The organism is Streptosporangium sp. NPDC002544 (assembly GCF_040295965.1).
Classification (GTDB): domain Bacteria; phylum Actinomycetota; class Actinomycetes; order Streptosporangiales; family Streptosporangiaceae; genus Streptosporangium.
On the sequence record NZ_JBEOWJ010000008.1, the window covers coordinates 229,759 to 287,010 of the forward strand.

The following is a 57,252-nucleotide window of genomic DNA, read 5'->3' on the forward strand; positions in this document are numbered from 1 at the left end:
TACGAGCTCGGTGATGAGGGCCAGCGAGGGATAGATGTGACTCGGCGCAGTGCAGCCGATCATGGCGATGTGTTCGCGCGTACGCATGATGTCCTGTCGGTTCTCGAACGAGGTGTTCCGACGGCGCGCAGGAGAAGACCCGGAGGACAGGGTCGCTCAAAGGGGGCCGCCCGATGGCGGGCAGGCCCGGCGGTCGCGCCGTGTCAGGCTGAACGCAGGCGAATGAAATAGATCACGCGCGAGAGCCTAACCTATCCGCCCATTTCGGCCCACTGAATTATTGCCGAGGCTTGTGCCTACGACGACGGTGGAGTACGTCGAGTGGGTGCCCGAGCTGGGGTTGCGTCCGTGCCTATGTCACGGCGCTCGGAGGAACGGTCGAGCTCGTCGCGACTCTCGGGGATCGCAGCTGGAAAGTCGCCTGAGCCTGGCCGCCTTCGCGACCGGCTGGCTCGATGTCGAACCGACCCAGCCGACCTCCGTGCTGCGCGGCGGCCAGATCGGCGAGAAGCTCGTGGAGCAGATCGGGGCGAGCCTGCCTCGCATGTACACGCTGCAAGGCAGCCATGGCGGGCAGCACGTACGCAAGCTACTCGACGCCGAACTCGGCATGGTCACCGGGGCGCTGGAGAAGTCCTCCTGCAACGCGGTACCCGCCCGGACGATCCCCGATGGGGCCGGTGGTTCGACGAAGGGGAATTCCATAGCCATGCCGGTGCCTGTCAGCTCGATCTGGGCAATCCGCGACGCGCGGACTTCCACCTGGACAAGGCCCGGGAAGGGGGCGCCCCGACCTGGCGCAGAGACTACGCCACCTACCTGATCAGGCGTGCCCACGTCCAGAACGACCTCGGCAATGCCGACCAGGCCGGCGACCTGCTCCACCAGGGGATCCCACTGATTGAGCAGGTCCCCTCCCAACGCAACCTCGGCAAACTGCTCGCCGTCCGCGATCGCCTGCCCGACGACACCCGCCGCAGCGACCTCGACCAACGGCCGGCCGCTCTGACGGCATGACCGCCCTGTGGCAGCGGGGAGACCCGGGAGGCTCGGCAGGCGACACAACCGTCCGACTCTCGGCCATGAACCGGACGACATTTCTGGACCTACTTGCTTTTTCGGTTCGAGCGATATGTTCTGGCCAAAGGTCGGCGGTGACTATACGTCCCGTACCTGCAGTATGGCCTCGATTTCGTAAGAATTAGTCGTGATCGCAGTGGTGGTGAGGGTTACTTTAAGCGTTGGCTCACTGCCACTGAGGTCCAGAGTCCCGCCGATCACGGTCTTCGCGTCCACGCTTTCCGACGAACGCTGACCGGACAGAACGTATAACGGATCGGCGCTTGTGACCGTTCCGGTGACCGGAAAGATATCACTACGGGAGTCCGGAGGGTCGTAGACGAAAGTGCCGCCCTGGCGGGTGTCTATCACGAATACAGCTCCGGCGAAGCGTGCCTGCTCGCTTTTGATGAACTCTGGGTTTCCGGCCAACTGCCTGAAGGAAATGATGGTCTTAACGGTATAACGCTTACCGTCTACTTTGTGCGCGGCAGAGTTTGAGCCCTTGGTGTCGGTGTACGGCGCCGGTTCGACCGGTGAGGAGATCGGCGCTTCAGGGTCGTCGGAAGCCAGGGAAGCCCTCAGCGTGGCGGTGAAGACTCCTCTCGTGCTCCTGCCGGCCGTCTCCAACCCCTGAAGGCTGAGCACACCTTCAAGCTTCGAGGCTGAAGCACTGAATCTTACCTCGCCCCGATCGGGCACGTAAGGATCCGTGGAAATCCCCGACGTGGCGGTAAAGGAGTTCGGGCTCTGTTCCAGTGTCGGTGGCGGGTCTACCGGCGTGATAAGGGTTTCTCCATTCTTTTCTTGAATGTGAGCCACTGCCTCATCGAGTCCATTTCCGAAACAAGTGCCATTGGTGCCGAACCAGACGGCGCCGGGTGCGGGCGTAGCCCAGGGGTTTCCTACCTTGAGACACCACTCGTAAGGTAGGCGATCGGTTGACCTGCGAATGCGTAACTCGCCTTGTTGTTCAAATGTCGCACCGCCGGCCGCACTTCCGTACAGTACGACGGTGTACGCGCCCACGCGTACGCGTGTGGCGCGTTCGGTCTGCCAGTAGTCGCTGACGATGAATATGATCGTGGCGGAACCGATGAGAAGAATTGCCGTAAGTATGATCCATATCGTTCGCCACTGGCGTGCGGAGATCCCAAATGTAAGAGTGTTGCTGTTTCCCTTTATGACTGGACCGAAGACACTCCCCTTGATGTTGATCGATGAGTCATCGGGTTTCTGGGGATCCTGCATCAGCGCTCTGCTTATTTCTCGACGGTGTTGTTGTCGCCGTAGATGACCGGCCCGTGGACATCCCCGTCGATCCGTATGGAACCGGTCGCTGAATCTGGTTTGGACGTGGCAGGACGTCCGTGTGGTTCAGGGGTGGTCGGCGGGGAGTCGCGGATCGCGAGAAGCCCGAAAACCAGGCCGGATACGCCGAAGGCAAGACCGGCAAAGCCGGAGAGGATGCTGGACCAGTTGTCCGCTTCTTCGAGGGGCCGGCCGGACAGAAACCAAGTCCACACACCGCAGCCGAGGCAGAAAGTGATCAACACCAGTGCTATGGCCGACTTCTTGCGCCGGGTCAACGGATCCCCTCCGTCCAACCGAAGACCGCTCGACACAGCATGTTGCGATCTTGATAGATGATGCCGCCACGAGGTTTTCGAAGGGAATCATAATGTTCCGCGATACTCTCGTCATCAGATCAGAACACAGACCCTGCTGAAATCATCCGAATGCAAATATCGGGGGCACGTTCTCTGGGGGCACTGGCGGTAAATTACGACAAACCTATCGTAGGCGTACTAAAGATTGCTAAAGCACGTGCGCGATGACCTTTGGAGGGAACAGCGCGGAGGGGCGACGGCGGCCCCCCGGAGCCATCCCTCGGTGATGAGGATGCCGGGTCTGACCTGCCCGATCCGTACGCCGGTGCCGGTGATCTCCTTGGCCGGCGACCGGGTGAAGGAGTCCAGGGCGGATACCGCCGTCGCCGTCGCCGAGAATGTTGAAGACCTGGCCGCCGCCGCCTTGGTCGGCCCCGCCGAGCGCGTCCACCGCGGCGCTTCACAGCGCCTTGACCTGCGCGGGATCGGTGACGTCCACGGCGCGCCCGTGAACCGTGGCATCACCGGACGCCTCCGGGCGCAGCCGCTCGACGGCGTCGTCCACCGCCGCCCGGTACAGCCACGTCAACCTCAACGCCCACGACCATGGCGGCTACTTCATCCCATGGGAAATCCCCGACCAGTGGGTTGACGATCTCCGACGAACCTTCCGTGGTCGCCGATGGCGACAGTGTCCTCGCCGTGGACGCTGGGAGGTCGATCCGAGAGTCGATGAGGTCGAAGCTCTCGCATCACAGGCAGCGGTGTGGCACCGGGCGCAGGTCCTCTGTGGCGGTGTCCTCGCACCGGGTGCGAGGAGTCGGTCTAGGCCGCGGAACGGCTCGTGAGCGGGCGGCGGCGTCGGGCGGTGTCGGCCAGCACCGGCGGGCGCCAGGCACCGTCCGGCTGGTAGGCGTTGGTCCCGGGCGGCACGATTTCGTCGATTCGGTCAAGGGTCGCGTCGTCGAGGATGAGTGAGGCGCCCTTCAGCAGCGTCTCCAGCTGGTTCATCGTTCGCGGCCCTACGATCACCGAGGTGACGCCGGGATGTGCCACGGTGAAGGCCACAGCCAGTTCGGGCAGCGAGCAGCCGATGCCGTCCGCGACCTCCACGAGTTGTTCGACGATGTCCAGCTTGGTGGCGTTCACCGGAAGCGAGGGATCGAAGCGTGCCGGTGTCAGTGCCGCACGACCGGTGGTGAGATCGATGGGCCGGCCTTTGCGGTACTTGCCGGTCAGAAAGCCCGAGGCCAGCGGGCTCCAGGTCAGCACCCCCATTCCCAACCGCTGGCAGACCGGCAGTACGGAGGTCTCGATGCCCCTGGCCAGCAGCGAGTACGGCGGCTGCTCGGTCCTGAAGCGCAGCAGGCCGCGGCGCTCGGCGACGTGATGCGCCTCGACGATCTCCTCGGCCGGGAAAGTGGAGCAGCCGAAGGCGCGGATCTTGCCCTGGTGCACGAGGTCGCTCAGCGTGCTGAGCGTCTCCTCGATGTCGGTCGTGTGGTCGGGGCGATGAATCTGGTAGAGGTCGATCCAGTCGGTGCGCAGGCGCCTGAGGCTCTCCTCGACCTCCTTGATGATCCAGCGCCGGGAGTTACCGCTGCGATTCGGGCCCTCGCCCATCTGGAAGTGCACCTTGGTGGCGAGCACGACGTCGGCACGACGGCCGCGCAACGCCTTTCCCACGATCTCCTCCGACTCGCCCGCCGAGTACATGTCCGCGGTGTCGACGAAGTTGATCCCCTGATCGAGGGCTGTGTGGATGATGCGGGCACACTCGTCGTGGTCGGGGTTGCCGACAGCGCCGAACATCATGGTTCCGAGGCAGTGGGCACTCACTTCGATGCCGGTACCACCGAGAACACGGTAGTGCATGGTCAAACTCCCTTAGTGGTCGCGGACCGGGGTGATCATGCGGCGTACTCTAGGTTCTAGAGTCGGCTCTAGGGCAAGCCCCTACTGTGAAGGGCATGCCGAACGTCGAACAGGATCTGAGCATCGGACAGGTCGCCGAACGCACCGGTTTGAGCGTGCATACGCTGCGCTTCTACGAGCGTGAAGGCGTCCTGGCCAATCCCGTAGGCCGTGGACCCGGCAGACGTCGTCTCTACAGCGAGGACGACGTGGAGTGGCTGCGGCTCTGCGTCATCCTCCGCGCCTCCGGCATGCCCCTCCCCGAGATCCGCCGGTACACCGACCTCGTCAGGCAGGGTTCCGGCACCGAGGAAGAACGGCTCGCGCTGCTGCGCCGGCACCGGGAGCACGTGCTCGCCCAGATGGACAAGCTGACCCGGTGCCTGGACCTGATCACGTTCAAGGTCGGGGTGTACGAAGACCACCTCGAACATGGCCCCGCCAAGCAGGGATGCGACGCGTCGTCACTGTCTGAGCAGCAAGAGCAGGATTAGCGTGGTGTGTCACCTCCGCGAATTGAGGGTGGGAGTACGAATCGGGAGCACACCTCGGCTAAAGAAACGGTTCGCTTCCGTTGGGTTCGTCTGACGAGAATGGCTGCCAGAGGGAGGGGATCATGTCGATGCGGCCGGTGGGGTTCACCACGCTCTGGAGGCCGACCGGGCCGGAGGAGTTGGAGTTGGTGCGCCGGTCGGGGTGGCGCAGGTGGCCGCCGCGTCTGCCGGAGCAGCCGATCTTCTATCCGGTGCTCAACGAGGCGTACGCGGTGAAGATCGCCCGAGACTGGAACGTCCCGCACTCCGGGGTCGGTTACGTCACCCGGTTCCAGGTCGACAGTGACTTCGTCGCTCGCTATCCGGTCCGGCAGGCGGGCGGCAGGGACATCCTGGAGTTATGGGTGCCTGCCGAGGAGTTGGCGGAGTTCAACGACCACATCGTGGGTGTGATCGAGGTCGTCCACGAGTTCGGGCGGGCTGCGGCGGGATCGTGACGCTCCTTCCGGTTCTCGCACCTGCTCGGTGGGGGAGTGAGAACGGCATGACGGTGTCGTTTCCGGGCGATCCGGTTGGCGAGCGGGATTCGGTGAGTGTGAGCCGTGCCGGCTGTTGAGCGAGGCGAAGCTGGCCCTGCCGATGGCTCGCGCTGACCCTTCTGAGCTCACGGCGAACGAGCTGGAAACCCGCTGGCGAGGCGATGTTCAACTTCTGGGACTGATCCCGACCTCCAGAAGCGGTGGGGGCATTGGGCAGGGTGAGGAGCTGAGATCGTTCTGGGATGTCACTTTCCGTGAGGACATCGGCCAGGTCCGTACCGGGCGACTCCCGTATGTCGGCTCTTCGAGCTTGAGGGTGAAGAGCCGTGTCGTGACTCGCTTGATGCTTGACACTCCTAGCTGGTCTTTCGCTGTTTAGTATGCGCTCTGGACTTGACCCGGGTGACCTCCTGGGTGGTGGTTCGCGAAACGACGCGGATCGGCTCGCCGTCGGCGTGGATGGCGAGGTGGGTGTCATCGACGGTCACGTCCAGGATCTTTCGGGCGTGCACCTGGCCGACCTGGGTCTTCTGGCCGACGACCATGATGCCGCCGCGGACGGAGACCGTGCGCTGAACGGTAACCGGCCCAGCGGGCGTGGTCGGTGGCGGAAGTTTGGTCCCTGGCCGCAGAGTTCTTACTAACGCCCCCACTACGTGCCGTGGGTGATGTGTGCTCATGTGGCGCCCTTCGCGTATAGGGGACACCCCAGCATGCCAGCATGCTGGGGTGTCGACATGCCGATACACGACGGATGAATAGCGTGCCAGCACGTCGGCATGATCACGAGAGAAGGGGTCCGTGTTTTGGAGATGTTGACGTTTAGAGGCATCCGCTACGCGAGGGCGGAGCGGTTCGGCCAGGCAGAAGGACTGCCGTTCGCCGACCCCGTACCCGGCGAACGAGGCCCGGTCTCACCTCAGTCACCCTCACGACTCGAGCTCGTCATGGGCCCGAACGCGCCGTTGGCACAGGATGAGCACTGCCAGGTGCTCTCGGTCTTCACACCGGCCCGCGAGGGCGATCGTCCGGTCATGGTCTTTATCCACGGTGGGGCGTTCGTCACCGGCGGTGGCGAATTGCCGTGGTATGACGGACACCGCCTGGCGGGCGAGCAAGATGTGGTCGTCGTCACGATCACCTATCGGCTGGGCGCGTTGGGGTACCTGGTGCTCCCCGGGGATCGGGATACCGATCCCAGTCCCGGCATGAGCGACCAGATCGCTGCATTGCGATGGGTGCGCCAGAACATCGGAGCATTCGGCGGCGATCCCAAGAACGTGACGGTCTTCGGCCAGTCCGCCGGCGCGATGTCCATCGCGCGCATGCTGGAATGGGGCCTGGGCGGCGAGCTGTTCGACCGCGCCATCCTTCAAAGCGGCCCGGATGTACATCCGTCTCTCCGCGATCGTCAGAAGGCCGAGGAGCTATCGCGGCAATTCATCGACATCCTGGGGGCGGATCCACGCGCCGCAAGCATCGCGGACCTCGTCGATGCGCAAGGAAGACTTAAGGCAAGTCGTAAGCAGGTCGCAGACTGGCTCCCCGCGTCCCCCCCGGACGGGCAGGTGGCCACCCACGTGGACCTGATTGCCGGCTGGACGAAGGACGACTTCCTTCCGTTCGTGCTTATAGAAGCTGGGCAACAGCCCGGGCCGGATGTCGATCTCAGCAAGTTCGCTCCGCAAACCGGGGACATGAACACCATGATGTTCATCGGCCCCTGCCAGGAGAGGGCGGCTGAAGCCCTGGCGGCCGGGAAGAAGGCCTGGCTCTATCGGCTCGACTGGGTAGCGCAGGAAAGCTGGCTGGGCGCACCCCACTGCATGGATCTTCCGCTCTTGTTGGGAGATCGCGACGCCTGGAGCAAGGCACCCATGCTCGGCACGGAGCCATGGGAAACGATCGACAGCCTGGGTCGCGAAGTACGCGCCCGCTGGGCGTCCTTCGCACGTGGTCTCCCGCCGGATCAGGGCTGGCAGTCGGCTACCCTCCCGGATCAACCGGTAAACATCATTCCATAGCGCCCTAGTAGTAGAAGTCCACTGAAGATCTTGTGTTCTGGCCTCGCGTCAGATCTGGTGGGGCCAGACTCATCGGCATGCAGGGTGCATGGGCCGGAGAACTGGTGTGTGGCAGACCTGCCGGGAGCTGATCCCGGCAGGCAGCGTGTTCGCGTTCATGGCCGAGCATCGCCAGGCGTTGTTTCCCGCCGCGACGTTCACCGACACGTATCCCTCGGCCAACGGGCGACCGAGCATGCCGCCCCAGGCACCGGCCAGGCCCGCCGGCGGCTGCAGGGCGCCGGCCACACCCTCTGTCTGAGCAGCAAGAACAGGATTAGCGCGGTGTGTCACACCAGTCTGTCAGAGAGGGCCCCGGGGAGTGGGGCGCGTGGCTGTCCGGAGCCAAAGACGGCGAATTCGACCACCTCACCTGAGCCCCCAAACACGACCAGCTCGCGCCGGGGTTCGTTGCCTCTCCGGCGTTGGCGTCCTGGCGAGCAGCTACGGCTCTGCCTGCTGCACGGGCTACCTCCGTGAGTTGAGGGTGGGAGTACGAATCAGGAGCACACCTCCGCCTGGGATGTCACTTTCCGTGGGGACATCGGCCAGGTCCGTACCGGGCAACTCCCGTATGTCGGCTCTTCGAGCTTGAAGGTGAAGAACCGGTTCTGCGGAGGTGATCTGCTGGTTTTCGAGGCGTGGACCATGGGAGGCACGTCGGCGCCGACATGCCAACCGATCGATCAGCAGCGACGCGTCCAATGCTTGCCCACAAACACATTGCGGCACTCGCTGGAGGTTGACTCCAGAGAACCGTTCTCGGTCCTGGTGCAGACGCCGTTCACAGTCTCTGTGCACTGATTGGTGGCAACGCACTCGCCGTTGATGGTTGTGGTGCAATATTCCTCTTCGTCCTCCTCCGTCTCGGGCATGTCTGGATCTTCATAACCGATCGCAGCCTTGGCGGCGTCCCCGCCGTTTCTACGGGCACGGTGTGCCTCTGCGTACGGTGTCCGAAAGGAGCCGTCCTCAGCTTTTTTGCCTACTGCTGGAACATGGCCGTCGATCCGGATGTAGTACCAGTCGTAGCCCTTCTCGCCATCATCGCACCTGATGTCAGAGAACCGAATTCGACTACTTTTGAGCACGCAGACCTCAACACGGTCCTCGACGTCGGCGATCCGCACCTCCGAGCCGATGCCACCTTTCGCAGGGGCTCGGTACGAGTCACCAGACGGCTGTTTGAACGAGCCTCGCTTCGCCTTCGAGCCGGTGGCGGGCACCCGAACGTCCAGCGGGAGAAAGTACCAGGTGACATTGGGTTGTGCGTCATCGCAACCCCGATAGTTGACCCGTACTCGTGTCCTCTTTGTGACACAAATCTCAACGAACCCCGCTCCTTCGTCCTCCACATTCTCCGCGCCCTCCGTTGCCTCCCGGACCGGCTGTGGGATGACGGGGGTTTCGCTGGGAGTAGAACTGGATGTCGTGGTGGTACATCCGGCGACCATGAATGCAGAGGTGGCCAGGCATACCAGCCGTAACCCGATCGGTGACAAAGGCCCTCACTATGCGAGAAGAAGTGGTCAGATCGATCAACGACAGGGGCGGTGGCGAAGTTCCAGCCAGCCGCCGGTTCATTCTGAGGGCATGACGAGAAAATCGAAATTACTAAAAACCGCAGCGAGCGAGCTGGATCTCAGGATCCGGACCATGCACGGACCGCGCTCAACTCACCAGCTCAGCGGCCATGAAGGCGAATGGGTGCAGTCGGCTTTTAATCCGCACCTTGCTCGTTGTCATCAGCCGGAAGCGCGCCGCATGCATTCTCCAAGGAACGCCCGGCCGGGATGTGCGCCATTGCGGCCCCAGCCAAGAGTGGTCCTGTCCGAATGCCCACGTGCCGGATGACGGGCCGTCCCAGAAGGCCGCTGCCCACCTTCCCACGCAACCGTGGGCACTGGCCTTCCCCGATCACCGCCCGCATTTCTGACCCCGGGACCGGTGGTGATGACCGGGACTCGCGCCGCCGGTCCCGGCTCCACAGCCGTTCCCAAGCTCGGTACGGAGGCGTTCCTCACCCCGAGTCAAAAGAGAGTCGCCCCTCCGTAGCCCGGACACCAGCGGTGTGACATCAGGCGGTTACCGCCGAGAAGCCGATCAGCGGTACCTGCCGGGCTTGTTGGCGAACACCCAGCGGTTGCTCGCCAGGGCGTCGTTCGGCTCAGGGCGTGGGCCGCGGCCGTGGTGGCGGGTGAAGTCGAAGGGGGTGTGGGTCGCGGTGGACCAACCCAACTCCCGCAGGTGGCCGACGGAGTCGGGGCGCGGCTCCCCGTCGAACAGGGCGAGCAGGTCGATGCCGATCTGCTGCCTGGTCGCGACGTAGACGGGGCCGGCGCGGACCTCAGGAGACTCCACCCCCAGCTTGACCTCGAAGGCCAGGGTGCTTCCCTCGGCGCTCAGGTGGTCCACGGTGTCGATGAGATGCCGCTCGGCGGTCGGCGGGAGATAGAGCAGCAGGCCCTCGGCCAGCCACGCGGTCGGCACGGCCGGGTCGAAGCCCGTGCTCAGCAACGACTGGGTCCAGTCGTCGCGCAGATCGGCGGCGATCGGGTGGCGGGTGGCCGCCGGGATGGCGGCGAGGCCGTCGAGCACGTGGTGTTTGAACGCCAGGACGCCGTCGCGGTCGATCTCGTAGATGACCCGGTCCGGCGGCCAGCCGAGCCGGAAGGCCCGCGTGTCGAGGCCCGCGCCGAGCAGAACGACCTGCCGGGCGCCCGCGTGGACCGAGCGGATGAGGAAGTCGTCGAGGACTCGGGTGCGCAGGCCGAAATAGCGCCCCAGCCTGCCCCACAGGGGGTTGGCGTCCCCGTCCGGCACCTCCGTCGGGCGGACCGGCCAGGCCGCGGACACCTTGGCGGCGCGTACGAAGTGCTCGGCGTAGGCGTCGCCGGCCAGGGCATCGGGCCGGTGGGTCTCGATCGCCCGCGCGGCGGCGACCATGAGGGCGGTCAGGCCGACGCCGCCTTCGACACCTGGCACGGGTCCTCCTCTCCGGCTGAGGGCGTCCACGGGTGGTTATGGCTGGTGAGGTGGGCGCCGTAGAGAACGGCCATGAAGCGCAGGATGTCCGCGTCCGGCAGGTGTCGGCTGGTGGTGCAGTCGGTCAGCACCGTGATGTGGAAGCCCTTCTGGAACGCGGTCCGGGCGGTGGAGTCCACGCAGACGTCGGTGTACAGGCCCGCGAACACGAGCCGCCCGATGCCGCGACGGACGAGGTGCTGCTCGAACCCGGCGCTGAGGAAGGCGTCGAAGCACGCTTGCTTGGTGAAGACGCGCTCCTCCGGCAGGGGTGACACCCGATGGAACTCCGCACCCCACGAGCCTTCCAGGCACTTGAGCGGCTTGTTCTGTACGCGGTCCCGGCGCCGCCAACTCGGACCCTGGTGTTCGGCGTCGCCGACGAACCGGACGAAGACCACCTCCATGCCGCGGGCCCGCGCCCGGTCGACGGCCAGCGCGGTGTTCGTCGCGACGGCCTCCAGGGTCGCGGGGGCGCCGGAGTACCGGGCGCGGGCGGTCGGCCCGACACAGAAGTCGTTCTGCAGGTCCACGACGACCAGTGCGGTGGTCATGTGAGTTCAGGAAGCACCCCGGAGCCGGTCTGCCGGCGTGTGTTCAACGTAGCCATCTGGTTGCACCTCCACATCGTGATGGCTGGGGCTGGTCAATGCGGAGCCGGCGGTGCGCGATGCGGCACTTCAAGCTCCAGCCTTCAGAGCGGGGTCGTTGACGGCCGGCTGTCCGGCGGGCTCCAGCACGTCGAGCAGTGCATCCACCATGGCGGTGGTCGAGTGCCGTCCGCCCAGATCCGGGGTGCCGATGCCCTGGTGGCCGAGTGATTCGAGGCCGTGCTCCACCATCCGCACCGCCCCGGCGCAGCCCGCGTGCCGCTCGGCGATCATCGCCGCGGCGCGTACGGTCGCCACCGGGTTGACCGTGTCCGTTCCCGTCAGGTCGTCGGCGGAGCCGTGCACGGTCTGGTACTCGACCAGCCCGGCCACGTCGGGGTGCAGGTAGACGTTCTCGGTGCAGCGGTTCTCCTGGCGCCCGGCGCCGAAGCGGTCCAGCAGGACCACGTGCATGATGTCGGCCCACTCGTTGCCCGCGATGATCACTGTGCGGGGGCGCGGACCGTGCTCGATCAGGTTGCGGTTCACCGTGTCCGGCTGGAACAGGCGGATCTCGACGCCGTGCCGCGCGGCGCTCTCGGCCACCCACTCGTCGAGGGCTCCGTCGAGCAGATGGAACTTGTACGCCATGACGATCTGGTCGATTCCGCCGTCCGGCCACTGCCGCCGCGCACGCCGGACGGCGAAGGCGATGACCTTCTCGGTGATCTCCCGGCTGAACGCCATGGTGCGGATGAGTGCGCCTGGAGCGTGGCTGTTCTCCCCGGTGTAGAAGCCCTGGGCCTCGTCCCGGACCAGCAGCAGTGACGCCTCCGGGGTGGCGATGGCATCGACCTTCACCGCCTGCAGACGCTGGCGGACCAGGTAGAGCGACTGGGCGTTGATCGCTGTGCGGAAGATGGCCGGGACGCCGAGAGCGGCCCGCGTGCGGCAGAACTCCGCGTAGTGGTCGGCGTCCTCCCCGGTGAGTTCGCGGATCCGCTCGATTTCGGCGCCGGCCTTCAACGAGGAATAGGAGTGGTAAACCCGTTTCGACCGGGTGACATTGATTTTGACCGAATACGCGTCGGCGACTCTGGTCAGCACCCGCTCGAAGACCGTCGCGAGTTCGGGGCCCGTTCCCCGGCCGACGGCAAGTCCGATGACTGGTTCCACCTGTGTTCCTCTGTCGAAGGCCGGATATGTCAGGCTGCCGTGATTTCGATCAGATCGGCCCACCGACCAGGTGATCGCCCGGAATTCCGGTCTTCTCCGGGTGGTAGTAGTCCTTGATGCCGGTGGCCCAGACCGAGACCATGATCTGGTCGGCGTCCGATGGCCCGAACGCGTCGAAGAGGGCGTCGATGTTCGCGCGCTCGAAGCCGATGGCCGTCATGAGCGCCACGAAGACACGCCGCTCGATGAGTCCGTCGCCGTCCGGGTCGCCCAGCGCGGCCAGCGCCTCGGCGAAGCCGGTGATCGCCGCGTCGAAACGCTCCGGGGAGAGGACGCAGGCGGTGTACTCCTCGAAGCTGATGCGGTTGTCGTCGTTGGCGTCCAGTTCGGCGGCGAGAGTCGTCCAATAGCGCCGGAAAGCGGCCAGCATGGCGGCTTTGGTGGCGTCGTCGGAATCGGGGGCCGCCGCGATGACGCGGGTCGCCATGAGTTCGAAGTCCTCGGCTTCGAGGTAGCCGGTGCCGTCCGCGTCGAGCAGGGCGAAAATGAGCTTTACCCGATCGATGGCTGCTTTCTGCATCTCCTGTTGCCTTTCTTTGGCTGCCACTCGTAATGAGGGCTGAAAACAGGACTCTGACTGTACACGACCATGCCGGACAATGACCCGGATGTTTGCCACGTGATTGGCGACCAAAGAGGCCAAATGCGACCAATGGAATAATTGCCATTAAACGCCAAATAGCCTAATTGTTCAGGCTGTTTGCGTCACTGCTCTGGTCGGTCGTTCACCGGATGGACGGTGTGAAATGCGGTGAGCGCTGGGTTTGGTGATGGCGCTCAGCTGTCCGGGGCCGGGTCGATCGAGGCTGTGGCGGGTGGTCCGCATGTCGGCGGCGCGTTTGCTCCGGGCGTCCGGGGAGGGGCCGACGATCGGCGGCAGCGGTCCGCGGAACCCGCGATGACGTTCGAGGCCGACCTCGCGCGGTCGCGGCATGGGTGCAGGAAGAGCCACTGCCCGACGACGAGCGCGGGAAAGGTTGGACGGGCGTGCCGACAAGAGCTACGCTACTGGTCGCTCATGGTACGGAACACACACATCTGCCGGTTAATTGTATCACGAGGAGTGCTGTTGTCAAGCGAGGCGCTGCGTGCGGAGCAGGAGTACGTGTCAATGCTGTACGGCCGCCTCGACGAGCTCCGCGAACACGTCACCGGACGGCTGACCCAGGTGCTCACGACGTCCAGTGGCAATGCCCAGGCACGTGTCGAGAAGGACGCCGCGCACGCCGCCTACGCCGAACGCCTCGCCCGGCTCAACGCGGCCGAGCACGGCCTGTGCTTCGGGCGGCTCGACATGCTCGACGGCGAGTGCCGCCACATCGGCAGGATGGGCATGCTCGGCGATGCCGGGGACGACGGGGACGACGGGGACGACGAGGACACGGCCCCGCTGCTCATCGACTGGCGGGCGCCGGCCGCCCGCCCGTTCTACCTCGCCACCGCGGTCACGTCGGAGGGCGTCCGGCTGCGCCGGCACATCAAGGACCGCGACCGCACGGTGATCGAGGTCCACGACGAGCTGCTCGATCTCGAATCCGCGGCAGGGGCCAGGCACGAGGGGCTGGCGGGCGAGGCCACCCTGCTGGCCGCCCTGAACGCCGGCCGGACCGGCCGGATGACCGACATCGTCCAGACGATCCAGGCCGAGCAGGATCGCATCATCCGGTCCGAGCACACCGGAGTGCTCGTCGTGCAGGGGGGACCGGGGACGGGAAAGACCGCGGTGGCGCTGCACCGTGCGGCCTACCTGCTCTACACCCGCCGGCGGCAGCTGGCACGGCGGGTGGTGCTGGTCATCGGACCGAACGCCACGTTCCTGCGCTACATCGGGAACGTGCTTCCCACGCTGGGCGAGACGAGCGTGCTCCTGTCGACCATCGGCGGGCTGTATCCCGGGGTGACCGCGGAACGGGAGGAGACGCCCGAGACCGCCGAGGTGAAGGGCCGGTCGGCGATGGCCGAGGTGGTCGCCGCCGCCGTACGCGACCGCGAGTGGGTGCCGGAGGACCACCTGGAGGTGGAGTACGAGAGACAGACGCTGCGCCTGGACCGGCAGACCTGCGAACGGGCACGCGACCTGGCGCGGGACTCTCTGTCCCCGCACAACCCGGCCAGGCCGCTCGTGGTCCGGGAGATCAGCAGAGCTCTCGCCGAGCAGTACGCCGAACGCGTCGGCACCGATCCGTTCGACGGTGAGCTCCTGCTGGACGACGACCAGGTGGAGAGCATCCGCCGGGAGATGCTCACCGACGAGGCGGTCCTGGCCGCACTCGATGAGCTGTGGCCCGACCTGACGCCGCAGCGACTGCTCACGGATCTGTTCGGCTCCCCGGATCGCATCGCCTCCGCGGCACCGGGTTTCACCCCCGAGGATCGGGCGCTGCTGCTACGGGAGCCCGGCGGTGGCTGGTCGCCCGCCGATGTGCCGCTGCTGGACGAGGCGGCCGAGCTGCTCGGTGAGGACACCCGGGCGGAGCGGATCCTCAAGGAGTACGAACGGCGTGAGCGGGTCTCCTACGCCCAGGGGGTGCTGGACGTCGCGATGGGTTCGCGGGCCACCGACCTGGAGGACGACCAGGAGGCCGAGATGCTCACGGTCAACGACCTGGTCGACGCGGAGGCGCTCGCCGAGCGGCACCAGGAGGCGGACCACCGCACCTCGGCCGAGCGCGCGGCGGCCGACCGGACCTGGACATTCGGCCACGTGATCGTTGACGAGGCGCAGGAGTTGTCGGAGATGGCCTGGCGGCTGCTGATGCGGAGATGCCCGGCCAAGTCGATGACCGTCGTCGGCGACACGGCGCAGAGCGGCGATCTGGCCGGCACCCTGTCGTGGGGACGGGTGCTGGACCCCTACGTCAAGGGGCGCTGGCGGCTTGAGAACCTCACCCGGAACTACCGGGTGCCGGCTGAGATCATGGCCGTCGCCGCCGATGTGCTGGCGGAGATCGACGCCGGCCTTGAGGCGCCCGTCTCGGTACGGGAGAGCGGTGTCGAGCCCTGGGGGCTCCGCGTGCCGCCGGAGGAACTCACCGACCGGCTGATCGAGGTCGTCGCGATCGAGGCCGCCGGGCTGATCGATCGGCGGCTGGCGGTCATCACGCCGGACTCGCTGCTGGAACCGCTCGGCCTCGCGATCGCGGCGGGGGTGCCGGAGGCGTCCGTCGGTGAGGCTCCCGGTGCGCCCAGCCCCGTCGTCGTGCTGAACGTCAGGCAGGCCAAGGGCCTGGAGTTCGACGAGGTGCTGGTGGTCGAGCCGGGCCTGATCGTCGCCGAGTCGCCACGCGGGCTCAACGACCTGTACGTCGCCCTGACCCGTGCCACCCAGCGGCTGGGGGTGCTGCACAGCACGGAGCTCCCGCTGCCGTCCCGGGTGGAGGGCGAGGCCTCGATCACCGCGACGGACTGCTCGGCACCCCGCCTCCTGCCGGCTTCGCCGCCCTGTCCCAGCAGATCCGCACCGCATGGACCTCTTTCGCCGCTACCGGCGACCCCGGCTGGCTGCCCTTCGACACCCACCTCGGCTCCACCCGCATCTGGGACATCACCCCCACCGACACCGCTTATCCCGTACCGGACTCCCACCGCATCTGGGGGCGGACACAGCCGTCTCCCACAGCGCCAAGGTGAGTGGGAGCGTGAAACGACGAAGCCCTGCCCCGTCGACGGAGCTGGCAGACTTCGACCTTGACCTCCTCCCCATGCCTGAAGGCGGGGCCTCCACGCTCAAGGAGATTCGATGACCGCAAAGACGATCACCGCTGCGGCAGCGGGCAGCTTCGAGCTCGGTGACCTGCCGGTCAACCGGATCGGGTTCGGCGCGATGCGCCTGACGCAGCACGGCACGGTGTTCGGGAACAGCGCCCCGAGCGACCGTGACCGGGCGATCACCGTGCTGCGCCGCGCGGTCGAGCTCGGGGTGAACCACATCGACACCGCGGCCTTCTACTTCTCGGCGCTGCGCTCGGCGAACGAGCTGATCAACCACGCGCTGGCGCCGTACCCCGATGATCTGGTCATCGTCACCAAGGTCGGGCCGGGCCGGGATCCGTCGGGTGAGTGGCTGTGGGCCAGGCCGGAGCAGCTGCGTGGCCAGGTCGAGGAGAACCTGCGCCAGCTCGGCCGGGACCACCTCGACGTGGTGAACCTGCGCATCCCGCGGAGCCTGGCGACCGGCTCGATCGCCGGGCATTTCGGCGCGCTGGCCGACCTGCGCGACGCCGGGCTGATCCGGCACCTGGGCATCTCCAACGTCACGCCCGCACACCTCGCCGAGGCCCAGGCCATCGCGCCGGTGGTCTGCGTGCAGAACGCCTACGGCATCGGCGCACGGCCCGAGGACCACGAGTTCCTACGTATCTGCGGGGAGCAGGGGGTGGCGTTCGTACCGTTCTTCGCGATCGCCGGTGCCGGGCGCGAGGCGGGTGCGGGGGTCACCGACAGCGAGGAGGTGTTCGCCGTCGCACGCGCGCACGGCGTGACGGCCGCGCAGGTCCGGCTGGCCTGGACGTTGCAGCGCGGACCACATGTGCTGGCCATCCCCGGCACCGGCGACCCCGATCACCTGACCGACAACGTGGCCGCCGGCGCCCTGCGGCTCTCACCGGATGAGATGACCCGCCTCGACTCCCTCCACCAGAGTGGGGAGTGAGTAAAAGACCGAACTACCGGCACTGGCGTGTGTCAGGGAATCGGACATACCACCCCCGGCGCAGCAAGCATGGCCGACGTGTGCGGTGTGAGCGGTTACCACGACACCCCGAACGACTGACCAGGCGAAACAACGGAGCCCCGGTCCCTGCGGAAACGGGGGCCGGGGTTTCGTCCTGTCGGCGGATTCGGCAGATGACGCGGAGTCGTCCGCAAGCGGGCGGATAGTTGATCACCCGTCAGGCGGATGCCCTCTCCACTGCGCGCGACTCATACTTTGGCCCGCACTGCGCGGTCTCTCTGGCCGTATTCGCACGGGGAAAGGAACCCAGCAAGATGAGGACGTACAGCAAGGCAGTACACGCCGCGGTGGTGGCCGCTTCGGCGGCGGCCCTGGCCGTGGTCTCGCCCGCACCGGCCGCGTTCGCGGCGGAGGTGACGATCAGGGTCGTACCGGCCTACTCCGCGACCAAGCCGGAACCTTCCCACAAGTTCGTCTGCCCCACCAACCAGGTGCTCACGGGGCGGTCGCACTACGGGGACGAGAACGCCGACACGACGTACACCTGCAGTTGGATTTTCATCAACGACGAGCAGGTACAGGTGAGCATCGGTGACTGGAGCCTGCGCTACACGGAGAGCAACTCCAACTACTCCTCCCCGCCGGACCAGGCGCTCGTCGGGCGCATGCACGTCTGGGACGAGAACGGCGATACCTGGTACCTCCCGGCCTCCCTGTCGTGGCGGGGGCAGACGGTGCGGCTGATCGATCCGGTGTGGACCGGCAACCTCAAGGAGAGCAAGCACAACTACCAGACCGACACCGAGGGGAGGCGGGTCCTGATCGGCCGTGCGCACTCGGGGGACGAGAACGGCTACACCCGCTACCAGCACGCCTACGTGACCCTCGACGCCTGACCCCGGAAAGGAGGACGACATGAAGAAGTTCGCGTTCGCCGCGCTGGCGCTCGTCGCCGTCGCGGCGCTGAACATCCCGATCCCGGCCTCGGCCGCGACGATCAAGGTCGAGTACGTCTACAGCGGAACCGTGAAGGAGTCGGGGGTCGAGTTCGTCTGCCCGGCGGGCCAGGTCATGACCGGGCGGTCGCACATCGGGGACGAGAACGCCGACACCACCTACCAGTGCAGTTGGATCTTCATCGACGGCGTGCGGGTGGACGTGTTCACCGGCGACTGGTTCGGCTACGTGAAGGAGAACGGATTTAACTTCTCCGCCCCGCTCGACCAGGCGATCGTCGGGCGCTGGCACCACGGTGACGAGAACGGCAAAACCGAGTACAAGACCGGGGCTCTTTACCTGCAGGGGCGCCAGGTCCGCATCACCGGCCGGACGTGGACGGGTTCCTACACGGAGAGCGGCCACACCACGGAGGCCGGTTTCAACCAGGTCATGACGGGGCGCTACCACACCGGTGACGAGAACGGCAAGACGTACTACCAGTACGGAACGGTGACGTTCGCGGGCTGACAAGGCCGATCGCCGCCGCCTACCCCCCCCGGGCGGCGGTCTTGTCGCAGCGGCGACAATCCTTCCCGGCCACTATCCGCCCTCCTGACCTCAGGACCGGGAACTCACTTTGCCGGTCCCGGCTTCACGTATGGAGGTTCAGGCCGGTGTGAGCGGCGAGGAAGGTGAGCATGTCGGCGGCCAGGGCGATTGCGCGGCCGGTTGCGCGGGAGCCGTGGCCGACGTCCCCCTCGTGGCGGAGCAGGATCGGCCGTGAGCCCGAGGTCGCCCACTGCAGGGCCGCGCACATCTTGCGCGCGTGCAGGGGATCGACGCGGGAGTCGCCGCCGAAGGTGGTCAGCAGGGTCGCCGGGTAGTCGACGCCCTCGGTGACGCGGTGGTAGGGGGAGTAGCCCAGCAGCCGGCCCAGCTGCTCGGGGTCGTCGGCCGAGCCGTACTCCGAACGCCAGGCCGGGCCGAGCCCCGAGCGTTCGTAGCGGACCATGTCGAGCAGCGGTGCCGAGCAGACCGCGGCGGCGAACAGGTCGGGGCGCTGGGTCAGCGCGGCGCCGACCAGCAGCCCGCCGTTGGACTCGCCGCAGGCGCCCAGCTGCGCGGGAGTGGTCCAGCCGCCGGAGACGAGCGCCTCGGCCGCCGCCGCGAAGTCGTCGAAGACGTTCTGCTTGCGCTCCAGCATGCCGTCGCGGTGCCAGGCGGCGCCCTCCTCGCCGCCGCCGCGCAGCTGGGCGAGGGCGAACACCCCGCCGGCCTCGACCCAGGGCAGGATGTAGCCGGAGTACGAGGGGGTGAGCGAGAGCCCGAAGCCGCCGTAGCCGTACAGGATCGTGGGCCGGGGGCCCGAGCCGGGCCGTGCCAGCACGACCATCCGCACCGGGGTGCCGTCCGCCGAGGCGAAGACCACCTGCCGGGCCTCCAGCTCCGGCACCTGCACCGCGCCGGGCGCGGCGCTCCACAGCGAGGTCTGCCCGGTACGGGTGTCATAGCGGTGCACGCTCGGCGGAGTGACGCTGTCGGTGTAGGCGAACCAGACCTCGTGGCCGCCCTCGGGGCGGGTGGACATCGCGCCGGCCGAGCCGAGCCCCGGCAGCGGCACCAGGCCGCGCCGCTCCCCGGTCGCCAGGTCGTGGACGCTGATCTCGCCGACCGCGTGCCGGGTCCAGCCGACGAGCAGCGTCTGTCCGGCGATCGCGAACTCGCCGATCACCGCCTGCCGGTCCTCGCCGACCAGCTCGATCCAGTGCTCGGTGCCAGGCCGCGCGGGGTCGGCCACGCAGAGCCGTCCCCGTGGCGCGTCCAGGGTGGTGAGCAGGTACAGGCGCCCGTCGCGGCCGACCGCGGGCATCGTCACCGCGCCCGCCGCCCGCTGGACGACCCGCAGGTCAGGGCGCTCGGGGGAGGAGGTGGACAGGTCGGCCAGCCAGAGGTCGTTGCCGTCGTCCGCCGCCGCCGAGACGGTCAGCCAGCGCCCGTTGTAGCTGATCCCCAGCCCGTAGGAGCGGTCCTCGCCCATGATCACGGCATCGTCCTCGGCCGGGGTGCCGAGCCGGTGCAGGCGGACCTGGCGGGCGCGGACGTAGAAGAACGCCTTACCGTCGGGCAGCCACGCCACCGGCGCGTACCGGCAGCGGTCGATCGGGCCGTCGACCACCCGCCGGGTGGCGACGTCCATCACCCGCAGCTCCGAGTGCTCGTCGCCGTGCGTGGAGAGCTGGTAGGCCACCAGCCGGCCGTCCGAGTCGGGCTGCCAGTGGTCGAGCGTGGTCAGCCCGCTCGGGTCCAGCTCCACCGGGTCGATCAGCGCCTCCTCGACCCCGTCGGGGCCGGTGCGATAGAGGACCGCGTGCTCCTGGTCGGCCGTACGGCGCAGCAGGAACCGGCTCCCACCGCGCCACATCGGCACGCCGGCCATCCCGGCGCCGGTCAGCGCGGCCACCCGCGCGTGCCACAGGTCGCGCCCGGGCAGCGCGGCGGCGTGGCCGCGCCACAGCTCCTCCTGGGCGGACATCCAGCCCCGCGTCTCCGGGCTGTCCGCGTCTTCCAGCCAGCGGTACGGGTCGGGCACCAGGTGGCCGTGCAGGCGGTCGACGACCGGTTGCCGCTCGGCGGGAGGATAGATCATCGAATCTCCTTCGGCGTGGACACCCAGGGCTCTGGCTTCAGGGAGAGTCAAGGCACCAGCTCCTGTCTGCTCGACGGATTCCACTGTCCGGCCAGGTCGGCGTAGAGCGGGGAGGCGGCGAGCATCTCCTCGTGCGTGCCCAGCCGGACGCTGGTGCCGTCCATCACGAGGATCCGCCGCGCCCGCAGGGCGGAGGTCAGCCGGTGGGCGATGACCAGGAGCGTGCCGTCCCGGCGGGCGAACGCCTGCTCCGCACGGGCCTCGGCCGCCGGGTCCAGATGGCAGGTCGCCTCGTCGAGGATCACCAGCCGGGCCGGGGCCAGGTAGGCGCGGGCCAGGGCGATCAACTGCTGCTCGGCGGGTGAGAGCAGGCCGGAGTCGATCTCGGCGGAGTAGCCGCCCAGCCGCGCCACCAGGTTCGTCAGGCCGACCGCGGCCACGGCCTCGTCCACCGCCTCCTTCGGGGCGTCGGACAGGTAGGTCAGGTTCTCCAGCAGGGAGCCGCGGAAGACGTACGCCTGCTGGGGGATGAGCACCCGGTCGGCGGGATCGAGGCGGTCGGCGGGCACGCCGCCCACCACGACCTGGCCGGAGCCCGGCAGCAGCACGCCGGTCAGCAGCGCGGCGAGGGTGGACTTGCCGATGCCGCTCGGCCCGACCACGGCGATGTGGTCCCCCTCGGGGACCGACAGGTCGAGGCGGTCGATCACCGGTTCGGCGTGCGGGCCGTAGGCGAACGTCACGCCGCGCAGCTCGGCACCTCCGCTCTCGGCCGTGAGCCGTCCGCGTGCCCGTACGGGCGGGTCGCCGTCACGCAGCAGCCGGTCGAGTGCCACCCGGAGCCGGACGCCGTTGATCCCCAGCCCCTCCACAAGGTTGCCGAGCGCGGGCGCCAGCGACTGGGTGACGTAGGCCAGCGCGCCCAGGATCACCCCGGCGCCCGCGCCCCCGCGGAGCAGCCAGGGGGTCCCGGCCAGCACCAGCAGTACCGGCAGCCAGCCGCCCACCGCCAGCGACGCGGTGCGCAGCGCGGTCACCCGCGCCAGCGACCTGGCCGCGCGGGCCTGCTCGGTCACCCGGAGGCCGACGTCACCCGCGACCCGCTCCTCGGCCCGGCAGGCGGTGATGTCGCGCAGCCCGCCCACCATGCCGGCCAGCGCCTCGGCGGTACGCTCGTCGGCCAGGATGAAGTCCCGCTGCCGCCTGGCCAGGGCACGCAGCGACAGTGAGAAGAGGACGAGGCCCGCGCAGAACGGCGGCAGCACCAGCGCGAGCACCCCGGGGACGAGGGTCGCCAGCCCGAGCACCACGCTCACCACGGTGAACGCGAACGACCTGACCACGGTGATGACCGAGGCGAAGGCGTCACGGGCCAGCTCGACCTGGAGGTTGGCGCGGGCCACCGCTCCCGCCCCCGGCCCCTGCCCGGAGGCGGCCGAGTGGCGCAGCGCGTCGTCGACGACATGCGCGAGCAGTTCCTCGCGGAACGGCTCCACGATCGCGGCGACGGCAAGTACCACCTGACGCGCGCCGACGGCGGCCAGCAGCCAGGCACCGCCGAGCAGGGCCAGCCAGGCGAACCCGGTCGCGGGGCGTCCCGCGCCGAAGCCGTCGTCGATCGCCCGTGCGATGGCCAGGCCGATGACCAGCGCGGGCGCGGTCTCCGCCACGGACCAGCCCGCGAGCCTGACCAGCTGGTACGGGTCCCTGGTGAGCGCCCGCCGGATGGGCCGCTTCACCGGGCGCCCTCCCGGAAGACGGCGCCGTCCCGGAGCCGGTACGGGTCTGTGGCGGTCATGAGGCACCCGCCTGGAAGACGGCGCGGTAGGCCGGGTCGGCCCAGAGGGCATGGTGGCTGCCGCAGGCGCGTACCCGGCCGCCGTCCAGCCAGATCACCCGGTCGGCGGTCGCGGCGGTCGCCACCCGGTGGGTCACGATCAGACGGGTGCGGTCGCGCAGCTCCCCGGACAGTGCCCGGGCGACCTGGCGCTCGGTGACGGTGTCCAGGCTTGAGGTGGCGTCGTCCAGGATGAGCAGGCGCCGCCCCTGCGCGAAGGCGCGGGCCAGGCCGAGCCTTTGCCGCTCACCGCCGGACATGGGCGCCTCCTGTAGTGGCGTGTCGTATCCGAGCGGGAGGCGCCGGACGAAGGTGTCGGCGCGGGCCGCCCGCGCGGCGGCCCGCACGATCTCCCTGTTCGCGCCTGGTTGTTCGACCCGGCTGCCTCCGGTGCGGCGGCCGTGGCGACCGGTGCCGGGGGCACGGGCGGGGGTGTCGGTGCCCAGGGCGATCGCGGCGGCGACGGTGTCGCCGAGCAGGACCGGGCGCTCGAAGGCGTACCCGACGGCCCTGCGGAGCGCCTCGCGGGAGAGTTCCGGCAGCGGGACGCCATCGAGGTGGACCGTGCCGTGGCGCGGGTCCACCAGCCGTCCGGCGACCGCGGCGAGCAGCGACTTGCCGGCGCCTGAGCGGCCGACCACGGCCACCGCCTGCCCGCCGGGGATGACGAGGTCCAGCTCGCGCAGGCCGCCCGCGTCCACGCCGCGGAGCTCCAGCGTGCCGGGGCCCGGCGGCAGCGGCCGTGTGCCGTAGGCCCGGGGGCTCTCGGCGACCAGCTCGTCCACCCTGGCGGCGGCGGCCCGCGCCCGGGCCAGGCGGCCGACGTAGCCAAGCGCCGAGCCGAGGCCGGCGCCGAGCACGACGTAGCGGGCGGCGGCGTACAACTCGCCGGCCGTGAGGTCTCCGGCGGCCAGTCGCAGCCCGCCCACCCCGAGCACGGCGACCTCCAGCAGCGGGACCACGGCACCGGCCTGCACGCCGGCCCGCGCGTTGGCCCGCCACATGGCCATGGCATGCCTGCGCAGCAGGGGCAGCGCGGTCAGCACCCGCGCCCGCTCCCGATCGGCGGTACCGGCCGCGGCGATCGTACGGGCCCCGGCGAGCGCGTCGACGAGACGGGCGGCGATGTCGCCCTGCGCCGCCTGGTAGTCGCCCGCGATCGCGGTGCTCACGGTGAGGAAGGCCCGCAGGACGAGCGCGATGAGGACGAGCCCGACGACCAGCGTCGCGGTCAGCAGGGGGTCGATGAGGGTGAGGGCCACGATGCCGCCCGCGGTGGGGATGACCAGCGCCGCCCCGGTGACGAGCGACTCGGGGACGTGCCCGATCTCCTCGGTGTTCAGGCCCATCCGGGTGACCAGGTCCCCCTCGGGGAACCGGCGGGTGATCGCCGGCCCGATGCCGAGGACGCCGCGCACCACCCGTTCCCTGAGCCAGGCCGAGGAGCGCGCGCCGCTCGATCCCGAGGCCCAGACGCCGAGGGTGTCGCAGGCCACGGTCAGGATCACCACGCCCGCGCAGGTGCCGAGCCAGGTCGCCGCGTCCGTGCCGCCGGCCACGAGCTCGTCGACGGTCCTGCCCAGCACCAGCGGGAGCGCGAGCTGGGCGAACGCGCCCAGCACGGAGGTGACCGCGAGGACGGCCAGCCAGGGTCCGCCACGTCGTACGGTCTCGGCCACCAGCCGGTCGGCTGCCCGCACGGTCCCTCCTTCCTGGAATGGGTGTGCCCGGGGCGGCCGCCGTCGCTGGCCGTCCCGGGCACGGGGTCTCACTAGTGGCAGAGCAGCAGGCTCAGGTTGCTGGGCCGGCCGGACTGGCAGCCCAGGACGGTGAGGGTGCTGCCGCCACCGCCGCCGTGGCCGCCGCCGGGGGTCTCCAGGGACTGCAGGTCGAGAAGGACCATGGGAATGGCTCCGTTTCTAGGTTCTCTGGGTTTTCGTGGAACGGGAGGACTAGTGGCAGAGCAGCAGGCTCAGGTTGCTGGGCCGGCCGGACTGGCAGCCCAGGACGGTGAGGGTGCTGCCACCGCCGCCGCCGTGGCCGCCGCCGGGGGTCTCCAGGGACTGCAGGTCGAGAAGGACCATGGGAATGGCTCCGTTTCTAGGTTCTCTGGGTTTTCGTGGAACGGGAGGACTAGTGGCAGAGCAGCAGGCTCAGGTTGCTGGGCCGGCCGGACTGGCAGCCCAGGACGGTGAGGGTGCTGCCACCGCCGCCGCCGGAGCCGCCACCGGGGGTTTCCAGGGACTGCAGGTCGAGAAGAACCATGTCGTTACACCTCCTTCGGTGAGTCGCAGGAGCCAAACCGCCCGGCGGGTCCGTGCGCGGACGCCCAGGCAGGGGCGTTCGTGCCGCCGGGCGGCTCGATGAAGGGGAGGAACGCCGGCCGGTCGTGCAGCACGGCGCTCATCGCGAACAGGACTCCGGCCGTGCCGGTCGCGAAGTCCATGGAGAGCCTGAGCAACTGGTCGCCGGGGAAGGCCAGCCCGCCGCCGTGGGGCAGCGCGTGCCAGCCGAGCCCGCGCAGCTGCGCGGCCAGGTCTGGGTGGTCGGTGTGGGGGGCCTCGGGGCTCAGGCCCCAGCCGAGGGCGGCGAGCACGCCGCTCCTGCCGGTGAACAGGCCGGACTGCACGAAGTACCGTCCCCGGGTGACGAGCCGGCAGCCGTCGAGCGCGGTGCGGAGGTCCGCGTCGTGGCGGTGGGCCAGGTAGCGGGCGAGCACCATGCCGATGCCCACGGACCCCTCGTCCAGGTAGGGCAGTGTGCGCCAGCCCTGGTTGACCTGGAGGGTTCCGTCCTCGCCGGTGACGCAGCGCCGCAGGTCCTGCCGGAGTGCCACGGCCGCCCGGTCGAGCAGCGACGTGTCGCCGGTGCGCTCGTAGGCGTGCAGGAAGAGAAGGGCGGGCCCGGAGGAGCCGTACATCAGCCCGGCGCGGGGATGGCTGCCGCCGCTGATCTTCGGCACGTCGTCGGGCCCGCCCAGCCTGTCGGAGCAGATGTCGACGATCCGCAGGGCAAGGTCGGCGAAGGTCCGCTCGCCGGTGGTGACGCCCAGATGGAGAAGGTTCAGGCCCATGCCCGCCAGGCCGCCGAACAGCCCCAGCTCCAGCGCCTCCCACTTCTCGCGCAGGCACAGGTCGACGGTGTCGATCGCGTCCTGGCGGTGCCCGAGCAGGTCGAGGACGTAGGCCACGCCGTGCAGCCCGTCGTAGAAGCCGACACCGGTCCCCGGAGCGGGGGCCAGCGCCCTGCGGCGCAGCCAGTCCTCGTGGGCCGGGAGGCGCTCGGCCCCGGTCACCGCCAGCGCGTAGAGCACGCCCGCGGCGCCGTACGCGAGGTTGACGCCCCCGCCGGGCTGGAACTGGGCGACGTCGCCTGGGAAGAGCCGGTCGTCGCGGTCGGGAGTGGCACTCGCCAGGATGGCCCGGGTCATCGCCTCCCTGAGCTCGGGCCAGCCGTCGTGGCCCGGCCTCGGGAACGGTGTGACCGCCGCCGGAGCGGGGCCCGCGACGGTCAGGACCGCCTCGTCGATCACCTCGGGCGGCACGGGAAAGGTCTCGGTGACGAGCCTGGCCAGGTCGACCACCTTGGCGCGGTCGAGCGGCAACATGATCGTGAGCTGGGGGGCGAACAGGCCGAGGCAGAGGCAGGCGAGGGCGTAGCGGTCGACGTCCGTGCCCTGCCGGTCGGCCGGCGCGCCGAATGCCGGATGGGCGAGCGCCGCGCGGCCGCGATCGGTGCTGAAGGTCGCCACCTCGTAGTCGATCAGCACCAGGCGGCCGTCCGCGGTCACCAGGATGTTGTTCGGGTGCAGGTCGCCGAAGACCACCCCGCGTCCGTGCAGGGACTCGATCGCCCGCCGCACCTTGGGAAGCGTGTCGAGCACCCAGGCGGTGTACTCGGCGAGGGCCGCCTCGTCGCAGGTGGCCCTGGTCAGCGGGTATCTCTGCACGAGCTGCCGCTGGAGCGGGTTGCCGTCGACGAACTCCTCGACCAGGAAGTGGTGGCCTCCCAGGGTGAAGTAGTCGATCAGCGCGGGCACCGCGTCCAGCCCGGACAGGTGCTCCAGCATGTCGCGCTCGTGTGCCAGCCGTGCCACGGCGTCCCGGCCGGCGGCGTCGAGGCCGGCGTGCGGGCGGGCCTCCTTCAGCACGACCCGCTCCCCGGTGCGCAGGTCCTCGCCGAGGTAGACGCCGCCGCCGTTGGAGAATTGCATGACGCTCTCGACCCGGTAGGGCAGGCTCTCGGTGGTGACCGCGTTGCGGGCGGCCAGGTGGGGTTCGAGGAAGACGGGCAGCGTCACCCAGGACGGCACTCCGAAGGAGGGCTCGCGCACGTCGGGGACCAGCCGCCCCTCGCCGTCCTCCATGGCCGGCACCAGCTCGCCGTTGCCGGCCAGGCAGCGCCGCGCGGCGAACCCGCCGTACCGTACGAAGAGCGGGCCCTCGCCGTAGCGGAGGTCGCTGAGGATGTACGGCCCCTCGACGCCGGCGAGCAGCTCGTCGAGCTCCTTCAGGGTGAGCTCCAGCTGTGCCTCGTCCACCGGGTAGATCGTCACGAGTTTGCCGCTGGCGCCGCGGGGGGCGGCCTTGGAGTTCAGCATGGTCATGACCGGCAGGCTGCGCAGGAACTTGAACGCGATGCCGCGGGGGACGCAGTAGTCCCAGACCGTCTCCAGGGCGCGCTCGGCGTCCTCGGCGCGGGCCGAGACGTGGATCTTCCAGCCCTGGGCGGGGATGCGGCCCGCGAGCGGCGCGTAGTGCATCCAGGTGTCGGTCGCCTGGTGCTGCCAGCCGTCCGGGACCTCCCGGGCCGCGAGCGCGAAATCGGGGTGGTCGCTCCGCCGGCCGTCAAGCGTGTCGTAAAAAAGCGGGTCCGCCAGGCAATAAAGCTCATACTGGTCATCCACGGCATTCTCCCCTGCTGTCTTCCAGAAGAGAGAATTACGGATAACCCGAGAAACCACTAGTTACAAACTAAACCACTCGTATATGCGAAACGCACAGTGTCGACCGTGAAGGTGGGTGCTACCTGTGCTTTTGTGAGAGACGTGAAGGTTATTCGGAATAATTGCCGGGAACCTCGGCTATCAGGGTGAACCACCCGTCCGCACCGCCCGCCACCTGTACCGTGCCGCCCAGCTCGCCCAGGCGGTGGCGGAGGTTGCCCACCCCGCTGCCGATGTCGCCGCCGGTGGAGGGCGCCTCCCGCCGGGGTGCCCCGTCGTTGACGACGGTCAGGCGTAGCAGGCCGCCGTGCTCGACCAGTTCGATCGCGCACCGCTTCACCTGGCTGTGCCGCAGCATGTTCGTCACGCCCTCGCGCACCACGGCGCCCAGCGCCGCGCTCACGGGCTCGGGCAACTCGTCGGTGTCCACCCGGACCGAGCAGTAGGCTCCGAACCCCTCCATCAGCGCTCTGGCGCGGGCGGCCTCGCCGGGGAACGAAAGCCGGTGGCGGGCCGCGGACACGTTCCGTACGGCGTGCGCGGCCTGCCGTACCGCCTGGAGCACCTCTTCCAGATCCTCGCGCAGGCGTGCGTCGCCGGCGGCCCGCCGGTGGGCCAGTTCTCCCTTGATGGACGCCAGCCAGAGCCAGTGCCCCACGATGTCGTGCATGTCGCGGGCGAACCCCTCGTAGGCCCTGGCGAGGGCGCGCTCCCGCTCGACGCGCAGGCGCCTGATCCGCAGGGTGAGGGCGAGCGTGACGCCCAGAGAGATCAGCAGGATGCCCGCCCCGGCCGTTCCGACGAGGTAGGCGGGGTGTGGCATGAAGCGCCTCTCACAGCGGAAACGATATTCCTTCTAATAAACTCAAAAAGGCGTTAAATGTCAACCGAGAAGGGCGGATTGCCGCTTTGTTTGGAGCTGGGACATAATGATGATGAATGAGCGGAAAATGCGATGATAGAAACTGGATGGCGAGAGGGGTGGCCGCTGGTCAGGGGTTCTCCTGGCGCACGCCGTGCGTCACCGCGAAATCACCTGTGCCGGTCCAGAGGGGGCGCGCTTACCAGGAGAGCTTGAACGCCGGAGGCAGCAGCAAATAGGTACCGGCCACCAGGCAGGCGCCCGCGACCACCAGGAAGAGGAACACCCAGAACCCGCCGGGCAGGAAGGTCAGCCGGGCGAGCTGATCGGCGTCGGAGTCGGGTGCCCGGCCGTAACGCCGCTTGCGCTGCAGCTCCACGATCGGCCGCACACCCCCCAGCAGCAGGAACCACACGGCCAGATAGGCGAGGACGGCGTCCATGTCGGGCTCGGCGTACCAGGTGAAGACGGAGATCGCGCCCCCGGTCGCCAGCAGGCTCACCACGCCGAACAGGTTGCGGATCAGCAGCAGCATGCAGAGCAGCAACGCGATCACTATTACGATCAGCACCTCCACGTAGCCGGAGGAGGTCAGCCACGCCCCGCCCAGCCCCAGCAGGGACGGGGCGACGTATCCGGCGGCGGCGGTCAGGATCATGCCGGGCCCGCGGGGCCTGCCCCTGGTCAGGGTCACGCCGGAGGTGTCGGAGTGCAGGCGGATGCCCTCCAGCTTGCGCCGGGTGAGCAGTGCCATCAGTGCGTGCCCGCCCTCGTGGGCGATGGTGATCAGACCTCGCGACAACTGCCACGAGGTGGACCACGACACCACGCCCAGTGCGGCCAGCGCGGACAGCAGCACGACCCAGGGGGGCGGCCCGGAACGGGCCGTGGTCAGGGTCACCCAGAGGTCGGACAACGCTCACTTCTCCTTCGCGGCATGAGAGCAAAGCGTCCCACGACTGCCGGTGTGCTGGCGATAAAGTCGAGGTCGTGCAGAACATGATTCCGGAACTCGCGGACGCCGGCGTCCCCGCCTGGTGGCGCGGGCTCGGTCTGCCCGGCCTGGCGGACGTACACGTCCACTTCCTGCCCGAGCGCATGGAGCGCCGGGTCTGGCACCACTTCGAGCACGGCGGTCCGCTGATGGGGAAAGGGTGGCGGATCCACTATCGGCTGCCCGTCGAGGAGCGGGTCGATCGGCTGCGGGCGCTCGGGGTGCGGGCCTTCTCCGCCCTCGCCTACGCGCACCGGCCGGGCATGGCCGAGAGCCTCAACGAATGGACGCTCGACTTCGCCCGCCGTACGGCGGAATGTCTGCCCTCGGCCACCTTCTACCCCGAACCTGGAGTCCTTGGCTATGTCCGGGACGCGCTCGGCCGTGGGGCGCGGATCTTCAAGGTCCACCTCCAGGTCGGCGACTTCGACCCCAGGTGTGAGGAGATCGACGACGTGTGGGGGCTGCTGGCCGAGCGGGGCGTTCCCGTCGTCGTCCACGCCAGCTCGATCCCGCTGCCCGGCCGCTGTACAGGGCCGGTGCCGGTCGGCGGGGTACTGGAGCGCCATCCCACCCTGCCGCTGGTCGTGGCGCACCTCGGCATGCCGGAGTACGACGAGTTCTTCGAGCTGGCCGAGACCTTCCCGAACGTACGGCTCGACACCACGATGACCTTCACCGACTTCGCCGAGCGTGGTATGCCGTTCCCCGCGCGTCTCCGGCCGCGCCTGCGTGACCTCGGGCTGGCCGGCAAGGTCCTGCTCGGCAGTGACTTCCCCAACATCCCCCACCCCTACGCCCACCAGCTCCACGCGCTGGACAGGCTCGACCTGGGCGACGACTGGCTCCGCGCGGTGTGTTGGAACAATGCGGACAATCTCCTTGACCTTTCGGCGCACTACACTCGGTCGGCAGGACATTGATGATCGGGAGAGACTCGTGAACGACCGAAACGCCGAGCTCATCAAGACGTTCTATGACGCCTTCGCACGCCGTGACGCCGACGAGATGGAGCGCTGTTACCACCCCGACGTCACGTTCGGGGACCCCGTCTTCCAGGACCTCGAAGGACGCGACAAGGTCATGGGGATGTGGCGGATGCTGCTCGGCCGCAGTACCGACCTCGGGGTGGAGGTCCGCGACATCGCCGTCCGCCAGTACGAGGGCACCGCGCACTGGACCGCCAGTTACACCTTCGGCAAGACGGGCAGGAGGGTCGTCAATGAAATCGACGCTCTCTTCCGTTTCGAGGACGGACTTATCGTTCGCCACCACGACGACTTCGACCTGCGGCGCTGGTCCAAGATGGCCATGGGCCTGCCGACCGGGATCATCCTCGGCTGGACCCCGATGCTCAGGGCCAAGATCCGCAACACCGCGATGCAGTCGCTGCAAGAGTTCATGACCACCCGATAAGGAGACACGTGTGACCGACCGGCGAGTGCGGGGCCTGCGAAGCCTGATGCGTGGGCGTCCCGGCGCCGGTCGGGAGTCTCCCGAGCGTTCGATGGACCCCAGATCCGCCGGTGACGGGCTGCCGGTCCCACCCCGCTCACGCGTCATCGACAACGCGATCTACGTCAACGGGCATCGCGCCGCCACCCCCGAGTCCCTTCCCGACGCCTTCGAGTGCCTGAAGAACACCCCGGACAGCATGGCCTGGATCGGCTTCTACCGGCCGGAGGACAGCGTCATCCTCGACGTCGCCGAGAAGTTCGACCTGCACGAGCTGGCGGTCGAGGACGCCATCGTCGCTCACCAGCGGCCCAAGGCCGACCGCTACGGCGACACCCTGTTCGTGGTGCTCCGCCCCGCCAGGTATCTCGACGAGGCCGAGGAGGTCGACTTCGGCGAGCTGCACGTCTTCGTCGGTCAGAACTTCGTGATCACCGTACGGCACAGCGAGGCCCCCGACCTGTCACAGGTTCGCCGCAGGATGCAGCACGACCCCGACCTGCTCGGCCAGGGCCCGCAGGCGGTGCTCTACGCCATCCTCGACGCGGTGGTGGACGGCTACGCCCCCGTGGTCGCCGGTCTGCAGAACGACATCGACGAGATCGAGGTGCAGGTCTTCGGTAACGAGCCCGGGGTCTCCCGCCGCATCTACGAGCTGTCGCGCGAGGTGATCGAGTTCCAGCGGGCCACCCAGCCGCTGCTGGGCATGATCGAGGGCTTCATCGCGGGGGCCGCCAAGTACGGGGTGGACGAGGAGCTGCAGAGATACCTGCGGGACGTGGCCGACCACGCGATCACCGTCGCGGAGCGGGTCAGCGGCTTCCGCCAGATGCTCCACGACATCCTCGTGGTCAACTCGACCATGGTCGCCCAGGCCCAGAACGAGCACATGACCAGGCTCACCGAGGCGAGCAACGCCCAGAACGAGGAGGTCAAGAAGATCTCCGCCTGGGCCGCCATCCTGTTCGCCCCCACCCTCGTCGGCACCATCTACGGAATGAACTTCGACGTGATGCCCGAGATCCACTGGACGTGGGGCTATCCCTTCGCGGTCCTGCTCATGGCGGGCGTCTGTCTCACCCTGTATCTGGTGTTCAAACGCCGAGACTGGCTCTGAGCCCGGCACCTTCCGACAGGAGGCGCCTGGCCACATCCGCACCGTCAGTTGAGCTTGGCCAGGATCAGATCCAGCTTGCCCTCCATGGAGTCCATGCGGGCGTTCATGGAGCTCATGTTGCTTTCCAAGGAGTCCATACGACCTTCCATGGACCCCATACGACCTTCCACGGACCCCATACGACCTTCCATGGACCCCATCCGGGCATCTAGGCCGTCGACCTTGGTCTCCAGGCCGTCGACTTTGATGTCCAGGCCGTCGACCTTGGTGGAGAGAGCGGAGAGGTCCTCCTTGGTGGCCATCCTGTTCATGATCTCTTCGAACATCGGCGCGGTGTAGGTCATGACCTCCTCGCGGACGATCTTAGGGAGATCATTCAGGGTCTCCTTGATGTACGCCAGGTCTGCGCTCGTCTTGAAGGCATGGGCCTCCAACTCCGTCAGGCGCTGACCTGTGTTTCCAATCGCCACTCCGGGCATGGTACCTCCTGCTCAGGGGGAAACGGAGGGCTGTCCGGCTACGGGCCGGAGTCGCGATCCGTAACAGCACGCATCCAATTGAACACGTACGGATGACATGGTGGAGGCGGGTTCCGGGATTTCGGTCCGGAGGAATCAGCTGAGCAGTTTGCGGGCGGCGGCCTCGATCTCGGCCTCCGACAGCAGCACGTGCCTGGACGCCTCGCCCAGCGGGATGAAGCTGTCAAAGGAGGTCACCCGGGCGATCCTGCCGGTGAAACCCGCGTCGATCAGCTCGGCGACGATGCTCTCCGAGACCCCTCCGCTACGGCGGGTCTCGTCGGCGATCAGCACCCTTCCGGTCAGCTCGGCGGCCCGCATCAGATCCTCCACCGGCAGGGGGGAGAGCCAGCGCAGGTCGAGCACCCGGCAGCTGTGCCCCTCGGCGGTGAGCCTGACCGCGGCGCGCAGGCTCATCCGCAGGCCGTTGCCGAAGGTCACGATCGTCAGGTCGCGGCCGTCGCCGTAGCTGCGGGCGCGCCCGATCGGGATGTGCGTCTCCGCCCAGCGGGCCGGAGGCGCGTACGGGGAGAGCCAGCCGTTGTCGCCCTCCTCGAACATGTCACGGGTGCTGTACAGCGCGATGGGCTCAAGGAAGACGCAGACGCTGCCGTCGGTGCGGGCGGCGGCCAGGCAGGTGCGCAGCATCGAGGCGGCGTCATCGGGACGTGCGGGGGAGGCCACGACCAGGCCGGGGATGTCACGCAGCGCGGCGACGGAGTTGTCGTTGTGGAAGTGGCCGCCGAAGCCCTTCTGGTAGGCGTAGGAGGCGACGCGCAGCACCATCGGGTTGCGGAAGGCGCCCCGGGAGAAGAACTGGAGCGTCGCGGCCTCGCCGCGGATCTGGTCCAGGGCGTTGTGCAGGTAGGCCAGGTACTGGATCTCGGGCACCGGCAGCAGGCCGGAGACCCCCGAGCCGAGTGCCAGGCCGAGCACCGCCTGCTCGTCGAGGTGGGTGTCGAAGACCCGGCCGAGACCGAAGCGTTTCTGCAGGCCGCGGGTGACGCCGTAGACGCCGCCCTTGCGTGCCACGTCCTCGCCGAAGACCAGCACGTCGGGGTGGGCGGCCAGGGCGTCGGTGAGGGTGCGGTTGATGGCCTGGGAGAGGGTCAGTGGACCCTCCTGCTCGGGGAGCCTGCCGCCGAAGGCCCTCGCCCTGGCCTCGGGGGCCGCGACGTTCCTGCCGGCCGCGGCGACGGCGGCGGGGGTGCGCGGGGCCAGCGGTTCGACGATGTCGAGGGCGGAGACCAGCCGGGGCCGCCGTGAGCTCTCCATGGCCATCTTGAACAGGTGCTCGCGCGTCGTCTCATAGCGGAGAAGCAGCTCGTCGGGGGTGATCAGACCGGCCTCGACGAGCAGCCTGGCGGTCGCGACGAGCGGATCGCGCGCGAGGTCGGCGTCGATCTCCCGTTTGGTCCGATAGGAAAGCTCCACGTCCGACCCCGCGTGGCCCATCAGCCGGACGGTGCCGACGCGCAGCAGGGCCGGGGCTCGATTCGAGCGGACGTGGTCGGCGGCGGCCAGCGCCACGTCGTGGACGTCGGCCAGGTCGCAGCCGTCGGCCTCGAAGTACCTCAACAGCGGGTGGTGGGCGGCCTTGACCCAGCCCTCGGGGGTGCGCACGCTGATGCCCAGGCCGTTGTCCTCGCAGACGAACAGGATCGGCAGCGCCAGCTTCTGGTAGGAGCAGTAGGCGGCGGTGTTGAGTCCCGACAGGGCGCTGGCGTGGTTCGTCGAGGCGTCGCCGAAGCTGCACATCGCGATCGCGTCGGCCGGCCACGGCCCCGGCAGGCCGAGCTGGCGGGTGCGCTCGATGGCGAAGGCCACGCCCACCGCGCGCGGCAGGTGGCTGGCGATCGTGGAGGTCTGCGGGATCACCGCCAGGTCGGGGTGGCCGAAGACCTTGTGCCGCCCGCCGGCCATCGGCTCCTCGGCCGAGGCGGTCAGGCCGAGCAGCACGTCGCGCATCCCCTCCTCGGGCAGCCGTCCCGCCATCGCCGACCGGGTCAGGTAGAAGGCGCCGGACCGGTAGTGCGGGAGGACGGGGTCGGTGACGCGCAGCGCGGCGGCGATCGCGGCGTTGCCCTCGTGTCCGGCCGAGCCGATGGTGTAGAAGCCCTGCCCCTGCTCACGAAGCCAGCGGGCGGTGACGTCCAGCAGCCTGCTGCCCAGCTGGAACTCGAACAGCTCGCGGCAGCGGGCCCCGGTCAGGGTCGTGCCTTCCCGTACGGGAAGGCCGGGATCGCGCGGCGCCCCGGGGGAGAGGGCGGCCACGGCCTCGGTGAAGTGGGTCTCAACAGTGTCGCGCGCCACAGCCCGATTATGTCCTCCTCGGCGGACGCCGTCCTCAACCTTGACATCTTTGGTGCGGCTGGGTCGCGGATCGGCCTCATGTAACAGTTTTCCATGACGGATTGTCAGAATTTACTGCTGATTATCGGAAGCAATGGTCAAGGAGGTGCCTTTGCCGGTGCGAGCCGGAAAACGAGGCAAGACTTGTGAATGGTCGCCTTACCGAGCGTGAGGATCAGTGAAGTATGGAAGGTGAGTGACGCGGGAGGGGAGCCGCAATGCTGGTACAGGACGATGAGCGGCCGGTGGTCGTCGGATACGACGACTCCGCGGAGAGCCGGCGGGCACTGCGCTGGGCCCTTGAGGAGGCCCGCCTCAGATTCCTCCCGTTGCTGATCTGTCACGCCTGGCAGTGGCCCTACCCGATGCTCTCCGTCACCCACGAGACCACCGCGGTCATCCGGCGCATGGGCTCGCACATCCTGGAGAGGGGGCTGGCCCTGGCGCACGATCTGGCCCCCCGGGCACAGGTGCGCGGCCAGCTGGTGGAGGGGTCGCCGGGGGCGGCCCTGGTGAGCGTGTCGGGTGCGGCCGAGCTGGTCGCGATCGGCCCGCGCGGCTCCGGCGGTTTCGACGAGCTGAAGATCGGCTCGACGACGGTCCAGGTCGCCTCGCACGCCCGCTGCCCGGTGGCCGTCGTCAGGCAGCCGGGCCACCTCCGCACCGACCGCGTCGCGATCGCCGTGGAGGACGCGCACCTGGAGTCGGCGGAGCTCGGCCTGGCCTTCGAGGAGGCGAGGCTGCGCAGGGCGACGCTGCTGGTGATCTGCCTCTGCCCCGAGGGCGCCGACGACACCCGGCGGGTGGCGGTCCGCTTCAACACCAACGTCGCGCTGTGGGAGGAGAGGTATCCGCAGCTGGAGGTGGAGACCGTGATCGAGACGAGGTCCCACGTCGAGGTGCTCCGTCACGCGGCCGACCGTTCGGACCTGATGGTGGTGGCCGACAGGGAGCACGACGACCCGCCGGGCCTCGCCATCGGCCCGGCCTGTCAGATGCTGCTGCGCGAGGCGCCGTGCACGGTCATGGTGAACCCCTCGCAGGCGTGGCTCACGTCCCCGCGCAAGGGTGCCCACATCATGAGTTAGTGATTGCTAACTTTGGGGTGTGGCCAGCGCCGCGCGGGCCATGCCGCGCAGTAGTTCGGCCATCGCCGCGGGCGGTAGTTCCCCGGCGCTGTGCGGTGTGGAGTTGAGCAGCCCGAAGACGGCGTGGGTCGCGGCGCGCAGCTCGGCCTGGGAACGGCCCGGGTAGAGCTCGCTCAGCACGGTGACCCACTCCTCGACGTACAGTCTCTGGAGCCTGCGGATCCGTCGCCGGGCGGGCTCGGGTACGTTGTCCAGCTCCCTGTCGTGCACCGTGATCAGCGCCGGGTGGCTCAGCGCGAATTCGATCTGGCAGCTGAGCAGGGCGTTCAGGGCCTGCTCGGCGTCGGCTGCCTCGGTCACGCGGCGGGTTCCCGAGGCGTGCAGGCGCTCGCTGACGTCCAGCAGCATCTCGGAGAGCAGAGCCTCCTTGCCGCTGAAATGCCGGTAGAGGGCCGGACCCGAGGTGCCGACCGCGCCGCCGATGTCCTCGATCGAGACACCGTGGAAGCCGCGCGCCGCGAACAGTCTCGCCGCGGCGTCCAGGATCTCGGCGCGCCGCGAGCCGCGATTGCGGGTAGCGGGCTGGGCAGTCGTCACCTTCCGCATGGTAGACGGTAACGTTAATAATGACTAACATCTGTGGTGAAGTTAGTGATCCTTAACCCAGCGGCGACGGAGCCGGACAGGAGGGCCCGCATGAGTGGCTGGCCGGTGCTGCGAAGCACCTGCGACCCGGGTGGCGAGGGTTTCAGGCGCAACGCCGAGGTCAATGAGCGGCTGGTCGCCGACCTCGGGGAACGCGTCGCGGCCGCGAGGCTGGGAGGCCCGGAGAAGTCGCGCGCCAGGCACGTCTCCCGGGGCAAGCTGCTGCCCCGCGACCGCGTCGACTCCCTCCTCGACCCCGGCTCGCGATTCCTGGAGCTCTCCCAGCTGGCCGCGGGAGGGATGTACGGGGACGAGGCGCCCGCCGCCGGGATCATCACCGGGGTGGGCCGGGTCTCCGGCCGCGAGTGCGTGATCGTCGCCAACGACGCCACCGTCAAGGGCGGCACCTACTACCCGATCACCGTCAAGAAGCACCTGCGGGCCCAGGAGGTCGCCCTCCACAACAACCTGCCCTGCGTCTACCTCGTCGACTCCGGGGGCGCGTTCCTGCCCAAGCAGGACGAGGTCTTCCCGGACCGCGAGCACTTCGGCCGGATCTTCTACAACCAGGCCACCATGTCGGCGCGCGGCATCCCGCAGATCGCCGCGGTCCTCGGCTCCTGCACGGCGGGCGGCGCCTACGTCCCGGCGATGAGCGACGAGGCGGTGATCGTCCGCAACCAGGGCACGATCTTCCTCGGTGGCCCGCCGCTGGTGAAGGCGGCCACCGGCGAGGAGGTCAGCGCCGAGGACCTGGGCGGCGGCGACCTGCACGCCCGGGTCAGCGGCGTCACCGACCACCTCGCCGACGACGACCGCCACGCGCTGAGGATCGTCCGGGACATCGTCTCCACCCTCGCGCCGCGCACGCCCTCCCCCTGGGAGCGCCTGCCATCGGAGGAGCCGGTCTGCGACCCCCGCGACCTGTACGGCATCGTCCCCGCCGACACCCGCACCCCGTACGACGTCCGTGAGATCATCGCCCGCGTCGTCGACGGCAGCAGGTTCGGCGAGTTCAAGGCCGAGTACGGCAGCACGCTCGTCACCGGGTTCGCCCGCATCCACGGTCACCCCGTCGGGATCATCGCCAACAACGGCATCCTGTTCGGCGAGTCGGCGCTCAAGGGCGCCCATTTCATCGAACTGTGCGACCGGCGCAACACCCCGCTGGTCTTCCTGCAGAACATCAGCGGGTTCATGGTCGGCCGGGCCTACGAGGCGGGCGGGATCGCCAAGCACGGCGCGAAGATGGTCACCGCCGTCGCCTGCGCCCGGGTCCCCAAGTTCACCGTGGTCGTCGGCGGCTCGTTCGGGGCCGGCAACTACGCGATGGCCGGGCGCGCCTACTCGCCCCGGTTCCTGTGGATGTGGCCCGGAGCCCGGATCTCGGTGATGGGCGGCGAGCAGGCCGCCAACGTCCTGTCCACGGTCGGCAACGCCGACCCCGACGCCATCCGCGGGCAGTACGAGGAGCAGGGCAACCCCTACTACTCCACGGCCCGCCTCTGGGACGACGGGGTCATCGACCCCCTCGACACCCGAACCGTCCTGGGCCTGGCCCTGTCAGCCTCGGCCAATGCCCCCCTCGACCCTGTCGGCTACGGCGTCTTCCGGATGTGACCGCACCCATGACCCACCCATCAGCACCCCGCCGGATGTTCGACACCGTCCTCGTCGCCAACCGCGGCGAGATCGCCCTGCGGATCACCCGCACGCTCAGCAGACTGGGCATCCGTTCCGTGGCCGTGCACAGCGACGCCGACGCCGGGGCGCGGCACGTCCGCGAGGCCGATGTCGCGGTACGGCTCGCCGGCGGCTACCTCGACGTCGACGGCATCCTCGCCGCCGCGGCGGCGACCGGAGCCCAGGCCGTGCACCCCGGCTACGGCTTCCTCGCGGAGAACGCCGCCTTCGCCCGGCGCTGCGCCGAGGCCGGGCTCGTCTTCGTCGGCCCGCCGCCGGAGGCCGTCGAGGCCATGGGCGACAAGATCCGCGCCAAGGCCACCGTCTCCGCGGCCGGCGTCCCCGTCGTCCCCGGCGGAGCCGAGCCGGGCGACGACCTGGCCGAGGCCGCCGAGCGGATCGGCTTCCCCGCGCTGATCAAGCCCTCGGCGGGCGGCGGGGGCAAGGGCATGGTGCTCGTGCGCTCCGCGGCGGAGCTGCCGGAGGCGCTGGCGTCCGCCCGCCGCACGGCCGCCGCCGCGTTCGGTGACGCGACCCTGCTGATCGAGCGGTTCGTGGAGAACCCCCGGCACATCGAGATCCAGGTGATGGCCGACGCCCACGGCGGCGTCATCCACCTGGGCGAGCGCGAGTGCAGCCTGCAGCGCCGCCACCAGAAGATCGTAGAGGAGGCGCCCTCCCCGCTTCTCGACGCCGCGACCAGGGCCGCGATGGGCGCCGCGGCGGTCGAGGCCGCCAGGTCCGTCGGCTACACCGGTGCCGGCACCGTGGAGTTCATCGTCCAGGGCTCCACCGGCGACTACTACTTCATGGAGATGAACACCCGCCTGCAGGTCGAGCACCCCGTCACCGAGCTGGTCACCGGCCTGGACCTGGTCGAGCTCCAGCTCAGGGTCGCCGCCGGCGAGCCCCTCCCGCTCACCCAGGAGCAGGTGCGGCTCGACGGTCACGCCGTCGAGGCCCGGGTCTACGCGGAAGATCCCTTCCGGGGCTTCCTGCCGACCGGGGGCCGGGTCCTCGCGCTGCGCGAGCCGCCCGGCGTGCGGGTCGACTCCGGTCTGCTGGCCGGGGGCGTGGTCGGCAGCGACTACGACCCGATGCTGTCGAAGGTCATCGCCTGGGGGCCGGACCGGGCGAGCGCCCTGCGGCGGCTCGACGGGGCGCTCGCGGCCACGGCCGTGCTCGGGGTGCCCACCAACATCTCCTTCCTGCGCGCCCTGATCGGCCATCCCGCGGTGGTCGCGGGAGACCTCGACACCGGCCTCGTCGAGCGCCATCTCGACGAGCTGGTCTCCCGTGCGGGTGTCCCCGACGACGTGCTGACCGCCGCGGCCCTGGTCCTGCACCGCGAGCACGTCCCCGCGGGGCACGCCGACCCGTGGGACGTCCCCGACGGCTGGCGGCTGGGCGAGGCGGCGTGGACCGTCTACCGGCTGGAGAGCCGCGAGGGGGTCCACGAGCTCAGGGTGCGCGGCCTGCCCGCCTCCGGCGCCGAGGTCCTGCTCTCTGGCGACCTCTCCGGCGACGGCGACGGCGCGGGTGCCGGCGCCGAGACGGTACGGGCGCTGCTGGCCGACGAGGGCGACGACCTGCTCGTCACCCTCGGTGAGACCGCGAGGCGCTACGCCGTCGCCAGGGACGGCGACACGGTGTGGCTCGGCCGCGACGGCGACGCCTGGGCGTTCACCCACCGCCACCTGGGCGACCCCGGCGACCGGGCGGGCGCGGGCGGTCCGGGGGACGGTCTGGTCCGCAGCCCGATGCCGGGCACCGTTCTGGTGGTGAAGGTGGCCGCCGGTGACCGGGTCACCGAGGGGCAGCCGTTGCTCATCGTGGAGGCGATGAAGATGGAGCACACCGTGACCGCGCCGATCGACGGGGTCGTCGCCGAGGTGCGGGTCCGGACGGGCCAGGCGGTCGGCATGGACGCCGTGCTGGCCGTGGTCGGCGGACAGGAGCGGTGATGCGCGCCGTACCGGAACGTCAGGGAGACGAGGAGGCATGATGCGCGAGCCGCAGAGGATCGGGGCGGAGGGACTGCCCGAGCGGGTCACGATCTACGAGGTCGGGCCGCGCGACGGGCTGCAGAACGAGGCGGCGGTGGTCCCCGTCCGGGTCAAGGCCGAGTTCATCGCCCGGCTGGCCGCCGCGGGACACCGGGTGATCGAGGCCACCAGCTTCGTGCACCCCAAGTGGGTGCCCCAGCTCGCCGACGCCTCGGAGTTGCTGGCGGTCATGGAGCGGGTCCCCGGTGTGCGCTACCCGGTGCTCGTGCCCAACGAGCGCGGCCTGGACCGCGCGCTCGAACACGGCGTCCAGGAGATCGCGATCTTCGCGAGCGCCACCGAGACGTTCGCGGGCCGGAACCTCAACCGGACGCTGGAGTCGCAGTTCGACATGTTCGAGCCGGTGGTCGCACGGGCGCTGGCGCACGGCCTGAAGGTCAGGGCGTACGTGTCGATGTGCTTCGGTGACCCTTGGGAGGGCCCGACGCCGATCGCCCAGGTCGTCTCCGTCGGGCGCAGGCTGCTCGACCTGGGCTGCTTCGAGCTGTCGCTCGGCGACACCATCGGCGTCGGCACCGCCGGCCACGTCGCCGCGCTGATCGAGGCCTTCGGCGACCCCTCCCGGCTCGCGGTCCACTTCCACGACACCTACGGCCAGGCCCTGGCCAACACGCTCGCCGCGCTGCGGGAGGGCGTGAGGGTGGTCGACGCCTCCACCGGAGGCATCGGCGGTTGCCCGTACGCCGAGAGCGCCACCGGCAACCTCGCCACCGAGGACCTGGTCTGGATGCTGCACGGTCTCGGCGTCGAGACCGGTCTTGATCTTCCGTCGCTGGTGGAGACCAGCACCTGGCTGGCCGGCAGGCTCGGCCGCCCCAGCCCGTCGCGGGTCGTCCAGGCCCTGGCCGGGAGCCCGTCCCGCACCCCCGTGGAGAAGGAGTGACCATGCCCAAGCTGACCGGTGAGTACGAGGAGCTACGCAAGACCGTCGAGGCGTTCGCCCGCGACGTGGTGGCCCCGGTGATCGGCGACCTCTACGAGCGCGAGGAGTTCCCCTACGACATCGTGCGGCAGATGGGCGCGATGGGCCTGTTCGGGCTGCCGATCTCCGAGGAGTACGGCGGCATGGGCGGCGACTACTTCGCGCTCTGCCTGGCCCTGGAGGAACTGGCCAGGGTCGACTCCAGCGTGTCGATCACCGTCGAGGCCGCGGTGTCGCTGGGCGCCATGCCGATCTACCGGTTCGGCACGGCCGAGCAGCGCGCCGAGTGGCTGCCCCGGCTGACGTCGGGCGAGATGCTGGGCGCCTTCGGTCTCACCGAGCCGGGCGGCGGCTCCGACGTGCCGGGCGGCATGCGCACCACGGCGGTGCTGGACGGCGACGAGTGGGTGATCAACGGCACGAAGGCGTTCATCACCAACTCCGGCACCGATATCACCGGCGTCATCGGCGTGGCCGCGATCACCGGCGAGCGGGCCGACGGCAAGAAGGAGATCTCCACGATCCTGGTGCCGGCGGGCACCCCGGGCCTCACCGTCGCCAAGAAGTACTCCAAGGTGGGCTGGAACTGCTCCGACACCCGCGGGCTCTCCTTCGATGACTGCAGGGTCCCGGCGCGGAACCTGCTCGGCGAGCGTGGGCGCGGCTACGCGCAGTTCCTGCAGACCCTCGACGAGGGCCGCATCGCCATCGCCGCGCTCTCCACCGGGCTGGCCCAGGGCTGCGTGGACGAGTCGCTGCGCTACGTCCGCGAGCGCCGGGCGTTCGGCCACCCCATCGGCCACTACCAGGCCATCCAGTTCAAGATCGCCGATATGGAGGTGCGCACCCACACCGCCCGCCTGGCCTACTACCACGCCGCGGAGAAGATGCTCGCGGGGGAGCCGTTCAAGAAGGAGGCGGCCATCGCCAAGCTCGTCGCCGGCGACGCCGCCATGGACAACGCCCGCGACGCCACCCAGATCTTCGGCGGCTACGGGTTCATGAACGAGTACCCGGTCGGCCGCTTCTACCGCGACGCCAAGATCCTGGAGATCGGCGAGGGCACCAGCGAGGTCCAGCGCATGCTGATCGCCCGCGAGCTGGGGCTCGGCGACCTCTGAGTCATCGAGAGGGCGGGCGGTCCCGGCCGGGTGAGCAGGCACAGGACCGCCGCCTGAGACGGTGAGTTCGGGGCGTCAGTGTGCGGGGATCGTCGCGATGAAGCCGTGCCCCGCGAAGGTTCCGGAGACGGTGGTGTCGTCCTTGGGGAGGAAGGCCTTCCACGAGAGCCTCACCGGGTGGGACCCGCCGTCGCCGTCGATGACGGTCAGCCGGGCCGTGGCGTCATCGCCCAGGCGGATCTCGCCGTTCACCGTGAGGTCGCCGACGAAGCGGACGTCTCGCAGCCGGATGGTGGCCGCCTTGTCGTCGAACGTCAGCAGGCCGCCGCGCAGGCCCGCCTCCGTGGCCGACTGCCAGTACGGGGACCTGAGGGGGTTGCGCCTGGCCGTCGCGTCGGCGACGGTGGCGAAGGCGGCCGCGAGGACCTGCCGCTCTCCGGCGGCCAGGCGGGTGCCGCGTGCCGGAGGCACCTGCGCCACGGTCCCGGGGAAGGAACCGAGGGCGCGGTAGTTCGCCTCGTCGCAGCGGGGCTTGTCGTCGAAGGTGTCCGGGTCGGTGAGGAAGGCGCGCATCGCATCGCGGACGCACCCGTTCATCTGGGGGCCCGTGGTGAGGTTGTGGGAGGCGAAGCGAACCCGGGAAAAGGTGGAACCGGGGAAGCGCCGAGTCACCGCGGCCGCCTCCGCCGGGGTGGTCGAGTCGAAGTCCCCGCCCAGGGCCAGGACCGGCACCCGGGGCTGTTCCGCGCCCGGCGGTACGGGCGGGCTGTCGCGAGGAGCCGGCCAGCCGACGCAGATGTCCTGCATGCCGAGGACCGGTCTTCCCGGGAGGGGTCCGCCCAGGTCCGTGACGGTGAAAGGCCTGAAGGGGCGCTTCTCGTCGTAGTAGCGGTCCAGTTGGCGCCGCCGCTCGTCCGCCGGAGCGGCGCGCTCGAAGGGGAAGGCGGCGTCACCGCACATGTAGGAGAGCAGGCCCGCCAGTTCCGCCCCGCGCAGCGGCGCGGTCGGGGCCGCGTCGATCACTCGCACCAACCGGCGCAGCGGGAGTGGATCGCCGTCCAGATAGGCGGCGACGGCCGCGCTCTCCTCGCGGCCGACCAACGGCAGATAGAGGTTGTTCGTCAGGTGCGCGAGCGACGAAAGCCGCAGTTCCGGATCGGGATGGGTGCGCAGGTGCCGTACCAGCTTGGCGAGGGCGTCGGCGGGATCGCCCGGCAACCGCCGACAGGCGCGAGAGGGGGCGCAGGCCACGTCGAGCAGGTCGGCGCGGGTCCGGATCGGCCCGGTCAGGTAACCGTCCTGACCGGTGGCCACAATGCTGTCGAGCAGCACCCCGGAGACGCTGCCCGGGTGGCGGGCGGCGTACGCCTGGGCGAACAAGGTGCCGTACGAGATGCCGTAGAACATCACTTTCGGTACGCCCAGGGCATCGCGTACGGCGTTCATGTCGGTGACGGCCTGGTCGGCGGTGAAGAACCGGCCGCGAGGACCCAGCCGGGTGGCACAGGCGGTGACGGTCTCCTGGCGTTCCAGGTCGAGCCCCGGACAGAGCACGGGGCTGGACTTTCCCAGACCGCGCGGCTCGACCACCAGCAGGTTGTGCCGGTCGAGCACCGGTCCCAGTGCCTCGGTCAGGGACGGCACCGCGGGGAGCGCCGGCGACGGCCCGCCCGGATTGGCCAGTACGGTCCCGGCCGCCGGGCGGGAGGCGTCCTTCCTGGGTAGCCAGGCGAACGCCACCGTGATCCGCTCCGAAGCGGGGTCGTTCCAGTCGAGCGGCACCCGTATCTCCCCGTCGCAGCGGGTCTTCGCCGAAGCGCACGGATGCCGGAACCCGCCCGCGTTCGGGCGGGGCGTGTCGTGGTCGCGGGCGGTGGCGTTCGGGGCGGTGAGGACCGAGGCGAGAAGCGTTCCGCAGGTGCCCGCCGTGACGAGCGCCGCCGTGGCCCGGCGCGTGATGGATCGCTGGTCTGCGTTCATGCCTTCCAGGCTTGTCCACGATCGGGACCGGTTCCTCGTAGCCGGGAACGGTTTCCCCCTGGGAGCCGAGCCCCGGCCGCCTCCCCGTATGGGAGCACGGTCCCATGGAACCGGAAGGGGAAAGATCAGCCGGTGGTGCCCGGGGTGACGAAACCCGCCTCGTAGGCGACGACCACCGCTTGGGCCCGGTCGCGGACGCCGAGTTTGGCGAACAGGCTGGTCACGTGGTTCTTCACGGTGGAAACCGCCACGTCCAGCGTCCCGGCGATCTCCAGGTTCGACTGCCCTCGTGCGATGAGGACCAGCACCTCACGCTCCCGGTCGGTCAGCCCGGCAAGCTCCGGCGGCATCGTCGCGGGCCGGGGCCGTACGGCCCGGACGAACGTGCCGATCAGCCGGGTCAGCAGCCGCGGCGCGACGACCGAGTCGCCGCGGTGCACCACCCGCACGCCCTCCAGTAACTCCTCGGGCGAGACGTCCTTGGGCAGGAAGCCCGAGGCCCCGGCCCGCAGCGCCTCGATGACGTACTCGTCCAGGTCGAAGGTGCTCAGCGCGAGCACGCGCACGCCGGGCAGCTCGGCGGTGATCCGCCCGGTGGCGGTGACGCCGTCGGCCTCCGGCATGTGCAGGTCCATCAGCACCACGTCGGGGAGCAGGTCGCGGGCGAGGGTGAGCGCCTCGTCACCGTCGCCCGCCTCACCCACCACGGAGAGGTCGTCCTGGGCGTTCAGGATCATCCGGAAGCCGAAGCGCACCACCGCGTGGTCGTCGACGACCAGTATCCTGATCATTTCTTCCTCTCCCGCCCGATCGGACCATGCTCGGCCGGTCGGCTCTCAGCTTGTTCCCAGAACCGGGAGGGGCAGCCGGGCATGGACCCGGAAGCCCCCGTCCCGCAGGTGCCCCGTCTCCAGCCACCCACCGCAGAGTGCCACACGCTCGGCCATTCCGCCCAGCCCGAAACCGCCCCCGAAGTGGCCTTCGTGCCTCCGGCCGCCAGAGGGCGCACCGGGCCCGTTGTCGACCACCTCCACCTCGACCGCGGCGGGTTCGTAAGCGATCCTGACCCTCACCGGGGCGTTTCCGGCGTGCTTGCGCGCGTTGGTCAACGACTCCTGGACGATCCGGTAGACCGCGTGGTCGACCGCGGCGGGCAGCCGGCCGGGCTCGCCGGTCACCTCCAGGAGCGCGGGCTGTCCCGCCTCGCGAGCCCGGCCGACCAGCGCGGGCAGGGCGGCGGCCCCGCGGGCGGGCGAGCCCGTCCCGGTACGGGTGGGGGAGTCGCCCGCCACGGGGGCGCTCTCCGGGCCGGCCGGCTCGTTCACCCGGTCGGCGCGCAGCACGTGCAGCAGCTGCCGCATCTCCGCCATGGCCTCCCGCCCGGCGAGCTCGGCGTTGAGCAGGGCGGCCTCGGCCCCGGCGGGATCGCGGGCCATGGTCGTGCGTGCCGCTCCCACGAGGACCTGCATCGTGCTGATGTTGTGGGCGACCACATCGTGCAGTTCCCGGGAGATGTGACGGCGCTCCGCCCGCACGATCTCCTCGGCGAGCTCGGTCTGCCTCCTGAGGGCGGTCTCCCGGCGCAGCCGCACCAGCCTGCCCACCCCGACGAGCAGCAGCGGGACGAGCAGTCCCACAGAGCCGGAATCCTGGCGTTCGGTTCCGGTGGCGAGCTGGACGGCCGTCGCCACCGCCGGGTAGAACAATCCCACCGCCACGGCCGCCGCCCAGGCGCGCCGGGCCTCGCCGTGCCTGCCCGTCGTGTACAGGGCCAGCATCGCCTGCAGGCCGTACCCCTGCCAGCCCGTCGACACGACGATCACGCAGTCGCAGGCCACGGTGACGGCCACCACGGTGATCGGCCGGCTCCGCCGCCACAGCAGAGCCGCGGACGAAACGGTGAAGAAGGTGAACGCCAGGACCGAGAATCCCTGAGCGGAGAACCTGCCCTGAAGGATGGCCAGGGCGACGTACACCGCCCAGACGCCCAGTGCGATGAGCACGTCGGCGACGCGCGAGCGGTCCGCCGGCGACCACCTACCTCCGGCCGCTCCGAACCACGCTCGCGCCCCCGTGAACGTGGCACGCATCCTGCCGGGCCCGGAGCCCCTCACCGCTGGGTTCGTCCGCGATGCCGCCCGGCTCGCAGGCAGGTGGCCGGGCCCGAGGGGGGAGCGGATCCGGTAGCAGGCCGATAGGGGGCGCCGTGCGGGTCGGGGGATTTCTCAGATGTTCGGGCCATGGAAGACCACGGTTCCAGAGCGAGGGCTCCGAGACCATGGCTTCGGGACGGTCCCGGCCGAGCCGTCACCGATCCTGCCCGGCGCGCCGGTAGCGCAGCAGCACGGTCCGGGAGTCGACGAGCCGCAGATCGGTCAGGCCGGTGAGCCGCGGCGGGTGCTCACGGCCTCTCCGTGGTGTCGGGCAGTCCTTCCAGCTCGCGTACCCGCTCGATCATCTCGGTGATGGCGTTCAGGCTCTTGGGGGAGAGACCGGCCGCGCGCAGCGCGAGCTGCCGGACGTGCGTGTCCCGGATGGCGGTCAGCAGCGCGAGTTCGGCGTCGATCCGCTCGGCTGCCGTTTCGTCGAAGAAGTAGGCCGGAGGGACACCGAAGAATCCCGCCAGGGCTTCAAGATGCCGTTTGGTCGGGTTGTCGCGGATGCCTTTTCGCAGCTGCCAGATGTAGGTGGCCGATATGGTCGGGCCGCCGGCCGTGCGAAGCGCCTCGGCGACCTCCTCGAAGCTGTACTCGCCGCCGTCACGTGGGTGGACCGTGTGGAAGAGATGGTCCAGCTTCGCCGCGAGGGTCCGCCGTGTGTCCGGCGAGCCGGCCGGCGAGGTGTCTGGCATGTGTCCTTCCCGCGCGGACCGGCCTGGGCAGGCCCGGGTCGCAGGTCGAAGGATACCAGGGCGTCAACTGGGATGGGTGGCAGTGTGTATATGGACCAACGACAGTTTGTTGTTCCTGTGGATCGGTTGCTGCGAGGTACGCCGGGCGGAACATTAGATGAAATATCCTGATGTTTTCCCGGGGGGCCGTCACCTGTCGTCATCCGTCAGCGGCCGGCCGTGATGCAGCGTCTCCGCGTAGGAGAACACGTATCCCCTGCCCACCTCGACGGGGGCCAGGCCGGCCAGGTCGGCGTCCGGCACGTCGAGGAGGCGCAGGTCGGCCGATCCCGCCCAGATGTCGGAGAACTCGATGTCGGTGACCTCCGAGACGACGAGCCGGTTCAGCGGCGCCTCCGACGGCACCCAGGAGGGGAACAGCCGGGTGTGCACCAGCGGGAGCGTGTGCAGAAGCGGCGGCCGGTCGATCCGGCCGTCCAGCGTGACGGTCGCCTCGGCGGTACGCCGTCCGTCCACGGACAGGACCCCGCCGAACCGTCCCCCACCGGCCAGCCGGGGACCCGCGCGGCCGACCGTCACCGGCCGGATCTGGTGGACGGTGCCGAACTGCTTGGGCATGCCCTGGATCCAGCCGCGCATCAGCGGGACCGGGCTGTCCACCCAGGCGTACGGGCATCGTGCGAGATGCCGCCCCCGGTACCGGCAGGAGATCAGGATCAGGAACTCGGCGAACCGGCATCGCGCCGGGTCGGCCAGTTCGGCCCCGGACTCCGAGCACCACTGCCACTCGGCGAAGATCGCGGCGGCCTCGCCGGGGTCGGGTCCCGGCTCCAGCTCGGGTGGCAGGAACCGCGCGGCCGCGGCCGGGTCCACGCGGTAGTCGACCATGATGACGTCGCCGGAGAAGTGCCAGGGCGGCGGGGTGACCATCGCCGAGCCCCCGGAGGGGGAGAGCGGCAGGGTGTAGCCGTGCGGGCCCGCCATCGGAGTGGAGGGGATGGTCGTCTCGATCGATCGCATGCGTCAGGTCCGATCCGTGTGCGCCGGTAACGCGTTCCAGGCCGTGGCCAGTCGCCGAGCGGCGAAGGCCAGCCGCGAGGGGGAGTTGAAGCTGTAGGCCAGCCGGATGGCCGGCCGCGCCGTGCCGCCGAAGCGGGAGCCCGCGGCCACCTCGACCCCGGCACCGCTCGCCGCGCCGAGCAGGTCGGGCTCGCGCTGCCGGTGGCGGGCGCGGAGCCAGACGAAGAAACCGCCGTCCGGCCGGTCGAGCTCGAAACCGTCGTCCAGGCCGGCCAGCAGGGTGTCGACGAGCGTGTCACGCCTCTCCCGCAACCGGGCTCGCAGCCAGTCCAGGTGACGGTCGTAGTCGCCGGCGCGCACCAGGGCGGCCACCGCGAGCGCGGCGGTGTGGTTCAGGCAGCCGCCGCTGCGGAACAGCCCGTGACCGGCGAGCCGGTCGACGGTCTCGGTCCCGGCGAGCAGCCAGCCCAGGCGCAGTCCGGGGGCGAGCGTCTTGGAGAAGGTGCGCAGCCGGATCACCCCGTGGTAGCTCGCGAGCCCCGCCATGGAGGGGGGAGCGGGGGCCTCGCCGAGATGCAGTTCGGCGTAGGCGTCGTCCTCCACGACCGGAGTCCCGTGGCGGGACGCGACGGACAGCAACTCACGTCGCCGTGCGACGGGGACGACCCGGCCGGTGGGGTTGTGGAAGGTGGGGTTCAGGTAGACGAACGCGGCCCGTTCCTCGGCCAGGGCCTCGCGCAACGCGTCCGGATCCATGCCCCCGGAGTCCGAGCGCACCTCGCGCAGCCGCATCCCGCAGTCGGTGAGGATCAGGCGTCCCAGGTCGTAGCAGGTCTCCTCGACGAGTACCACATCCCCCGGATCCGCCAGGGTGGTGGCGAGCAGCTGAAGAGCCTGCGAGATGCCCGCGGTGACCAGCACGTTTCCGGGCCCGCAGGCGATGCCGTCCGCCTGGGTGGTCCGTTCCGCCAGCGCGGCGCGGAGGTCGAGCGCGCCCCGGTCGTCGCCGTAGCCGAGCGCGGCCGAGCCGTACTCCTCCAGTGCCCGCGCGTAGGCGGCTCCCAGCAGGTCGACCGGGAGCAGGCCGGGTTCGAGGTAGCCCGGCCCCAGGTCGAACACGCCGGGAGGGGGGAGCGACTGCACGACCCCCGCCCGCCAGGAGCGCGCGTGCGACAGGGGTCCCGCGGCCTCCGCCGGAACCGTCGCGGCCTCGCCCGCGTCGGTTCTCATCGTGAGAGCATTACGGAGCGCAGCGCCCGGGTCGCCTCCCTGAGGGGAGCGGCGGACCTGGCCAGGGCGATCCTGAGGGTACTGTTCCCCTCGGGCGGGTTCGCCCAGTGGAACTTCTGGCAGGGCAGCACGTACACGTTGTGGTCCCGCAGGCTGGACCACACGTCCAGGGCCGACCGCGCGCCGACGTTCACCCGTTCCACGCTGGCCCTGCTGTGCGGGTCGGGGAAGTGGATCCCCGGCACCCCGGCCAGCCCTTCCCGCACCAGGGCGCGGTTCTCCGCCACGAAGCGGTGCAGGTCGGCGAGGCCGCCGTCCGCGGCGTCCTCGGAGAACCGCTGGACCAGCGCGAGCACCATCGGGGACACGCCCAGCAGGATGTCGGAGTAGATCTTGGCCACCGGCAGGCCGAGGTTGGCCGCCGTCACCAGCCAGCCGACCTTGAGGTCGAGCGTCGGCCACAGCTTGCCGGTGTCCTCGATGACGACCCAGCGGCACCCGCTGTCCCCCAGCACCCGGTAGTGGTCGTAGTGGCCGGCGGGGTCGAACCCGCGGAACGAGGTGTCCAGCGCCAGGACCAGGTCGCGCTCCGCGCACTGCCCGGCGAGCCTGCGCAGGCCCTCCTCGGACAGCACCCGGCCGGTCGGGTTGTTCGGTGTGGTGACGAAGACGCAGCCCACCGAGCCCAGGACGTCGTCGAGGTCGTCCTCCCCCAGGCGTTCCTCGGCCACCGGCACCAGGTCCAGCCCGACACCGCGGAGGATGTCCGGGATGTTGTCGAAGGTGGGGTGGATCAGCGCGACCGAGCTCATCGCGCCGGCCAGGGAGCGGGCGAGGATCTCCATGGCCACGGAGGAGGAGTAGCAGGCCAGCACCCGGCCGTCGTCGCCCGGGTAGCTGTGCTGGCCGAGTAGCCCGAAGTACGCGCGGTGGGCTTCCCGCTCCACCTCCTCGACCGGGAGTTCGGCGGCCTTGAGGAACAGGTTCGGCAGGTCGTCGATGATCCGGGCCTGTCCCGCGGTGAGCCCCTGGCGGGCGTGCGCGTCGGCGATGTTCAGCGGGCTGTTCAGGGCCAGATACTCGAACTGGGTGAGATTGCCGACGTCCAGCCCTGAACTGGCGGGCACCGTTCGGGTTTCCTGCATTCCGTTCACCTCGCATGGGTGGTTCGGGAGTGTGGGGCAGCCGGGGACATCTGTTTTCCGGCATTCGAAAAATCCCTGTCGAATCCGGGGGTAACCGTTCGTGGACCGCCGATCGACCGGCGCCGCGGAATGCGGTTGTCGATCGCACGAAACGACAGGGGTGTTGAGGGAAAAATAATGCATGAAAAGAATGTTCGCAAGCGTCTGGTTGCTCAATACGCGAGCTGCATATTTTCCCGAGGATTCAATGTCGTTGCCCGTCTGTGACGCCCCCGTCATGCTGTCACCAGCGGCTGTACTGTCGGCATGATGGTTCAACATGGAACGCCTATTTTGCGGATGAGAATGTCCGGCATGTTGTGGCGGGCCATGGATCGAGAATGAGAGGTGCTCTTAAATGTCGACCGTGACGGCCATTCCGGAACCATCCGCGGAAAAAAACGGGGCGGCGATGTCGCCGGTGCGCCGGGGACCCCTCGCGGCTGTCTCCGGCGGAGCGGTCGCCGTGTTCCTGCTGCTTTCCGGAGGGCAGGGGTACTACGTCGACGAACTCTACTTCCGGGTGGCCGCGGGGCATCTCGACTGGGGATACGTGGACCAGCCGCCCCTGATCCCGCTGCTGGCCCGGGCGCAGATGGCGCTGTTCGGCGACAACCTGGTCGCGATCCGCGTCGTGCCGGCGCTGCTGGCCGGAGTCGCCGTGCTGGTCGCCGGGCTCATCGCCCGCGAACTCGGCGGAGGCGGCCGGGCGCAGCTGCTCGCGGCGTGCGCGACGGCCGGCTCGCTGGCGTCGTTCGCCGCCGGGCACGTGCTCCACCCCACCGCCGTGGACCACCTCGTCTGGGTGACCGCGTGCTGGCTGGTGATCCGTGTCATCCGTACCGGCGAGGAGCGGCTCTGGCCGGTCGCCGGCGCGGTGGTCGGGGTCGGACTGCTCGCGAAGTACCTCGTGGTGCTGCTGGTGATCTGCCTCGCGGCGGGGCTGCTGGTCACGGGGCCCAGACGGGTGCTGCGCAGCGGGTATCTGCCGGCCGGCGCCGGGATCGCCGCGTTGGTCGCCGCGCCCGGCCTGGTCTGGCAGGCGCTGAACGGCTGGCCCCAGTTCGCGATGGCCGGGAGCCTGTCCGAGCCGTTCGGGGTCGGAAGCGTGATCAACTTCTTCGTGGGACAGATACTGATGATCGGCCCGTTCCTGACCCCGGTGTGGATTGTGGGACTGCTGGCCCTGCTACGCAGGCCCGAGTGGCGCGCCTACCGCTCGCTCGCCGTGGCCTACCTGGTCATGGTGGTGGTCCTGCTCCTGGCCGGTGGCGCCCCCCGGTACACCGAGGGCCTGCTGACCGTGCTGCTGGTGGCGGGATGCGTCCGCGCCGCCGGTTGGGCGGCGACGATCCCGCGCCGGATCTGGGTCGGGCTGGCGGTGGCCGGGAACGCGCTGCTGGCGATGGTGATGGTGATGCCGGTCCTTCCCGCCGCCGTGTACGCCCGCGATCCCGTGCTGGCGGCGCTGGGCGAGGAGCAGTTCGGCCAGACGGGCTGGCAGGGCCTGGCGGGACAGGTGGCCGCGGTCTACCGGTCGCTGCCGGAGGCCGACCGGGCACGGGCTGTCGTCTACGGCCACAACTACGGCGAGGCAGGTGCCGTCGCGCTGTACGGACCCGGTTACGGACTGCCGCGGGAGTACAGCGGCAACAATTCCTATGCTGATTTCGGTCGTCCGGCGGACGATAAAACGGTTGTCATAGCCGTCGGTGTGGACCGCGCCTCGTTCTCCAGGCTGTTCGGCCGGTGCGAGCTCGGTGGCACGCTCGATTTCGAGTTTCCCCATTTCGAGCAGGGTAAGGAGATCCTGGTGTGCCGTGACCCCCGTGAACCGTGGTCGCGGATATGGCCTGAACTGCGCTGGCTGGGTACATTCTGAGACCACGACCCAATTTCCGGCCTGCTAGGCTCGGCCGGGATAGGACATGGAGAACTCACGGGGGTGGGTCAGTCGATGAAGACGTTGGTCCGCGGGCTCGAAGAGTCCGCGGACGTCACCGTTCTGGAATTCTGACCGTGGTTATCCGGGGGCGGAAAGCATCCCTCGGGTGGTGTGGCCGGTCCGCTCTCGTCCTTTTTCGAGAATCACGATGACCCGTTCAGGGGTGAGTTTCAGGCGGCTGCGCCGCAGGTGTGACGAGATACTGAGCGAACTCCCGCTGCCCATGCCGTTCGACGCCGGGAAGCTGTGCGACACGGTGGCGCGAAGGCGCGGCCGCACCATCCGGCTGGAGCCCATGAGGAGCCGGCGCGGCGTGATGGGGCTGTGGGTGGCCGTCGACGGTGCCGATCTGATCTTCTACGAGCAGGTGACCACGCCACCGCACCAGGAACACATCATCCTCCACGAGCTGAGCCATCTGCTGTGCGGGCACGAGGTGACAGACCTGTCGGCCGCCGAGCAGGTACGGCTGCTCATGCCCAGCCTGGACTCCGGGATGGTGCACAGGGTTCTGAGCCGCGGTTCCTACTCGGGCGTCGAGGAACGGGAGGCGGAGCTGCTCGCCTCGCTCATCATGCAGCGATCCAGACGAATGTTCCCCCTGAGCGGCGACGTCTCCGCTGGAATCGGGCGGAAGCTGGTCGTCGCCGGCCTGGTCGCGGCCCTGGCGTACCACGTCAACAAGGCACTGCTGCCGGCCATGGCCGCCTTCGGGGACGACCATGCCCGGCCGCTCGGTCACGCGCTGGACGCCGTGCTCGCCCTGGTCGCGTTCGTATGCGTCCCGCTGGGCGCCACCATGCCGGCGTGGGGGGCGTTCCTGCGGGTGCCCGCCCTGCTGGAGTGGTTCCATCGCTACCGCGTCTACACGGTGCTGCGCCCGCTCTGGGGAGATCTGTACCGGGCCAACCCGCAGATCGCCCTGCTGCGGCCGCCGCACCGGCTGGCCGGCCTGCTGCCACCGCGCGACCTCGGCCTGCGCCTGTACCGGCGGGTCATCGAGATCCGGGACGGCCGGATGATCGTACGGCATCACCTGGACCCCGCCGTCGCGGCCGCGGCGTGGGAGCGCGCCGCGGCCGCGGGGATCACCGGCCGGAAGCTGGACGCCGTCGTGGAGGCGGCGACGCTGTCGGCCGCGTTGCGCGCCGCCTCCGGAGACGAGGCGCCCGCCGGGGAGCCGTCCCGGGACGCTGTGCCGGGCGGGGACGACCTGGCGGGCGACGTCGCCTTTCTCTGCGACGTCGCCCGCGCCTACCGCCGTTCGCGGCGGGCGTGGCGGTTGTCCCGGCTACCCGGCGCGCGCCGTCTGCGGCGTCTCAGGCAGGCAGGCCGCCGGTCGGCCGCGGGCCCTCCGGACGACGGGGGGCGGGCGACCAGGAGGAGTACTCCCTGAGCCCGTAGAGCAGCGGTACCGCCCGAGCCCGCTGCTCCACCCGGAACACCTGGCCGAACACCACGGTGTGGTCGCCCACCTCGACGGTCCGGGTGACCCGGCAGTCCGCGAACGCGTGGGCCTCGTCCACGAGGTGCGGCCCGCCGAAGGAGGGTTCCGTGCGCCACCTGACCCGCTCGAAGCGGTCCGGGGTCCCCGAGGCGAAGAGTTCCGCCGCGTACCGCGCGCGGTCGTGCAGGAGGTTCACGGTGAAGGTCGACAGCTTCAGCATCGCCTTCAGCGTCGGGCTGAGCCTGCGGACGCACACGAGCAGGGTCGGCGGGTCCAGCGCGACGCTGCACACCGAGGAGCAGGTCATCCCCCACGGCCTGCCGCCGGGCTCGGCGGTCGTCACGATGGCGACGCCGCTGGGGAAGGCGGACATCAGCGACCGGAACCGCGTCGGGTCGACCGCCGGCGGCGCCGAGGGGGGCTCGAAGGAGGGCTCGAAGGGGATGTCGAAGGGAGAGAGGCCGACCAGCGGGTCCTTCATCGTGGTGCTCCGTGCGCGACCCGCCGCTCGGGGGGCAGGTCGTGCAGGCGCGCGAAGTACTCGTACTGGCTGGGCAGCCTGTCGACCAGTTCACGGGACTGGTCGCGGACGATCCGCAGTTCCCTGGAGGCCGCGGCGCCGTCGAACAGCCTCAGCGCCGGCGGGGCCTGCACGGGGAGGCCGCCCAGTCCCAGGAGCATGGCGGTGTAGGAGTAGGGCTCGAACCCGTGGTAGTGAGGGAAGACCGTCTCGGGGTCGGGCAGCTTGACCTGCCACTGCTCCAGGCGTTCGGCCAGCCCGTCGGGTACCTGGCGGGTCGTGGCGTCCTTCCAGTAGTCGTTGTCGGCTCGCGCCGCGGCGTGGTAGTGCAGCACCAGGAACTCGCGCACGCCGTCCATCACATTGGCGACCTGGCGGTTGTAGGACCGGCGCAGCCGGTCGTCCCAGCGCTCGCTGGGGAAGTGCTTGACGAGCTGTTCGACGGCGTTCTGGATGAAGAAGATGCCGGTGGACTCCAGCGGCTCGACGAACCCGCTCGACAGTCCGATGGCGACGCAGTTGTTCACCCAGGAGTTCTCGCTCCGGCCGATCCGCATGCGGATGTGATTGGCCTCGAGGTCGTCCGCGGCCGGGCCGACGAACTCGCGGAGGGTCCGCTCCGCCTCGTCGGGCGTGCAGTAGTCACTGGCGTAGACGTAGCCGGTGCCGACGCGGCCGAAGAGCGGGATCGTCCAGATCCATCCCGCCTCCTGAGCCGTGGCCGTGGTACAGGGGCGGATGCCCCGCTCGGCCATGTTCACCGGCACCCGCAGCGCCACAGCCCGGTCGTTGGGCAGGGTGTCCTGGTACGACATGAAGGGCACCGAGAGCGCCTTGTTCAGCAGCATCCCGCGAAAGCCGGTGCAGTCGATGAACAGGTCGCCTTCCAGCGCGCCGTGCTCCCTGGTGACGACGTCGCTGATCCAGCCGCGCTCGTCGAGGTTCACGTTCACCACGTCGTCGAGCACGTGCCGGACGCCGCGGTCGGTGCCGTACTTCGTGAGAAACCTCGCCAGCAGCGCGGCGTCGAAGTGGTAGGCGTAGGGGAACTGAGTGTTCTGTTCGGTCAGCGTGGTGCGGTAACCGCGCTCCGCGCCGCCCTCGGTGAAGTCCTGCTCGAACAGTGCTCCGGAGAGATAGCGGGGAGACCGGTTCGCGTCGCAGAGCGAGGCGATGACGAAGCAGTCCTTGTCGAACCGGCCGCCGGGGCGCTCGTTCAGCCACCAGTCGGTGAGCGGGAATCCGTTCACGGTGCGCAGGCGCTCGAACGGGTGGTAGAAGTGGTGGCCTTGGGAGCGCCAGTTCTCGAACCGGATCGCCAGCTTGTAGGTGGCCTGGCACTCCGGCATCCACTCGCGCTCGTCCAGGCCCAGATAGTTGAAGAAGTGGCGGATCGTGCTGAAGGTCGCCTCTCCGACCCCGATGGTGGGCACGTTCTTCGACTCGACCAGTGTCACGTTGATTCGGTCGCCGAAAGCCGCCCGCAGGTACGAGGCGGTCATCCAGCCCGACGTGCCACCTCCGACGATAACTACGCTTTTGACCATTCTGAACCCTTATCCCTGCGCGTGAGAACGGAACACCGGGAGAACACCGGGAGAACGCCGGGTGATGTGAAAGGCGCGGCTCGGCGGTGTCATCCACCCCGGCATTGTTGAAAGCCTCTACCAAAAGCACGGTCCGGCTCCACATCATTGACTCGATAGCTAAACAGGGCGGTCAGGCGCGCTTTCGGTACGCTGGGTAATGGGCCGGTCGCCGATTCGGGGGAGGCGTGTTCCCGGCCGTCCGGCTGCCGGGAACCGGTGCCGCCGTGCTCTGGGTGGCCGAAAGATCCGGATATTTGAGCAGCTCAGAGGCTGTCTCGAAGGTAAGCGCATCAACTGGTGTGTATGAGATTTGACGCTTTCTGCAACGAGAGTTGACTTCCGATCGGCGTCGGAGTTAGGTTGATCTTATTGACAGAGCCAATGGGAGAGTGGTGAGAATATCACTCTCGGTTTACTGGGGGATCCTCGCGGACGGCCCTGGGCATTGTCCGGCGTCCGCCGAGATCGAGTAGTCCGCGCGCCGGCCGGCAGAGCGGGCCATCATTTGCCGGGGCCTCCGTTGAGAGGCGTGACCTGCTTTCCAACAACACAGAAAAACCAATCTTTCTACAACGCTGGGGGCCGCGGTGTTGAGGATTCATTTCACGGTTGAGGACCTGGCACGCCTGCGCATGGTCGCGAGCCTCGGGCCGGTGGCCGAGAGCGTGTTCGCGCTGGACATCTTCGGTCGCAACGGAGGCGCCTCCCTGAACGGGTGGCGAAAGCATGTGCGTGATCGGCTGGGCGAGGGCGTCGGCAGCGTGGAGCAGCTGGTCCGTGAACGCCGGGCGCCGACGGAGCTGCTGGAACTGGTCGAGCGCTCTCCCGGCCGAGCCGAGCCGCGCTCCGTGGCCGACGAGTGGGCCGACCGGCGGGTGAGCGCCACCGTGCTGGGGTTCTGTCAGGTGGCGGTGCTGCCGTACTGGAGCAGGGTGCGAGGTTACCTGGAGTCCGAGCGCGAGGCGTACGGCCGGATAACGATCAGCAACGGCGTCGAATGCCTGCTTGAGACGCTGCACCCCAGGCTGTGCTGGAACCCGCCGGTGCTGGAGATCCCCGACAGCGAGGACCGTGACGTCCACCTGCGCGGACGC

Annotated in this window: 52 protein-coding genes (2 of these 52 cut by a window edge); 19 read left to right on the forward strand and 33 right to left on the reverse strand. The window is 69.4% G+C overall.

Annotated features, from left to right (window positions below; genetic code table 11):
• From ABT061_RS14745 to ABT061_RS14770, 6 genes are all read right to left on the reverse strand, one after another.
• Positions 1-87, reverse strand: partial view of a macrolide family glycosyltransferase gene (locus tag ABT061_RS14745; protein ID WP_350916695.1) — the beginning only. 1,089 nt of this gene lie to the left of the window's left edge; only the first 87 of its 1,176 coding nucleotides appear in the window; it begins with the start codon at positions 85-87; the stop codon falls past the left edge of the window.
• Between the two features lie 270 nt (positions 88-357).
• Positions 358-993 carry a hypothetical protein gene (locus ABT061_RS14750; protein ID WP_350916698.1) on the reverse strand — a complete coding sequence of 212 codons (636 nt, stop codon included), beginning with the start codon at positions 991-993 and terminating at the stop codon, positions 358-360.
• 165 nt (positions 994-1,158) lie between these two features.
• Complete coding sequence (locus ABT061_RS14755; protein ID WP_350916701.1) at positions 1,159-2,310, reverse strand: hypothetical protein; 1,152 nt, start codon at positions 2,308-2,310, stop codon at positions 1,159-1,161.
• Positions 2,311-2,321: 11 nt separating this feature from the next.
• Positions 2,322-2,648, reverse strand: a complete 327-nt coding sequence (locus ABT061_RS14760; RefSeq protein ID WP_350916704.1) for a hypothetical protein — start codon at positions 2,646-2,648, stop codon at positions 2,322-2,324.
• 481 nt (positions 2,649-3,129) lie between these two features.
• Positions 3,130-3,264, reverse strand: coding sequence for a hypothetical protein (locus ABT061_RS14765; protein WP_350916706.1), 135 nt, complete (start codon positions 3,262-3,264; stop codon positions 3,130-3,132).
• A 230-nt stretch (positions 3,265-3,494) separates the two neighbouring features.
• Positions 3,495-4,544, reverse strand: a complete 1,050-nt coding sequence (locus ABT061_RS14770) for an aldo/keto reductase (protein ID WP_350916709.1) — start codon at positions 4,542-4,544, stop codon at positions 3,495-3,497.
• 95 nt (positions 4,545-4,639) lie between these two features.
• On the opposite strand from ABT061_RS14770, the gene ABT061_RS14775 reads away from it, so the two are divergent.
• Positions 4,640-5,077, forward strand: a complete 438-nt coding sequence (locus ABT061_RS14775) for a MerR family transcriptional regulator (protein WP_350916712.1) — start codon at positions 4,640-4,642, stop codon at positions 5,075-5,077.
• A 122-nt stretch (positions 5,078-5,199) separates the two neighbouring features.
• Entirely contained in the window at positions 5,200-5,574 is a 375-nt protein-coding gene (locus ABT061_RS14780) for an ADP-ribosylation/crystallin J1 (protein ID WP_350916715.1), read from the forward strand.
• 398 nt (positions 5,575-5,972) lie between these two features.
• On the opposite strand, the gene ABT061_RS14785 is transcribed toward ABT061_RS14780, so the two are convergent.
• Complete coding sequence (locus ABT061_RS14785; protein ID WP_350916718.1) at positions 5,973-6,161, reverse strand: hypothetical protein; 189 nt, start codon at positions 6,159-6,161, stop codon at positions 5,973-5,975.
• A 267-nt stretch (positions 6,162-6,428) separates the two neighbouring features.
• Here ABT061_RS14785 and ABT061_RS14790 point away from each other — a divergent pair, with 267 nt between their 5' ends.
• Positions 6,429-7,640: a carboxylesterase family protein gene (locus tag ABT061_RS14790; protein ID WP_350916886.1), complete on the forward strand. Its 1,212-nt coding sequence runs from the start codon at positions 6,429-6,431 to the stop codon at positions 7,638-7,640.
• Between the two features lie 106 nt (positions 7,641-7,746).
• The gene (locus ABT061_RS14795) at positions 7,747-7,941 is read left to right on the forward strand and encodes a hypothetical protein (RefSeq protein WP_350916721.1); all 195 of its coding nucleotides are present in this window, start codon (positions 7,747-7,749) and stop codon (positions 7,939-7,941) included.
• Between the two features lie 424 nt (positions 7,942-8,365).
• On the opposite strand, the gene ABT061_RS14800 is transcribed toward ABT061_RS14795, so the two are convergent.
• From ABT061_RS14800 to ABT061_RS14820, 5 genes are all read right to left on the reverse strand, one after another.
• Positions 8,366-8,809, reverse strand: a complete 444-nt coding sequence (locus ABT061_RS14800; RefSeq protein WP_350916724.1) for a hypothetical protein — start codon at positions 8,807-8,809, stop codon at positions 8,366-8,368.
• Positions 8,810-9,782: 973 nt separating this feature from the next.
• A complete protein-coding gene (locus ABT061_RS14805; RefSeq protein ID WP_350916727.1) occupies positions 9,783-10,664 on the reverse strand; it encodes a class I SAM-dependent methyltransferase in 882 nt (293 codons plus the stop codon).
• Positions 10,634-11,257, reverse strand: coding sequence for a cysteine hydrolase family protein (locus tag ABT061_RS14810; protein ID WP_350916730.1), 624 nt, complete (start codon positions 11,255-11,257; stop codon positions 10,634-10,636). The genes ABT061_RS14805 and ABT061_RS14810 overlap by 31 nt, the downstream gene beginning before the upstream one ends.
• A gap of 126 nt (positions 11,258-11,383) precedes the next feature.
• Positions 11,384-12,469 (reverse strand): isocitrate/isopropylmalate family dehydrogenase, encoded by a 1,086-nt coding sequence (locus ABT061_RS14815; RefSeq protein ID WP_350916733.1) that lies wholly within the window; start codon positions 12,467-12,469, stop codon positions 11,384-11,386.
• A 49-nt stretch (positions 12,470-12,518) separates the two neighbouring features.
• Positions 12,519-13,049, reverse strand: a complete 531-nt coding sequence (locus tag ABT061_RS14820; RefSeq protein ID WP_350916736.1) for an EF-hand domain-containing protein — start codon at positions 13,047-13,049, stop codon at positions 12,519-12,521.
• A gap of 543 nt (positions 13,050-13,592) precedes the next feature.
• Between ABT061_RS14820 and ABT061_RS14825 the strand changes: the two genes are divergently transcribed.
• From ABT061_RS14825 to ABT061_RS14840, 4 genes are all read left to right on the forward strand, one after another.
• Positions 13,593-16,220 (forward strand): AAA family ATPase, encoded by a 2,628-nt coding sequence (locus tag ABT061_RS14825; protein ID WP_350916738.1) that lies wholly within the window; start codon positions 13,593-13,595, stop codon positions 16,218-16,220.
• A gap of 48 nt (positions 16,221-16,268) precedes the next feature.
• Positions 16,269-17,180 carry an oxidoreductase gene (locus ABT061_RS14830; protein WP_350916740.1) on the forward strand — a complete coding sequence of 304 codons (912 nt, stop codon included), beginning with the start codon at positions 16,269-16,271 and terminating at the stop codon, positions 17,178-17,180.
• Between the two features lie 335 nt (positions 17,181-17,515).
• Complete coding sequence (locus ABT061_RS14835; RefSeq protein ID WP_350916743.1) at positions 17,516-18,097, forward strand: hypothetical protein; 582 nt, start codon at positions 17,516-17,518, stop codon at positions 18,095-18,097.
• A 19-nt stretch (positions 18,098-18,116) separates the two neighbouring features.
• Positions 18,117-18,668 (forward strand): hypothetical protein, encoded by a 552-nt coding sequence (locus tag ABT061_RS14840; RefSeq protein WP_350916746.1) that lies wholly within the window; start codon positions 18,117-18,119, stop codon positions 18,666-18,668.
• Between the two features lie 124 nt (positions 18,669-18,792).
• Here ABT061_RS14840 and ABT061_RS14845 read toward each other — a convergent pair whose 3' ends face one another.
• From ABT061_RS14845 to ABT061_RS14885, 9 genes are all read right to left on the reverse strand, one after another.
• Positions 18,793-20,787: a prolyl oligopeptidase family serine peptidase gene (locus tag ABT061_RS14845; RefSeq protein ID WP_350916748.1), complete on the reverse strand. Its 1,995-nt coding sequence runs from the start codon at positions 20,785-20,787 to the stop codon at positions 18,793-18,795.
• Positions 20,788-20,834: 47 nt separating this feature from the next.
• Positions 20,835-22,526, reverse strand: a complete 1,692-nt coding sequence (locus tag ABT061_RS14850) for an ATP-binding cassette domain-containing protein (RefSeq protein ID WP_350916751.1) — start codon at positions 22,524-22,526, stop codon at positions 20,835-20,837.
• Between the two features lie 55 nt (positions 22,527-22,581).
• On the reverse strand, positions 22,582-24,324 hold the full coding sequence (locus ABT061_RS14855) for an ABC transporter ATP-binding protein (protein ID WP_350916754.1): 1,743 nt from the start codon (positions 24,322-24,324) through the stop codon (positions 22,582-22,584).
• Positions 24,325-24,395: 71 nt separating this feature from the next.
• Positions 24,396-24,527, reverse strand: a complete 132-nt coding sequence (locus ABT061_RS14860) for a SapB/AmfS family lanthipeptide (RefSeq protein WP_326641550.1) — start codon at positions 24,525-24,527, stop codon at positions 24,396-24,398.
• Between the two features lie 49 nt (positions 24,528-24,576).
• Entirely contained in the window at positions 24,577-24,708 is a 132-nt protein-coding gene (locus tag ABT061_RS14865) for a SapB/AmfS family lanthipeptide (RefSeq protein ID WP_326641550.1), read from the reverse strand.
• A 49-nt stretch (positions 24,709-24,757) separates the two neighbouring features.
• Positions 24,758-24,889, reverse strand: a complete 132-nt coding sequence (locus tag ABT061_RS14870) for a SapB/AmfS family lanthipeptide (RefSeq protein WP_350916758.1) — start codon at positions 24,887-24,889, stop codon at positions 24,758-24,760.
• A gap of 4 nt (positions 24,890-24,893) precedes the next feature.
• Positions 24,894-27,530, reverse strand: a complete 2,637-nt coding sequence (gene lanKC / locus ABT061_RS14875; protein WP_350916760.1) for a class III lanthionine synthetase LanKC — start codon at positions 27,528-27,530, stop codon at positions 24,894-24,896.
• Between the two features lie 148 nt (positions 27,531-27,678).
• Entirely contained in the window at positions 27,679-28,392 is a 714-nt protein-coding gene (locus tag ABT061_RS14880; RefSeq protein WP_350916763.1) for a sensor histidine kinase, read from the reverse strand.
• 238 nt (positions 28,393-28,630) lie between these two features.
• Positions 28,631-29,347, reverse strand: a complete 717-nt coding sequence (locus tag ABT061_RS14885; protein WP_350916766.1) for a M50 family metallopeptidase — start codon at positions 29,345-29,347, stop codon at positions 28,631-28,633.
• Between the two features lie 83 nt (positions 29,348-29,430).
• Between ABT061_RS14885 and ABT061_RS14890 the strand changes: the two genes are divergently transcribed.
• Genes ABT061_RS14890 through ABT061_RS14900 form a run of 3 tightly spaced genes read left to right on the forward strand, consistent with a single transcriptional unit; the run spans position 29,431 to position 31,997 of the window.
• A complete protein-coding gene (locus ABT061_RS14890; RefSeq protein WP_350916889.1) occupies positions 29,431-30,348 on the forward strand; it encodes an amidohydrolase family protein in 918 nt (305 codons plus the stop codon).
• A gap of 16 nt (positions 30,349-30,364) precedes the next feature.
• Positions 30,365-30,841, forward strand: a complete 477-nt coding sequence (locus ABT061_RS14895) for a nuclear transport factor 2 family protein (protein ID WP_350916769.1) — start codon at positions 30,365-30,367, stop codon at positions 30,839-30,841.
• Between the two features lie 10 nt (positions 30,842-30,851).
• Complete coding sequence (locus tag ABT061_RS14900) at positions 30,852-31,997, forward strand: magnesium and cobalt transport protein CorA (protein WP_350916772.1); 1,146 nt, start codon at positions 30,852-30,854, stop codon at positions 31,995-31,997.
• Positions 31,998-32,041: 44 nt separating this feature from the next.
• Here ABT061_RS14900 and ABT061_RS14905 read toward each other — a convergent pair whose 3' ends face one another.
• Positions 32,042-32,476: a hypothetical protein gene (locus ABT061_RS14905; RefSeq protein WP_350916775.1), complete on the reverse strand. Its 435-nt coding sequence runs from the start codon at positions 32,474-32,476 to the stop codon at positions 32,042-32,044.
• A 135-nt stretch (positions 32,477-32,611) separates the two neighbouring features.
• Positions 32,612-34,828, reverse strand: a complete 2,217-nt coding sequence (locus ABT061_RS14910; protein WP_350916778.1) for a thiamine pyrophosphate-dependent enzyme — start codon at positions 34,826-34,828, stop codon at positions 32,612-32,614.
• 257 nt (positions 34,829-35,085) lie between these two features.
• Here ABT061_RS14910 and ABT061_RS14915 point away from each other — a divergent pair, with 257 nt between their 5' ends.
• Complete coding sequence (locus ABT061_RS14915; protein WP_350916781.1) at positions 35,086-35,955, forward strand: universal stress protein; 870 nt, start codon at positions 35,086-35,088, stop codon at positions 35,953-35,955.
• 6 nt (positions 35,956-35,961) lie between these two features.
• On the opposite strand, the gene ABT061_RS14920 is transcribed toward ABT061_RS14915, so the two are convergent.
• Positions 35,962-36,561 carry an SACE_7040 family transcriptional regulator gene (locus tag ABT061_RS14920; RefSeq protein WP_350916784.1) on the reverse strand — a complete coding sequence of 200 codons (600 nt, stop codon included), beginning with the start codon at positions 36,559-36,561 and terminating at the stop codon, positions 35,962-35,964.
• Between the two features lie 90 nt (positions 36,562-36,651).
• Between ABT061_RS14920 and ABT061_RS14925 the strand changes: the two genes are divergently transcribed.
• From ABT061_RS14925 to ABT061_RS14940, 4 genes are read left to right on the forward strand one after another with little or no spacing between them, the layout of a single operon-like run.
• Positions 36,652-38,220, forward strand: a complete 1,569-nt coding sequence (locus ABT061_RS14925; RefSeq protein ID WP_350916787.1) for a carboxyl transferase domain-containing protein — start codon at positions 36,652-36,654, stop codon at positions 38,218-38,220.
• 8 nt (positions 38,221-38,228) lie between these two features.
• Positions 38,229-40,247: an acetyl/propionyl/methylcrotonyl-CoA carboxylase subunit alpha gene (locus ABT061_RS14930; protein WP_350916790.1), complete on the forward strand. Its 2,019-nt coding sequence runs from the start codon at positions 38,229-38,231 to the stop codon at positions 40,245-40,247.
• A 37-nt stretch (positions 40,248-40,284) separates the two neighbouring features.
• Entirely contained in the window at positions 40,285-41,232 is a 948-nt protein-coding gene (locus ABT061_RS14935; RefSeq protein ID WP_350916793.1) for a hydroxymethylglutaryl-CoA lyase, read from the forward strand.
• Positions 41,233-41,234: 2 nt separating this feature from the next.
• Positions 41,235-42,392 (forward strand): acyl-CoA dehydrogenase family protein, encoded by a 1,158-nt coding sequence (locus ABT061_RS14940; RefSeq protein ID WP_433361222.1) that lies wholly within the window; start codon positions 41,235-41,237, stop codon positions 42,390-42,392.
• A gap of 75 nt (positions 42,393-42,467) precedes the next feature.
• On the opposite strand, the gene ABT061_RS14945 is transcribed toward ABT061_RS14940, so the two are convergent.
• The 7 genes from ABT061_RS14945 to mppP all read right to left on the reverse strand — a co-directional run bounded on the left by ABT061_RS14945 (position 42,468) and on the right by mppP (position 50,618).
• On the reverse strand, positions 42,468-44,372 hold the full coding sequence (locus ABT061_RS14945) for an alpha/beta fold hydrolase (RefSeq protein ID WP_350916799.1): 1,905 nt from the start codon (positions 44,370-44,372) through the stop codon (positions 42,468-42,470).
• A gap of 125 nt (positions 44,373-44,497) precedes the next feature.
• Positions 44,498-45,163: a response regulator gene (locus tag ABT061_RS14950; protein ID WP_350916802.1), complete on the reverse strand. Its 666-nt coding sequence runs from the start codon at positions 45,161-45,163 to the stop codon at positions 44,498-44,500.
• Between the two features lie 45 nt (positions 45,164-45,208).
• Positions 45,209-46,375, reverse strand: coding sequence for a sensor histidine kinase (locus tag ABT061_RS14955; protein WP_350916805.1), 1,167 nt, complete (start codon positions 46,373-46,375; stop codon positions 45,209-45,211).
• Between the two features lie 398 nt (positions 46,376-46,773).
• Positions 46,774-47,223: a helix-turn-helix domain-containing protein gene (locus ABT061_RS14960; protein ID WP_350916808.1), complete on the reverse strand. Its 450-nt coding sequence runs from the start codon at positions 47,221-47,223 to the stop codon at positions 46,774-46,776.
• A gap of 189 nt (positions 47,224-47,412) precedes the next feature.
• Positions 47,413-48,243: an enduracididine biosynthesis enzyme MppR gene (mppR, locus tag ABT061_RS14965; RefSeq protein WP_350916811.1), complete on the reverse strand. Its 831-nt coding sequence runs from the start codon at positions 48,241-48,243 to the stop codon at positions 47,413-47,415.
• A gap of 3 nt (positions 48,244-48,246) precedes the next feature.
• Positions 48,247-49,473 (reverse strand): aminotransferase class I/II-fold pyridoxal phosphate-dependent enzyme, encoded by a 1,227-nt coding sequence (locus ABT061_RS14970; protein ID WP_350916814.1) that lies wholly within the window; start codon positions 49,471-49,473, stop codon positions 48,247-48,249.
• Positions 49,470-50,618 (reverse strand): enduracididine biosynthesis enzyme MppP, encoded by a 1,149-nt coding sequence (mppP, locus tag ABT061_RS14975; RefSeq protein ID WP_350916817.1) that lies wholly within the window; start codon positions 50,616-50,618, stop codon positions 49,470-49,472. The genes ABT061_RS14970 and mppP overlap by 4 nt, the downstream gene beginning before the upstream one ends.
• A 397-nt stretch (positions 50,619-51,015) precedes the next feature.
• Between mppP and ABT061_RS14980 the strand changes: the two genes are divergently transcribed.
• Positions 51,016-52,539: a glycosyltransferase family 39 protein gene (locus ABT061_RS14980; protein WP_350916820.1), complete on the forward strand. Its 1,524-nt coding sequence runs from the start codon at positions 51,016-51,018 to the stop codon at positions 52,537-52,539.
• Between the two features lie 211 nt (positions 52,540-52,750).
• Complete coding sequence (locus ABT061_RS14985; protein WP_350916823.1) at positions 52,751-53,998, forward strand: MAB_1171c family putative transporter; 1,248 nt, start codon at positions 52,751-52,753, stop codon at positions 53,996-53,998.
• On the opposite strand, the gene ABT061_RS14990 is transcribed toward ABT061_RS14985, so the two are convergent.
• The gene (locus tag ABT061_RS14990; protein WP_350916826.1) at positions 53,922-54,530 is read right to left on the reverse strand and encodes a flavin reductase family protein; all 609 of its coding nucleotides are present in this window, start codon (positions 54,528-54,530) and stop codon (positions 53,922-53,924) included. The two genes, ABT061_RS14985 and ABT061_RS14990, sit on opposite strands and share 77 nt — an antisense overlap.
• Entirely contained in the window at positions 54,527-56,116 is a 1,590-nt protein-coding gene (locus ABT061_RS14995) for a tryptophan halogenase family protein (protein WP_350916829.1), read from the reverse strand. Before ABT061_RS14995 ends, ABT061_RS14990 begins: the two co-directional genes overlap by 4 nt.
• 629 nt (positions 56,117-56,745) lie before the next feature.
• Between ABT061_RS14995 and ABT061_RS15000 the strand changes: the two genes are divergently transcribed.
• Positions 56,746-57,252 carry the 5' portion of an ArsR/SmtB family transcription factor gene (locus tag ABT061_RS15000; protein WP_350916832.1) on the forward strand. Its footprint extends 405 nt past the window's final position, so 507 of the gene's 912 nt are visible here — the first part of the coding sequence; the start codon lies at positions 56,746-56,748; its stop codon lies beyond the right edge, outside the window.

Excerpts from the sequence above, each read along its gene's own strand:
- ABT061_RS14755 (WP_350916701.1), bottom strand. The coding sequence starts at position 2,310 with ATGCAGGATCCCCAGAAACCCGATGACTCATCGATCAACATCAAGGGG.
- ABT061_RS14770 (WP_350916709.1), bottom strand. The coding sequence starts at position 4,544 with ATGCACTACCGTGTTCTCGGTGGTACCGGCATCGAAGTGAGTGCCCAC.
- ABT061_RS14775 (WP_350916712.1), top strand. The coding sequence starts at position 4,640 with ATGCCGAACGTCGAACAGGATCTGAGCATCGGACAGGTCGCCGAACGC.
- ABT061_RS14780 (WP_350916715.1), top strand. The coding sequence starts at position 5,200 with ATGTCGATGCGGCCGGTGGGGTTCACCACGCTCTGGAGGCCGACCGGG.
- ABT061_RS14785 (WP_350916718.1), bottom strand. The coding sequence starts at position 6,161 with ATGGTCGTCGGCCAGAAGACCCAGGTCGGCCAGGTGCACGCCCGAAAG.
- ABT061_RS14790 (WP_350916886.1), top strand. The coding sequence starts at position 6,429 with ATGTTGACGTTTAGAGGCATCCGCTACGCGAGGGCGGAGCGGTTCGGC.
- ABT061_RS14810 (WP_350916730.1), bottom strand. The coding sequence starts at position 11,257 with ATGACCACCGCACTGGTCGTCGTGGACCTGCAGAACGACTTCTGTGTC.
- ABT061_RS14820 (WP_350916736.1), bottom strand. The coding sequence starts at position 13,049 with ATGCAGAAAGCAGCCATCGATCGGGTAAAGCTCATTTTCGCCCTGCTC.
- ABT061_RS14830 (WP_350916740.1), top strand. The coding sequence starts at position 16,269 with ATGACCGCAAAGACGATCACCGCTGCGGCAGCGGGCAGCTTCGAGCTC.
- ABT061_RS14835 (WP_350916743.1), top strand. The coding sequence starts at position 17,516 with ATGAGGACGTACAGCAAGGCAGTACACGCCGCGGTGGTGGCCGCTTCG.
- ABT061_RS14840 (WP_350916746.1), top strand. The coding sequence starts at position 18,117 with ATGAAGAAGTTCGCGTTCGCCGCGCTGGCGCTCGTCGCCGTCGCGGCG.
- ABT061_RS14845 (WP_350916748.1), bottom strand. The coding sequence starts at position 20,787 with ATGATCTATCCTCCCGCCGAGCGGCAACCGGTCGTCGACCGCCTGCAC.
- ABT061_RS14860 (WP_326641550.1), bottom strand. The coding sequence starts at position 24,527 with ATGGTCCTTCTCGACCTGCAGTCCCTGGAGACCCCCGGCGGCGGCCAC.
- ABT061_RS14865 (WP_326641550.1), bottom strand. The coding sequence starts at position 24,708 with ATGGTCCTTCTCGACCTGCAGTCCCTGGAGACCCCCGGCGGCGGCCAC.
- ABT061_RS14870 (WP_350916758.1), bottom strand. The coding sequence starts at position 24,889 with ATGGTTCTTCTCGACCTGCAGTCCCTGGAAACCCCCGGTGGCGGCTCC.
- ABT061_RS14880 (WP_350916763.1), bottom strand. The coding sequence starts at position 28,392 with ATGCCACACCCCGCCTACCTCGTCGGAACGGCCGGGGCGGGCATCCTG.
- ABT061_RS14890 (WP_350916889.1), top strand. The coding sequence starts at position 29,431 with ATGATTCCGGAACTCGCGGACGCCGGCGTCCCCGCCTGGTGGCGCGGG.
- ABT061_RS14905 (WP_350916775.1), bottom strand. The coding sequence starts at position 32,476 with ATGCCCGGAGTGGCGATTGGAAACACAGGTCAGCGCCTGACGGAGTTG.
- ABT061_RS14915 (WP_350916781.1), top strand. The coding sequence starts at position 35,086 with ATGCTGGTACAGGACGATGAGCGGCCGGTGGTCGTCGGATACGACGAC.
- ABT061_RS14920 (WP_350916784.1), bottom strand. The coding sequence starts at position 36,561 with ATGCGGAAGGTGACGACTGCCCAGCCCGCTACCCGCAATCGCGGCTCG.
- ABT061_RS14925 (WP_350916787.1), top strand. The coding sequence starts at position 36,652 with ATGAGTGGCTGGCCGGTGCTGCGAAGCACCTGCGACCCGGGTGGCGAG.
- ABT061_RS14930 (WP_350916790.1), top strand. The coding sequence starts at position 38,229 with ATGACCCACCCATCAGCACCCCGCCGGATGTTCGACACCGTCCTCGTC.
- ABT061_RS14935 (WP_350916793.1), top strand. The coding sequence starts at position 40,285 with ATGATGCGCGAGCCGCAGAGGATCGGGGCGGAGGGACTGCCCGAGCGG.
- ABT061_RS14940 (WP_433361222.1), top strand. The coding sequence starts at position 41,235 with ATGCCCAAGCTGACCGGTGAGTACGAGGAGCTACGCAAGACCGTCGAG.
- ABT061_RS14945 (WP_350916799.1), bottom strand. The coding sequence starts at position 44,372 with ATGAACGCAGACCAGCGATCCATCACGCGCCGGGCCACGGCGGCGCTC.
- ABT061_RS14950 (WP_350916802.1), bottom strand. The coding sequence starts at position 45,163 with ATGATCAGGATACTGGTCGTCGACGACCACGCGGTGGTGCGCTTCGGC.
- ABT061_RS14960 (WP_350916808.1), bottom strand. The coding sequence starts at position 47,223 with ATGCCAGACACCTCGCCGGCCGGCTCGCCGGACACACGGCGGACCCTC.
- mppR (WP_350916811.1), bottom strand. The coding sequence starts at position 48,243 with ATGCGATCGATCGAGACGACCATCCCCTCCACTCCGATGGCGGGCCCG.
- ABT061_RS14970 (WP_350916814.1), bottom strand. The coding sequence starts at position 49,473 with ATGAGAACCGACGCGGGCGAGGCCGCGACGGTTCCGGCGGAGGCCGCG.
- mppP (WP_350916817.1), bottom strand. The coding sequence starts at position 50,618 with ATGCAGGAAACCCGAACGGTGCCCGCCAGTTCAGGGCTGGACGTCGGC.
- ABT061_RS14980 (WP_350916820.1), top strand. The coding sequence starts at position 51,016 with ATGTCGACCGTGACGGCCATTCCGGAACCATCCGCGGAAAAAAACGGG.
- ABT061_RS14985 (WP_350916823.1), top strand. The coding sequence starts at position 52,751 with ATGACCCGTTCAGGGGTGAGTTTCAGGCGGCTGCGCCGCAGGTGTGAC.
- ABT061_RS14990 (WP_350916826.1), bottom strand. The coding sequence starts at position 54,530 with ATGAAGGACCCGCTGGTCGGCCTCTCTCCCTTCGACATCCCCTTCGAG.
- ABT061_RS14995 (WP_350916829.1), bottom strand. The coding sequence starts at position 56,116 with ATGGTCAAAAGCGTAGTTATCGTCGGAGGTGGCACGTCGGGCTGGATG.